The sequence below is a fragment of the Sphingobacterium sp. UBA6317 genome, from assembly GCF_002440385.1.
Lineage (GTDB): Bacteria > Bacteroidota > Bacteroidia > Sphingobacteriales > Sphingobacteriaceae > Sphingobacterium > Sphingobacterium multivorum.
This window is the reverse complement of sequence record NZ_DJTD01000052.1, coordinates 1-57,671: the sequence shown is the minus strand read 5'-3', so window position 1 is coordinate 57,671 and position 57,671 is coordinate 1. Positions and strand designations below refer to the sequence as shown.

The following is a 57,671-nucleotide window of genomic DNA, read 5'->3' as shown; positions in this document are numbered from 1 at the left end:
ACATTGACCGCAAGTCAGAAGCAATTATTGGAGCAGAAGCTATTGGCATTTGAGGATTCCGCATCTACGCAGATTGCAGTGGTTATGATGAATTCTACCGGTGGCTATGATATTTCTGATTATGCGGTTCGTTTAGCGAAAAAATGGGGTATTGGGAATAAAAAGTATAATAACGGTATTCTGTTGTTGGTCGCTCTGGGAGATCGGGCGGTGACCATTCAAACAGGTTATGGTATAGAGGGCGCTGTCCCGGATGCCATTGCATATCGTATTATTGAAAATGATATCAAGCCGGCTTTTCGTCAGGGCGATTACTACAAAGGAGTGGACGATGCGACCAGTTCCTTAATTTCCTACACAAAAGGTGAGTACAAAGCTGATCCAAAACAACCGAAAGGAAAGGGATCAGGTTCGGTGATGTTTGTTGTTATTATTGTGATAGTCTTGGTTGTTCTTTTCTCCAATCGCGGTGGACGAGGTGGTGGCGGTGGTGGCCGTGTGATGAATGGACGCGGCGCTTCTGATGTCTTTTGGTGGACATTGCTGAATGGTCTTGGCGGCGGTGGCGGCGGTGGCTTCGGCGGAGGCTCTGGTGGCGGATTTGGCGGTTTCGGTGGCGGTGATTTTGGTGGTGGCGGTGCTTCCGGACGTTGGTAACATCTTTGCTAAATAATGTTAAATAGGACGACAGTGAAACGGAAATGTTTTACATTTATGGGAAGTATATAATTATGAAAAAGGGAATATTAATGGGTTTAAGCTTTTTACCAGCCTTGTTAATGGCACAAGAAAGCTTCACGGTTACAGGAAAAGTAAACACGACGTCAGACAAAGCGAAAGTGTTTATGCAATATGCTGCGAATGGCACTCGCCAGACTGATTCAGCAACGGTCGTAAAAGGCGAATTTAAGTTCAACGGACAGGTAGCTACACCAACAAAAGGTATGATGATCTATTCGCCGGAGGGCTTAACTTTTGCAGAACTTAGAAATAGTCAAAAGCAACCTGAGACAGCACAGTTATATCTTTCTAAAGGCGTTATCAAAGTCGATGCAACCAAAGGGTTTAAAAATGCAACGGTCTCAGGTACGGCGCTTAATGACGATCTGACGCAGTACAAGGCTTTTGTGAAACCGCATACAGATGCGTTCGAGGCATTGAACCAACAATATTATGCGGCTTCGGAGACGCAAAAACAGGATCCTAAATTCATCGAAGGCTTACAAAAACAAGCTGGTGAGATTTCCGAAAAAATGGAAAAAGCAGATGCTGAATTTATTAACAAAAACCCAAAAAGCTGGTATACGTTGGATTTGTTGTCTGAGAATGTCAGCGGTGAAAACGTCAATGAATATGTAGCTTCTTTTGAGAAATTGTCTCCTGAACTGAAAAATTCTGAAAAAGGGAAGGAATTGGCTGAGCGTATCCAAAAGTTGAAAGCAGTAGCTGTTGGTTCGGTAGCACCTGACTTCACATTGCCAGACACAACAGGCAAGAATATTTCCTTATCTTCTTTAAGAGGAAAATATGTCTTGTTGGATTTTTGGGCAAGCTGGTGTGGTCCTTGTCGTCATGAGAACCCGAATGTCGTTGCGGCTTTCAATAAATTCAAAGATAAAGGGTTTACCGTGTTTGGTGTTTCTTTAGACAATCCCGGTAAAAAAGATGCTTGGGTGAAAGCTATCCATGATGATAATTTACAACAATGGCCACACGTTTCGGACCTACAGGGCTGGAAATCCGCTCCGGTAAAATTGTACGAAGTACGTGGTATTCCGCAAAACTTCTTAATTGATCCTTCTGGTAAAATTGTCGCATCAAATTTAAGAGGTGAGGCTTTGGAAGCGAAGTTAGCTGAATTGCTAAAGTAAACTGATATCTAGTTGCCATTAGGCATTGGAATAGCCCCTAATTGTTATACTCAGGTGAACTGAGTCTGCGATTAGGGGTTTCTTTTTATAGTCGTCCTCATCCAATCGCTTTTTTGGCGCCGCGACTAATTGACGACTCTAAAAGGCGAATAGTGTGACGACTGCAAAACATTGAATGAATTTGCTAACTTCGTCTGCTGCTATAGCGAATGATTGCGTGAAACCGCTATATCCTCGTAACAGCCGGATTAGGGGATGATGAATCCTAGGTATTTAAACATGGTGATCAGCGCTATTGGGGTTATAAAATTGTAAAGATGAAGAAAACAGTAATTTTGGGTATATTCTTGGGGACGGTGATTGCTTCCTGCGGTGGCGATCAAGATAAGGGAATTCCTGTTGTCAACCTAGAGGCGTTGCATGCCATACCTTTGGATCACCCGATTGATCAATTGGCTAAAGACACGACATTTATCGATGTTACGTTGCCGCCTAATGCCCGGATCGATCAGTTGTCGCAACAGGAGCTGGGCCAATTAAAAGCTGCGGCATATCGTTTTTATCAGCATGTTACACTGGAAAATAATCAATACCGCGTTGATCTTAAAGATCCAAAGGTGCTACACCTATCGGAGCAGGTTATTAAGGCATATGAACAGGCGATCAGCAATACGAATCATTTTGCGGACTCGATGGCCAAAGCAGGTCAGGCCATTCAGTTGCCGCCGGTATCTGAAGAATACCGCAATAATTTGCTTAAATAACAACTGGCAGGATATGATGCTCATATGCCTTTATGGAATATGACCGTTCAGGTATCAGGCCTTACCAAAGAATTTGGACAAATCTAGCAACGCAAGGCATAAAAAAAGAGTATACATCACGATGTATACTCTTTTTTTATTGTTAGTCAAGAATAAACTAGATCATTTACAACGAAAGGATTTCAATGATACGAAGCAGATCTTCATTCATTTTTACGTTATGCTTGATGGCGCTCTTAAAAGGAGTGAATCTTACTTCACTGCAAATCAGTCCGGCCATTTCACCTCTGCGGCCTTGTAGTAAAGCCTCTACCGCGGCAATTCCAAGCCTGCTGGCCAGTACACGATCCATGCAAGTAGGGCTTCCGCCACGCTGAATATGTCCTAAAATAGATAATCTAACGTCGTAGTGCGGGAAATTTTCCTTGATTTTTTCCGATACCACCATCCCGCCTTCTTTGTCGCCTTCAGCGACAATAATAATGCGGGATGATTTATTTTTACGGCTTTTGTCAAGTCTTTTCATAATCGCATCATAGTCTACCTCAAACTCAGGAACCAGTACTGCTTCAGCACCGGTACTGATACCAGAACGGACGGCGATAAGACCAGAGTCGCGGCCCATCACTTCAATCACAAAAAGTCTATCGTGAGACTCGGCGGTGTCGCGAATTTTGTCTACGGCTTGGATAACTGTATTAATGGCTGTATCATAGCCAATAGTGAAGTCTGTACCGGCCAAATCGTTATCGATTGTGCCCGGAAGACCGATGATAGGAAAATCGAATTCTTCGATAAATTTGGATGCGCCGGTAAATGTACCATCGCCACCGATAACAACCATGGCATCAATACCGTGGCTGCGTAAATTTTCATAGGCCTGCTTACGTCCTTCAATTGTTTTGAAAGCTTCGCTGCGGGCTGTTTTTAGGATAGTACCACCACGTTGTATGATATTGGCTACAGATTTAGCATCCATAGGGATAATCTCACCATTAACTAGACCATCATAACCTCTGCGTACCCCAAATACTTCAAGATTATTGTAGATCCCCGCTCTAACAACAGCGCGGATACCAGCATTCATTCCTGGAGCATCTCCTCCAGATGTCAAAACAGCAATTTTTTTAATGTTACTCATACGTACTCAAACTTAGCTATTTTTAAGCGTATATACAATTATATTTCCGTTATTAGAAGTCGCCAATATCGCTATTAAGAACAAGCAATCGCTTTTTTAACTGCAATCATCTAAGTGTGAGCTAAAGATAATGCAAATTTAATAATCGCATGTTCTCTGCTGTTATTCTCTAAGCATACCTTCTGCTGTATACAGACTATTTTTTTGCCTTAAAGGCGTCAATTCCGCTCTGTAAAAACGCAGTGTACTCCGCAATATTATAGTTTGCACCAGTTTTTGGAACCAATACGGTGCCCGATGCATCGACGATAACATAGAGTGGTTGCGAATTGCTGTCGAAAGCTGAGGCTTGGAAATCACTGTTTTTATTCCCTATCGTTTTGATTTTTTTGCCACTGTATTTTGAAACGAATTGTTCGTTTGCAGGTAATTCTGTTTTATCATCGACAAACAATTCGGCCATTATAAATTCTTCCTTCAATAGCTTGGCAACGGCAGGATCAGTCCATACATTTGCTTCCATTTTTCGGCAATTAACACAGTTCCAACCTGTAAAATCTATCAATACAGGTTTATTCAGTTCTTTTGCTGTTTCCAAGGCCTGATCATAATCATAATATGGATCAAATCCTTTTGGTGTACCGCGTTCGTGAAAAATATCCGCGTATTTTTTGACTTTACCATCACTGTGTGCGGGAGCGGCTGCTATTCCTGCCGACAGGTCAAAGTCCTGTGTTGCCGAGGGTGGCAAGAAAGCTGAAATTGATTTTAGGGGAGCTCCCCATAGCCCCGGTACCATATAGATAACGAAGGAGAATACAATGATAGCGAGAATAGTTCTCGGTACGGAGAGGAATTTTAATTCACTGTCATGTGAAAATTTAATCTTTCCAATAAGATATAAGCCCATCATACTAAAGATGGCAATCCATAGCGATAAGAACACCTCCCGATCCAGCCAATTCCAATGGTAGGCCAAATCTACATTTGATAAGAATTTCAGTGCCAGTGCGAGCTCTAAGAAGCCGAGTACAACCTTCACCGAATTTAACCAGCCACCAGATTTTGGCAGGGATTTTAACATCGAAGGGAACATCGCAAATAAGCCAAAAGGAATTGCAAGTGCTATAGAAAAGCCAAGCATACCGATTGCGGGACCTAGGCGTTCTCCTTTTGAGGCCGCTTCGACCAATAAGGTGCCAATAATGGGGCCAGTGCAGGAGAAGGAGACCAGTGAAAGGCTGAATGCCATAAAGAAAAGCCCTACGAGACCGCCTTTGTCGGATTTGGCATCCATTTTATTGACAAAAGAACTCGGTAACGTGATTTCAAAAGCACCAAAAAAGGATGCGGCGAAAACAACTAATAAGAGGAAGAATAGGAAGTTAAATACCCCATTTGTGGATAAAGCATTCAATGCATCCGAACCAAAGGAAATGGTAATAATCATTCCTAAAGCGACATAGATCACAATAATAAAGAGACCGTAGAGGAGTGCCTTGCTGATACCGCTTGCGCGGCTTCCAGCCTGTTTTGTAAAATAACTTACGGTAAGTGGGAGCATTGGAAATATACATGGCATGAGTAGCGCTGCGAAGCCGCCAACTAATCCTGCGATAAAGATACTCCAAAGTGATTTTTTACTTGATTCTTGCCCGGAGGGAGCGTTTGCCTTAACAGGAGCTATTTTGCTGCTGTCCTGACTAACCATTGTGTCAGGTGAAGTTGTAAAATTTAGATCCTCAGGTACCGCTTCAACAGCGGTAGCTGTATCCGGTGATGATTCAAATTGAAGTCCTTCTGTACTTGTTAAACTATCTTGTGCGGAGGCAAAAGTTGCTGTCGTTAAAGAAAGACTGAAAAAAGCAATTAAAAGTAGAATGAATGTGTTTTTTAACATGCGTATGAATTTCTGATGTTATGGTCAAAAATAAAAAAAGGCGATGAGAATCGCCTTATTAATTTATCCGTGTAGAATCATTTTTACTATTTGATTGTCACAGCAAAAGCATATTCGTCTGGAGGAAGACATTGTGATGCATCACATGCTTGCCATTCAACAGTGCCTTTAACGGTGGCAGTTCCTTTGTTTAAAGTTACTTTTTGTTGGAAAATTACCTCGTTTGTAAAATAACCAACATCCATCTTAAATACATCCTCGTGTTTTACTTTTGGTTTCGGCTCTGCAGTTTTACCTACCAATGTATAATCTGCCGCTTTAGCAAAGTTGAAAGAAGTTGGAATTGGGCCACCATCTTTCACATTTTGTGAATATATGTGCCATCCATTTTGGATTGTAGCTTTTACATAAACTACAGCTTCTTTGTTATTTAACTTTTTGCTCGCCACAGTCCATTTTACCGGTTTGTGAATCTGAGCGAATGCTCCCGTAACTGCAAAAATTACCACAGTCATTAACAGTATTAACTTTTTCATCAGAATTTAATTTGTTCTTTCCTTTTTCACTACAATGATTGCAGTGTGTTCTTGTTCTTTGATACTTCGGGTGAATAAAGGTTTAATCACGCTGTTGACAAATTTAGAACAAAGGTTTGACAATCCTAAAATGGGTTATCCTTTTTTTGTAAAGATTAAGTAATAAGATGTGTAATTTCTTTGATATCAAATTCGCGCAAGGTGTCTTCCAAAAGAACCAGTAGCTTCCCGTCATTAGACACCTGTTGAATAATGCCAGTTTTTTTGATGCCGTCGACTAGGAATGGTCTTTCTTCACCTCTCCAAAACAATAACGCGTTGTAGCGGTTTAACTGATATTGAGCGCCCTCCTTATACAGGTTCAGGTACTCCTGTTGGATCACTTGGAATAACTCCTGTGCCAGTTCCTTGATGTTGTAATCCTGTCGATCGGTCAGGCAGGCGAGCGAGGTTATTGTTGTTGCTGTGTCAAAATTAATTTGATTAATATTTACACCAATGCCAATAATTGCGTGGTCTATTTTACTGCCTTTTAATTTATTTTCTATTAAAATGCCTGTTATTTTTTTTGAATTGACGTAAATATCATTGGACCATTTCACGGCTACAGGCTGCTCGGTTTTGCTTTTCAGCCAATTGACGGTTGCAATGGCGATTGTGGCGGAAAGCGCAAATTGTTCCGCTATGGGCAGGAAATGAGGCTTTAAGAGGATCGATGTTGTTAGATTTTTCCCTGGTTCACTGACCCAGGAGCTTCCACGCTGCCCCTTGCCCTGAAATTGTTCTTCTGCTAAAATGGCAGTCCCCTCAGCTAGTGGCTTGAAATTTGACAATAATTCCCTGAGATAATCGTTTGTAGAGGCGACTTTGTCAAGATATATTGTATTTTGACCGATGATAAGTCCCGAAATATTGTTATTTTGCAAACTGAAAGTATTAAATAAATATTAAGTCAAAACTATCACATTTTTTAATGAGTAAAAATAAAAGTTCAGAATTGTCCCAACGTCTATCAGAAATTATCGTTTATGGTATGCAAGAAAAGAAAGCAAACGAGATCGTTCGCTTGGATTTAAGAGATCTTCACAGTTCTGTTTCCGATTATTTTGTGATTTGTCATGCCGACTCTAACATTCAGGTGAATGCGATAGCAAAGAGTGTCGAAGAAGAAGTCTATAAGGCATTTGGTCAAGAACCCCAATATAAAGAAGGACAATCCAATGGTGAATGGTTGATTTTGGATTTTGTGGATGTGGTTGTACATATCTTTAAGACCGAAAAAAGAGCGCATTATGGTATCGAGGATTTATGGGGAGATGCAGAAGTACAGCATTTCCAAAGCGCTTAATTGTTCTCAACGAAAAAATTTATAAAGAAAATATAATTACGATATAATGAAAAAAATCCCGAGTAGTAAGGTAAGCCCGAAACCGCCAAAATTCAATTTTGTGTGGCTTATGATTGCCATGTTTTTAGGTTTTTTTGCCTTACAGTACGTTTTTGGAGAAAGCCCAGCTAAGGAAGTTAGCTATAGTGATTTTGAGACACGTATGTTGAATACAGGCGCTGTAGAGCGTCTCGTCGCCTATAAAAAGAATGATCTTGTCGAAGTGGAGGTCTATTTAAAAAAGGGCTGGAAAGATAACCCAAGTTTTAAAGACGCTACAAAAGCTGCTGATCCGCTTCCAAGTCTATCAGGACAGGAAGACAAGGGGCCACAATATATTTTTAAGGATGCCTCTCCCGATGTTTTAGAAAAGAAATTAGCTGCATCGCAAGCGGAATTAACGCCAGGTACACCAAAGGTCCAGTTGACTTATGATGATCGTTCCAACCCTTGGGCAAGCTGGTTTATAACGTTTATGTTGCCGTTGTTGGTATTGGCTGCAATCTGGATCTTCTTGATGCGTCGTATGGGCGGTGGTGCTGGCGGCGGTGGCGGTGCGATCTTTAATATAGGTAAATCTAAGGCGACGTTGTTTGATAAAGAATCGCAGATCAATATCACATTTAATGATGTTGCTGGTCTTGAAGAGGCGAAACAAGAAGTTATGGAGATTGTGGATTTCTTAAAAAATCCACGTAAGTATACCAATCTAGGGGGTAAAATTCCGAAAGGCGCTTTGCTTGTAGGGCCTCCGGGAACGGGTAAGACTTTATTGGCTAAAGCTGTAGCCGGAGAGGCTCAAGTGCCATTTTTCTCGCTATCCGGATCTGACTTTGTCGAAATGTTTGTGGGTGTAGGTGCATCGCGTGTTCGCGATTTGTTTAAGCAAGCGAAAGAGAAAGCGCCATGTATCATTTTTATCGATGAGATTGACGCTATAGGTCGTGCTCGTGGTAAAAACTCGATGATGGGCGGTAATGACGAGCGTGAAAATACATTGAACCAATTATTGGTGGAGATGGATGGTTTCGGTACGGATTCAGGCGTTATTATTTTAGCGGCTACTAACCGTATCGATGTACTGGATACAGCATTGTTGCGTCCAGGACGTTTTGACCGTCAAATTTCTATTGATAAACCGGATTTGATTGGCCGTGAGCAAATTTTCAAAGTGCATCTAAAGCCGTTGAAATTATCGGCTGAGGTCGATGCAAAAAAATTATCGGCGCAGACACCTGGTTTTGCGGGAGCTGAAATTGCCAACGTGTGTAACGAAGCAGCCCTTATTGCTGCCCGTAAAAATAAACCCGAGATTGATATGCAGGATTTTCAGGATGCCGTTGATCGTGTGATCGGTGGTCTTGAGAAGAAAAACAAAATCATCTCTCCGGAAGAGAAACGTATTGTTGCTTATCATGAGGCTGGACACGCTATTGCGGGCTGGTTTTTAGAGCACGCCGATCCTTTGGTGAAAGTGTCTATTGTGCCACGTGGTGTCGCTGCTTTGGGTTATGCACAGTACCTTCCCCGTGAGCAGTTCCTATATACGACAGAACAGCTTATAGACAGTTTATGTATGACTATGGGTGGTCGTGTCGCTGAAGATATTACTTTTGGAAGAATTTCAACAGGTGCTCAAAATGACTTAGAGCGTATCACGCAACTTTCGTATGCGATGATAGCAATCTACGGTATGAATGATAAAGTTGGCAATGTTTCCTTCCGAGATAGTTCTGAAGCATCTTTCCAAAAACCATATTCTGACAAAACGGCAGAGCTGATTGATGCAGAGGTACGTAACTTAATTAATGACGTCTATGCACGTACCAAACAGTTATTGCTGGATAAACGTGAGGGTTTGATTAAAATAGCAGAAAAGCTATTGGAAAAAGAGATTCTTTTTCAGTCGGACTTGGAAGAGATATTAGGTAAACGTCCATTTGAAACCAAGACTACTTACGAGGAGTTTGTGAATGGTGCTGATGGTGGTGGAGTTCCACAGACAGATTTACCGTTGGATGTTCATCCGGACGAAGCGCGATCTAACGAAGGGCAGAGTTCAGAAACACCCTCCAATAATTTGAATTAATTTGAATGCTGCAGCGCTAGATCACTCTAGCGCTGCATTTATATATATTTGCGCCATGAACGTGAAGAACGCAACAGCGAAAGAGATAATGTTAAAACGAGTACGTCAGGCATTACTACAGAAAAACGATAATCCACATCCCAATTTCAAAGAAACGCCGCTTTATAAAGAAGAGGATGAGTTGGTGGATATTGTTTTTGTTCGCGAATTGACTGCTGCGGGAGGCAAGTTTCTGTATTGTGATGGTGAGATCGGTCTGATTGAAAATCTGATTTTATTGACCGAGGAGAATAATATCAAAAATATATACGCTTGGGAACAAGGTGTTCAAAATTTACTCAGTCCATATGGTTTCCCTTTTTTAAAAACAGCGGAAGATTTTGAATCAGCAAATGCGAGCATTACCTCATGTGAAGCATTGGTTGCACGTAATGGGAGTGTTATGGTGAGTAATGCAAATGCTTCAGGACGCAGGTTGAGTATATATCCTCCAATTCATATTGTCATTGCCAAAGCTTCGCAATTGGTTTGGGATCTTAAGGATGCTTTAGCTTATATGCAGAAGCGTTACGGTCAGGAAATCCCGACAATGATTTCGACAATTACCGGCCCCTCCAGGACGGCTGATATCGAGAAAAGATTGGTTTTGGGCGCACATGGACCAAAAGAACTTTACGTTTTACTTTTAGAGGATCGATTCTAGGAATTACTATGCTATTATATTATCTAACAGAAATGCCTGTTGCGAGTATTATTTTCTTTTTTACGCTCGCTACCAGTATCTATACGTTTTCACATGAACAACTTTACGGTAAACTGATGTTGCATCCGTATAGTATCGCACGTAATCGAAAATGGTATACCATCCTTACCAGTGGCTTTGTGCATAAAGATTGGGGGCATCTGCTGTTTAATATGCTTACCTTCTATTATTTTGCATTTGGTTTGGAGCGCATACTTGCAGAAGCAAGTCCATACGGTCATATTTTATTTGCCGTAATCTATATCGGTAGTTTAATCTTGAGCGATATTCCAACAATCATCCAGCAAAAAAATAACCCCGGTTACTATAGTTTAGGCGCTTCAGGTGCGATTTGTGCGGTTCTGTTTAGCTACATTCTTTTCGATCCGAAAATTACCATTGGTGTGATGATGATTATACCGATGCCGGCTTATCTGTTTGCATTTTTGTTTTTAGGTTACTGTGTGTGGGCGTCAAAAAAAGCGCAAGATGGTATAAATCACGATGCTCATTTCTTTGGCGCATTGTCGGGTCTGATCTTGACGATTATCTGTTTCCCTTGGGTTATTAAGCATTGTTTGGCTCAGTTTTAAAATTTTCCACCCCAGGTTTCCCGATCTAAATTTCTATACTGGATCGCTTCGGCGAGATGATGATTTTCGATCATTTTACTTTGCTCCATATCAGCGATTGTTCGAGCAACTTTGAGTATTCTATCGTATGCTCTTGCAGATAGGCTCAGACGTTCAATAGCCGTTTTAAGTAACTTCCTTCCGGGCTCATCAATCTGACATATTTCTCGGGTCAATTGTGTACTCATCTGGGCATTACAATGGATGTCTGGAAAAGAATCGAACCGTTCCTTTTGAATTTCGCGTGTTTGAATGACTCGAGTTCGCACAGTACGGCTGTCTTCGGCTATACGTGTCGTACTCAGTTGGTCAAAAAGTACAGGTGTCACCTCAATATGCAGATCGATACGGTCTAAAAGGGGCCCCGATATTTTACTTAAATAACGTTGTACGGTATTACTGCCGCATATGCATTCTTTTTCGGGGTGATTGAAATAGCCACAGGGACAGGGGTTCATGGCGGCAACGAGCATGAAGCTCGCCGGATAATCCACCGTGAGTTTTGCCCTTGATATGGTAATCTGCCGTGATTCAAGAGGCTGACGCATGACTTCGAGGACGCTCCGTTTGAATTCTGGCAATTCGTCAAGGAATAATACGCCATGGTGGGATAAAGAAATTTCACCCGGCAATGGATTTGAGCCACCCCCTACCATGGCCACATCGGATATTGTATGATGTGGAGAACGAAAGGGCCGTGCAGTGACGAGGGAGTCTTTCGCCTTTAGATTTCCAGACACAGAGTGTATTTTGGTCGTTTCCAGCGATTCGGTCATATTGAGTGGGGGAAGGATCGTTGGTAGTCTTTTTGCCAACATGGTTTTTCCTGCTCCTGGTGGACCTATTAAAATAAGGTTATGTCCACCAGATGCTGCGATTTCCAGCGCTCGTTTGATATTCTCCTGTCCTTGTACATCAGAGAAATCGACGTCATAAATGGCCGTATCATCCTGAAAAAATGTTTGTATGTTAACTTTTGTAGGCTCGATTGTTACAGTATGATTGAGAAATTCCACTACTTGGGTCAGATTTTCTACACCAATAACATCGATTTCAGTGACGATAGCTGCCTCTTTTGCATTGGCTTTAGGTAATATTATTCCTTTAAACCCTTCTTTGCGCGCCTGTAATGCAATTGGTAGAACACCACGTATGGGCTTAATACTTCCGTCTAATGATAGCTCGCCTAAAATAAGATAGTCTTCCAGACGGATATTTGTGATTTGGCCGGAAGATGCTAATATGCCTATTGCAATTGATAGGTCGTAACTTGAACCTTCTTTACGAATATCTGCGGGTGCCAAGTTGACAACGATCTTTTGGCGTGGCATGTGAAGTTGACAGGAATTAATGGCACTTTCGATACGTCTTAAGCTTTCTTTAACGGCATTGTCAGGCAGGCCAACGATATAATAATGGAGGCCAGTAGATACGATTACCTCGACGGTAATAGTGCAGGCATTTATCCCATAGACGGCGCTGCAATAGGTTTTATTTAGCATAATTTTCATAATCGACTGATTTAAAGATACTAAAAAATTGAGTAAGTTAATAATTGTCGGGTGAAATATTGATGGAGGATCCAAGATTACCGAAAAAAATGATTATATTGTTAATATAGTTCCTTATTAATAACGGATAAAAAGCATTGTTTGGCAAACGATTTGCTTTGTTAATTGTATTATTAACGAGGACTAGATTCTTCGTAATAGATTTAGAACTTTAAAAGAAAAAGAAATGAATGACACAAGTAAAGTAGCTTTGGCGTTATTAGCCGGTCTTGCCGCGGGTGCAGCTTTGGGAGTTTTATTTGCTCCAGACAAAGGGTCGGATACAAGAGATAAAATAAATGATTCATTAAGCGATTTGAGTGATGCTATTCGGGAAAGAGCAGAGGAGCAATTTGATCAGTTGAATGATTTCAAAGAGAAGATTGTTTCTACGTTAAAAGGGAAGTTAAATCAGGCAGAAGAAGTGCTGGATGATGATATCATCGAACATGCATAGTTCGCAGATTATTCAAAAGAATAATTGGTGTAGAGTACATATTATCAGGCTATTTCGCGAGATAGCTGTTTTTACGATAGCTGCGCGCTCTTCATGGGTATAGAGTAGTGCTGTGTTGCGGTTATAAGATACAGCGTTTTCGTTTTTTTAGTTATGGGCTGAAATAGCCTGAATAAATTTTAGATGCATGGAAGAAGAAAAATTTTCACTAAGTGGTACGTTTCAAAAGACCAAGGAGTATATTGACTCCCAATTTAAACTTGTTAAATTAAAAACAATTGAACGATCATCTCGTTTAATTGCAAGCTTAGTGGTAGATGCAACTAAGCTTATTTTTACTTTATTTGTTCTGTTTTTCTTATGCTTAGCACTAGGTTTTTGGCTGGGAGAGTTATTGGGTAGTTATTCATTAGGTTTTTTGGCAACAGCAGGTATCTTCTTAGTGATCATTATCCTAATCCGCGTTTTTGAGCCTATGCTGGAATCAAAATTTATGGATCTCTCCATTCGACGTTTTTTGGCTAAATGGAACGATGAAATTGAGGAAGAAGAGGAAGGACTGCATAAAGAAAAACTTGATAGAGAAAGGGCTACAAATGAACAATAAACAGACCAAAATACGTAATTTACAGGAACTTAAAGCTGAAATATTGCGCTTAAAGACATTAAAGAATGAGCAGGAGCTATATCTAAAGGCTCAATTTACATTGCTTAACAATAAAATAGAGGCCCCCTTCCGTTTTTTTAATTCCTTAAAAAATAATATCCCGGGTGCGAATATTATACAGCAGATGTTTGCCAAAAGTAATAATCCAGATTCTGATTGGCTAACAAAGACCTTACGTATTGGCGTGCCCTTTGTTATGAATAGGTTGTTCCTAAAAAATACGGGCGTTTTAAAGAAAGCGCTAATGTTGCTGTTGTCAGAGCGTGCTGTCGGCCAGATCAATCAAGATAAAATCACCGGTCTCATTGGTAAATTAACAAGCTTTATTCGTCCCAAGAAAAAAAAGAAAAATAAAGCTACCCAAGCTGAGAATGCAGTTATCAAGGATGAGGTTAACGAGTACGGAATTCCTTCCTATAGCGAGACCTACTAATGCGATCGCGTTGGATTTATTCGGAAGCGTTTGCTTCTTTCTTCAAAAAATCCGCATAAGCTAGTTGAATGCCTTCCCGAAGGTTAACTCGATGTTTCCAGCCCAGCGCATGTAGTTTTGAGACATCCATGAGTTTTCGCGGCGTTCCGTCAGGTTTGGAACTGTCGAAGGAAATATTTCCCTGGTAACCAATGACGTCTTTAATCAATTCGGCAAGTTCCTTAATGCTTAAATCTTCGCCAATGCCAATGTTGATAAATTGTTTCTCGTCATAATTATTCATTAAGAAGACGCAGGCATCTGCCAGGTCATCGGAAAAAAGAAATTCCCGTAAGGGAGTCCCTGTTCCCCAGATCATAACTTCAGGGAGCTGATTGATTTTAGCGTCATGAAATCTTCTGATCAAGGCCGGTAAGACATGTGAATTTTGCGGATGGTAGTTGTCGTTAATTCCGTAAAGATTTGTTGGCATAACGGAGATATAATTGCATCCATACTGATCCCTGAAAGCTTCCGCCATTTTTATTCCCGCGATTTTAGCAATTGCGTAAGGCTCATTTGTAGACTCCAGCGTGCCCGTGAGTAGCATGTCTTCATTCAAAGGCTGCGGAGCCATTTTTGGATAGATACAGCTTGAGCCTAAGAACATTAATTTTTTAACCTTATTATCGTAGGAAGATTTGATGACGTTATTCTGTATAGCCATATTCTCGTAGATAAAATCAGCGCGATAGGTGTTGTTCGCCATGATCCCGCCAACTTTGGCTGCGGCTAAGAAAACATAGTCCGGTTTTTCCTGATCGAAAAAATCAGCGACTGCTTGCTGGTTGCGCAAATCTAATTCGGAAGATGTGCGTGTGACAATATTATTGTATCCAAGCTCCGATAATTTGCGATGAATTGCCGATCCGACCATTCCACGATGGCCTGCTATATAAATTTTAGCGTCTTTCTCCACGATAAGTTATTGATTCCTGCAAACTTAGATAAATTGCTTTTTATATGCAATATAATTCGCCCGTGTGGATGCAATTTATGAACTACTGTGTATGCTATAGGCCTTCGGATTGTTCTGTAATTGGCGGTATTCGTGCTGTCTCTCAGATTTATTTTTTTTAGCGGGAATATAAGGTTATTTTTGCGGGATATTTATTAAAAATGGGAAAGGACAAACTACGTAAATTTGCCGAAGTTGCTACTTTTGAAAATGTAATCCAACTTGACGCAGGCAAAGAATATAAAGGAAAATGGGCTGAGAAACAATTTGGTAATAATAATCCGGTTGTTTTAGAGCTGGCTTGTGGTAAAGGAGAATACACTGTTAATCTGGCAAGATTATTTCCTGAGAAAAATTTTATAGGTATCGATTTTAAAGGTAATCGTATTTGGCGTGGAGCCAAAACAGCTTTGGAGGATGGAATTCGGAATGTTGCTTTTCTTCGGATACAAATTGAGACCATCCTTGAACATTTTGCGGAAAATGAAATTGATGAAATCTGGATTACCTTTCCGGATCCACAACCACAAGATAGCCGTGAAAAGAAACGATTGACTGGGCCAAAGTTTTTGGATCGTTATAAAGTCATTATGAAGCCTGAGGGAATGATGAATCTGAAAACAGATAATGATGGCTTTTATGCTTACACACTGGAGCAGATCGATTTACAGGGGTTGAAAAAATATAAAGAAACGACAGATCTTTACCATTCGGACTTAGTGGATAATGTTTTATCCATTAAGACATACTACGAACGGAAGTATTTGGCGCATGACAAGAACATTAACTATGTGAAGTGGAGTTTCGAGAATGCTTAAGCCTTAACGCTTCTATTGTAATAAAGAGCCCAACGAAAGTTTGGGCTCTTTTTGTTTTCTTCAGGATCAATTGAGTGTTGTTTTTTATACTAATATTGGTTTTTAAATAATTTCGATTTATTTCGTTTTTTAAATATTATTAATTATTTTCGATTTGTAAATATAAAATAACCAACGAAAGATCGCTTAAAAGCGTGCCTAATGCATGATAATCCCTTCAGGGTGAACTTCAAAGCATTTTATTAAAACGGTAATAGTATGATAAAAGGAAATACTATTCGAAACAATTGTTAACAAAAAGAAAACATTAAGTTAAAACAAACTTTTTGTTAAGAATATATTTTTGTGCCAAATTGAAAATTAACAATTTACACCAATAACTATGTTTAGTATTAACCCTATCCAAATTAATCTAAGGCACTCCTCGTCGAAAGTGCTATTTGTGGCATTAGCAATTGCCTGTAATATGGATTTTACAGCAATGGCGGCTCCACTAGGATCTGATCAAGCTGTGCATGCAGTTAAGCAGACCAAGATTAGAGTAAAAGGGCAAGTTGTCGATAATCAGACGAAAGAACCTTTGGCATCCGTATCAATCCTTGCAGCGGGTGTAGTTAAAGGAGCGACGGACAGAAATGGTAATTTCGATATTGAAGTAGAATCAGGGACAGCAATCCGTTTTCAGCTAATCGGTTACGAAGCTGAAACGCAAACTTTTTCGTCAGCCCAATTGAATGCTAAAATTTTTTTAAGTGCGAGATCGGAGGCGCTCAATGAAGTCGTTGTGACAGCGCTAGGCATACAGCGAGAAGAGAAGGCATTAGGCTATTCCATAAGCACGGTCAAAGGCGAGGAATTGACGAATGCAATTTCAAACAACTGGACGGATGCTCTAACAGGAAAAGTCGCTGGTTTGAATTTGGTAAAGTCGGGTGCGGGGCCATTGGGATCCAATCAGATTATTTTAAGAGGGGAAACATCTTTTACGGGCGATAATTCCGCATTGATTGTTGTGGATGGTGTTGTCATGGGAGGAGGGACGCGGATGACCGGTAATGGTAGTTCCAATTATTTGGATAGTGATTCTCCTGTAGATTTTGGAACATCATTGGCGGATATTAATCCGGATGATATCGAGTCCGTTTCAGTATTGAAAGGACCAGGCGCTTCAGCGCTCTATGGTTCCCGTGGCGCACATGGCGCTGTGATTATTACCACAAAAAAGGGAAAAGGGGCTAAAAATAAAATTGGTGTATCCGTTAATTCGAATACGGCAATTGGGACAATTAACAGATGGCCCGATTATCAATACGAATATGGTCAAGGTGCGATTGATCAGGATCTTTATTATTCCTACGGACAGTCAGAGGATGGTGCAAGTACTTTAAGTACATCTTCTGCTTGGGGACCCAAATTTGATGGACAGTATTATTACCAGTACGATCCTAATTTCTATCGTTTGACACCTCCAGAGCGGACATTATGGAGACCCTATGAAAATAACCGAAAGGATCTTTTCCAAACGGAGCTCACGTCTACTAATTCGATCAGTATTTCTGGTGCTACTGAAAAGACCAGTTCACGGTTTTCATATACCAACGTAACGAACAAATGGATTATTCCCAACATGGGTTATAATCGGAATACCATCGCTATGCAGTTCAATAACAAGGTGACGGATAAACTGAGCCTCTCAACAAAAATTAATTTTAATAATAGAGGATCAGACAATTTACCAAATAGCGGTTATAACAATCAAAGTTACATGTACTTTGTACGGGGCATTGTGCCGAATGTGAATGCAGCTTGGCTAGAGCAGAATTGGATTCCAGGAAAGGAAGGAATTGAACAGATGACTCCGTTTTCAAACCTGTTGGATAATCCAAGAACCATATCTTATGATATGATCAATGCGCAGGATAAAAACAATATTATTGGAAATTTACAGGCCGATTATAAATTCAATAAGGAGTTGAATTTGATGGTGCGGACAGGAATCGATTGGAGCTATGATAAACGCAAACAATCCAGGCCATTTGATACCTATAAATATGCTTATGGCTATTACCGGGAGCAGTCCATCAATAACCAGGAAATTACTTCCGACTTTTTATTGCAATATAACAATCAACGGAACAATATTCACAAATTTGGCGCATCGGTTGGAGGTTCATTGATGCACAATAAGTATATTAAAGATGATGCTTACGCTAATAGTCTTATTTATCCAAACCAATATAATTTTGCCAATGCGAGGGAAAAAATCGTTTATTTACCTTACCGCGAGGAATATGCAGCCAATAGCTTATATGCCTTACTAAATTATAGTTATAAGGATATGATTTTTGTCGATGCAACGAATCGTATCGACTGGGCGAGTACATTAGCATCTCCGAAACGGAATGAAGTTAAACCATTTATATACCCTTCGCTTAATACAAGTTTTGTTATTTCCCAATTGCTAAACCTGCCAAAAGCGATAAATTTTTGGAAAGTCAGAGCATCGATTGCTCAAGTCGGAGGTGGAGGAAAACGGGCTTATCTAAACTCTTATGGTTACCGTAGTGTTGAGGGGACCACTGGAGGGCTTACAAATCCAACCACCGTTCCAGATGAAAATCTGACGTTCGAAAGTACGCGTTCTTATGAAGTAGGAACAGATTTTAGAATGTTCAGAGATCGACTTAGATTAGATCTTACTCTGTATTCAAACTCGACATTTGATCAGATTATTGAGTCTCCGCTGGATCCTTCAAGCGGTTTCAGAAATCAGATTACGAATGCTGGAGAGGTACGGAATAGAGGGATAGAGATTGCGCTTTCTGGCGATATTATCAAGAAGAAAGATGGCTTAAATTGGAATATGTATGGAAATTTTACGAGCTATGATTCGAAAGTTATTTCCATACCTGCAGATCTGCAAGGAGAATTAGTGCTATCCACGTTGTTTGGAAGTAGAGGAACAATTGTGGCCATACCTGGTAAACGATTTGGTGATATCTATGGACTCGGATATGAGCGAAATCAGGATGGTCAAATTATTTATGAAAATGGACTTCCTGTATTGTCCCAACAGAACATGTATATCGGTAATCCAAATGCAACCACCAAATTTGGTTGGGGGAATGAATTTAAATACAAAGGATTTAGATTTAATTTCTTATTTGATGGTCAATTCGGCGGAGTGGGATATTCGTTGACGCATGCCGTATTGATGGAAGAGGGAAAATTAAAAAAGACAATTCCGGGACGATATAATGGTATTATCGGCGATGGTGTTGTGAAGAATAGTGATGGAAGCTACAGCAAGAATACAGTTGTTGCGTCTGCTGGAGATTATTATGCTAAACATTTTAACCGGGATAATATAGAATCAAATACGTTTTCCACGGACTTTATAAAGCTTCGTGAGGTCAGATTTGACTATACATTACCTAAGTCTTTTGTTGAACGCTTGAAAATTGAGCGCGCATCAATTGGCGTGTACGGAAGAGATCTGTTTGTCATGACCAAATGGCCTTCATTTGACCCAGAGTTTGGATCGCTAAATTCAAGCGGTATTGAGAAGGGCGCAGAGATTGCCCAGTTCCCTTCAACCCGCACATTGGGTGTCAATTTATCATTCTCATTTTAAATCCAGCGTATTATGAAAAAGAATATAAGAAAAGCTTTTATTTTGTTGGCAGCCTGTGGGATACTACAGAGCTGTACAAAAGATTTTGTCGCAATAAATACAAATCCAAATGCAATTTCTGCGGCAGCGCCACAAAGTCTCATCGCGCCAGCTTTACTCAATGTGTTAAACACAAATTTATCACGGAATATGCGCATCAACAACGAGCTTATGCAAGTGACTGTAACGGTGAATGATGCATTGGAGATTCAACGGTATGAAATCAGACCGTCAGAAGCGGAATCTACCTGGTCCGGATGGTACGTACAGTTGACGAATATACGCGACATTTATCAGAAGGCAAGGGAAGGGCAGCAGAAGGGTTACCAGACATACCAGGGTATTTCGCTTATATTGGATGCTTGGGTGAGTTCGTTAATAACTGATATGTATGGTGATGTACCTTATACAGACAGCAATAAAGGGTATAGTGATAGTAATTTAACTCCTGTATTTGATAAACAGTCCGATATTTATGCGGATATCTTTAGAAAATTAGAAGAGGCCAATACGCTTTTGAAAGGTAAGGTTGCTGTCGAATCGACCAATTTAGCGATGGATCCTATATTTAATTCAGATCCTGGAAAATGGCAGAAATTTGGTAATTCTTTATATCTCCGATTATTGCTACGTATAGCACATAAGTCAGAAACCAATGCCGTTGCAAAGATCAAAGAAATATTAGAAACGAATGCCGCTGAATATCCGGTGATGCAAAGCAATGCAGAAACGGCTGCTTTATACTACACCAATGTACAGCCTTATATGAATCCTTATTTTAATAGCCGTGACATAGATTTTAATGGAAACAAAGGCTATTCAGAGTTTTTTATCAATAATCTGCTGGACCTTTCAGACCCACGATTAAAAATTTGGGCCACTGAAGCCACATTAGGAGTATATGGCGGTATGCAGTCCGGATACCAGAGAGGAAATGTCCCCGAGCAACAATCAACGCTTTTAACAAGTCTAAAAGCCGACTCGCATATGGGGAATATCATGAATTACGCCGAGTTGCAATTTATTATTGCTGAATGTGGTATGAGAGGGTATGCTCAGGTTGATGCGCCTGGAGCCTATTTAAAGGGGGTGAACGCGGCTATGGAATACTGGGGGCTAACAGCGCCAGCATCTTACCTAAGCAGTGCAAAGGTTCAGTTGCTGCCCACAGATAGTGATCATGCGAAATTGAAAAAGGTGCATTTGCAAAAATACTATGCGATGCTATTTACGGATTTCCAACAGTGGTACGAATATCGTAGAACCCAATTATTGGATTTATACAAAGGTCCGGGCTTGTTGAATCAAGGGAAAATGCCAGTACGTTTAAATTATCCAACAATTGTACAATCTTTAAACAAAGTAAATTATCAGGATGCTGTGAGTCGTATGGGGGGAGACGGGATAAATGAAAAAATGTGGTGGCAACCTTCAATCAACTAATCAATGAAAAAGTTAAAATCAATACTATGCAGTATGTTGGCGATGTCAGCATTGCTGTCCGGCTGTATCAAAGACAACGTCAATGAATCGATAGGGACGCTAAATCCTGAAATATCGTTGTATGCGCTACGCAGTCTATATAAAAATGCCGATTTACAGCTTAATGCGTCTTCGCTACAAGGGGCAGAACATATCAAAGCAGTGGTCGTTTCGCATGCGGAAAATAAGAATTTACCAGAAAATACACTTGCTGTACAGAATATTTGGCGAAATCAACGCCGTGGAATATTAGTTCAGGTACCCAATGCGTCTGAATTTAAATTTGGAGATTCGGTTCAGATCAATATTAGCGGTTCAAAACTGATTAAAAAAGATGGCTTATTAGTTCTTTCAGTCGATAATAATCAACAGCTTAAAGTCTACTCATCTGGTAATACTATTGCCCCATTACCTGTTGCTGTTTCCAGTCTAAAGTCGAAGTTTGATGAGTTTGAATCAACCTATATCGATATTACAGCCGATGTTGAACCTGAACCCGCAGCTGGGACAGCGTTGAAAGGAGATAAAATCTTAATGGATGGTGATAAAAATGAGATTATATTGCATACACAAGATAATGCGACATTTGCTGGGGAGTCCATCGCTCCAAGTGCATCATTCAGAGGAATTGCATTCAAGGAGGGCGAAAAGCTACAAGTTAGGATGCAGAGTTATGCTGATATGGCTTATGCCAGCGGTAAGTTATATGCAGGTTGGCCTGAAACTTTTGATGCTGTAGATGCGAGTGTGAAAGGTAGCTATGATATGAAGGATAAAAACGCGGTCTCCTTTCCAACGGGGCAATGGAACCTGTATCAGGCTATTCTAGGAACAACTGCTGGTCGTGATCGTATCGTTTCTGGAAAAAATGCCATCCGTATGCAGCAGAACTTAAGTGTTGATGGTTATGTGCAAATGAATTTTGATGTGCCGAATGGGGCCTCAAAAGTAACGCTTTGGTATGGTTCGTATTACACCGATCGTTCGTGTACGTTCAAGTTGGAATACTCGACCGACGGAGGAACGACATGGAAGCAAACAGGCGAGCCTATTTCGGACGCGCATACAACGACAGAGAGCATGAATTCAAAACAGGCTGTATTCTTAATGAATATTCAGGGGCCGGTTCGTTTTAGAGTTACCAAACTTGGATTAGGGACAAGTAACAATGTGATTAATAACGGAAGGTTGGGATTGGACGATATTGCTATTTATAAAAGTTATTAATTTGAAAAATTGATTTTCAAATGGCCCCATTGGATTGTGTAATCCAATGGGGCTTTTTTATCATCAGCTATTATCTCAACTCATCAAAAAAAATCGTTATCTTCATTATATAACTATAAACGAAGACTTATGAACTTAACAGATTTAGTTACAGGTGGAGTAGGCTCTAAAGCGATAGAGACTATTTCAAAAATTACTGGTATCAGCGAATCCAAGGCAAAATGGATTGTAGCAGCGGCAGTTCCTTTGATGATTGCAGCATTGAATTACAATGCGAAAAACAAGGGGCAGGCGGAGAACATTGATAAGGCTATTGACCAGCATAGCAGTAGCGGGATTCTCGATAAAGTTGGAGATCTATTTGAACAGGGAGGAGCGGAGCAAAATGTTTCTGAAGACGGTAATAAAATTGTCAACCATATGTTCGGCCAAAATACCGAAGTCGTGACACAGCATATAGCGGATAAAGCAGGCTTGAGTTCTTCTCAAGTGACGGGTGTACTGGCCACACTTGCTCCTATCGTAATGGGATATTTAGGGCAACAAAAGCAGGCTTCAAGCGGCGGTGGGATTGGTGATCTGATCGGCTCTGTGCTTGGTGGTGGAACACAACAAAATGCAGGTGGCGGTATGTTGGGTGGTATATTAGGCTCTTTTTTAGGCGGTAGCCAAGAAGAACAGGCGCAAGCAACTGAGCAGCCGGCATCGGGAGGTAGTGTTACCGACATGTTGGGCGGATTGGCAGGTAGTTTTTTTGATAAAAATAACGATGGGCAGGCAAAGGGCAATATTCTTGATTCAATCGCCGGTATGTTTGGCAAGTAAGCTGTGTTCGGTTATTATTTTTCTTGATAAAAAAACTAGTATGGGATGAAGCTAAGATGGTGCAGATCCTAAACAGGAAGCGGTCGGAAGTTCTGCACTTCCGATCGCTTCCTGTTTGTTCAATTTGTATTAATCTTCGGCCGATACTTTCGGTGGAAAATTTTTATGTTTTCTTTTGCTGATTTTGTCAATATTGACGGGTTGAGGTACCTTGACATAATATCCTGTTCCGTCATATTCACGTTTATTGGGATTTTCCTTACATGCTGGCGAACAGCATCCATCCATCTCCCAGCCGCACTCATCACATTGTGTGAAATGTTCATTACAAGTTGGGTTGGCGCAGTTGATCATTTTGGTGGTTTGCTTGCCACAGTTAAAACAAGTTGATACCACGGATGGGTTGACAGAATTTACATCGACAGTAACACGATTGTCAAAGACGTAGCATTGACCTTCAAAATCTTCACCACCTGCTTCCTTTCCGTATTTGATAATGCCGCCATGTAATTGATAAACATCCTCGAAGCCTTCTTTTAACAAGAGAGCAGATGCCTTCTCACATTTGATACCGCCTGTGCAGTACGTTAATATTTTTTTTCCTTTATATTGTTCGAGCTCTTTGATTTTCTCCGGAAACTCGCGGAAATTGTCAATATCTAGGGTAACAGCATTTTTAAAATGACCAACATTGTGCTCGTAATTTGAGCGTACATCCAATACAACCACATCCTCTTGGTCTTTCATGGCTAAGAAGTCCTTCGGTTCAAGGTGCACACCGGTTTGACGGTTGGGGTCAATTTCTTTTGGATCTCTCAAACCAGAGTGAACAATTTCGGCTTTGTAGCGGCAATGCATTTTAATGAATGATGGTTCATCTACATCGTCAATTTTGAACTCTGTTTTATTGAAACGACCATCGGCATAAATGGCATCCATATAGCTTTTACAGGATTCTACAGTACCCGAAACAGTTCCATTAAGACCTTCATCAGCTACAATGATACGGCCGACTAAGTCCAGTGATTTACAAAATTCTAAATGATCTGATGCGAATTTTTCGGCATCCTCGATAGGGCTGTAACAATAGTACAGCAAAGTTTGATATTGTGTCATGATATTCATTGATACCGCTGCAAACGGCGTTTAATGCTAAAAATAAATTTAGTGCAAAGCTACGAAAAATAATAAGTGGAATAAAATGACCCTCGTCACCTTTTCTTCAAAGGTTCGAGGAGGTATTCCAAGCCATTCAGCTTTATTTCATAGAGTGTTGCTAACTGCTGGCCTAGTTTTCCCTTTGGAAAGCCTTTTTGGTTATACCACACGAGATAGGGCTCAGGAAGATTACATAAGGTGTATCCCTGGTATTTGCCAAATGGCATCTTGACTGTAACAAGTTCGGTTAAAATTTCAGGATTCAACATTAGTCTTGAGGTTTTCCATAATTGAGACGGTACCAAACTGCTTTTAGCGCAATGACGCCATGATTGAATAAATTGGGAATGGCTCCATAGTAGCGTTTGAATATCGCAAAACGCTCTTTCAAGGATTCCTGATGTCTTTGTTTTGACATCCCGCCCACAAGATACCGGGCAACATATTGCTGTGCATTGACCGTTTTTTTTGCCTTTTTGGCACAACGGATAACCCAGTCAATATCAGCGCATAATTTATAATTGAGATCGTATGTCTCGGCGATTTCCCGCTTGATGTAGATCGCCTGATGACAGATATTCATGCCGTAGCGAAAGCTTTTCCAGTCGAAATGAGCCGGAACCTTGTGCCGCCGTTCACCAATAATATTCCTGTTGTCGTCCACGAGGATTGTTTCGCCGTAAAGAATATCTGCGTTATCGCTCAGTTTGGCGAGGTTCTCAATGCTATTCAAATCATAGATCTCGTCTCCAGAATTTAAAAAAAGAACATAATCGCCTGTTGCTAAGGCTAAACCCTTATTCATGGCATCATAGATACCCTTATCCTTTTCGGAGAGGATGACGGCGATTTTATCCTTGTATTTTTGGATGATCTCTAACGTTCCGTCGGTTGATTGTCCATCAATGACAATATACTCTATATGATCATAGCTCTGATTGACAACAGATTTCAGGGTGTGTTCTATGTCACGCACATTGTTGTAAACGACAGTTATAATCGAAAATTTAGGATGAGCAGACATGTTTTTTATGTATTGAATTTATTTATTTTCTTCTTCAGGAATCGGATGCCACGGTTGAATAAAGATCCTTTCCGATGGGCGTAGAAATACTTGATGGCTTCATAAGCTTGCTTGTTTTCTGAAATTTCCGTCGGAAAATACCGTATAGGACTTTCCGCTAGTGTAACCTGATACGTAGCTTCTGCAGCTGTATGTGTACCCGAACCATCGTTACCAATATTTTGCGTCATTGAATTCCTTGGATACAAAACTAACCCATTTTTTTTGAATACAGAAGCGTACCAGCGTATGGCCCAAGAGTTGATCTTTCCGGCTCTAAATTCCTGCACTTGTTTCCAGAAGTTTTCTTTTCCCTCGATACTGAATTGGTGTATTTGGTCGGCGGTAAAATTCGATACAAGTTCATCAATATTGGGATTGAAATGTTGCCAGGCGCGGTCCCAGGTTGCCCAGCCCCAACTATTGGCGACCCGAAAAAAGAAAGTCTCCGGCAGTTTATCTAAATCTTTTAACGGATAACCATAACCGCTAATCTCCATAACCCGATCTTGATCTTTATAGCGCTCCAGTGCCTGATTGAAATAGTCTAGTGCAAACACCGCAGTTTCCAGATCGTCTTCCAAAACAATAATCTTTCCATGGGCATTGACCACTTTTGTAACACCATCGATCACATTGGCTGCCAAACCCCAATTTTCTGTCCTTTCTACAACAATGACCTCTTTAAAGTTCCATTGCTTATTGATAATCTTTCGTACTTCAGTAACTGCCTGAACAGATTTTTCGTTTTTTGCAGCATCCGAATAGATGTATAGCGTGGTCTGGTCTGCTAATATATTATTTTCTAAAGCTGAGAGTGTTCTTATTGTATGATCAGGACGATTGTACACAAAAAGTATGACTGGAGCAGTATTGTTCATTTATCAATAGATTTTGTTGAAGGCTTTTTTGTTGGTCACACGGGTACGGTAAACTGCTCCTGTTTTGCCCAGCAATCTAAAAGCAATGTTTAAGTAGCTTTTTGCTTCAAAAGCATGACCTTTAAAAAATGAAGACGCCATTTTCTTTAGACTTGCCAATATTGCCATGGAAAAAGCTTTTACAAAAGTATAATTGATATTGCAATATTCTGTCAAATGATAGACAAATTCGCTTTTCAGAAAGGCCTTTCGGTCTATTTTACGTTGTTGCCTATCGTGGTAGGCTTTGGCTCCTTCAGCGAGAACAATGATTAATCCGTAGTACTTGATGCGGTTGGCATAATCTTTATCTTCTCCATAATGGAAAAAGATCGGTGCGAAACCACCGACTTTTCGGATCACCGGATTGGGGATAAACCAAAATGCAGCATTGACGAACGTGCAAATTCGATTAGAATTTTCGATGATGGCGTTTTTTGTATAGACAGCAAAACCATAGTCCAATGTTGTTTCGGTTCCATCGTAATGAATAGGTGAGATAATTCCGATATTGTCTGCGTTGACTTTCACTAAGTTGGCAATACAGTCCCGATCTAGCCAGGCATCCTGATTGACCAAAAATGCATAATCATACTTTTCTTTCAAAACAATATCAAGTCCAAGGTTGTTGGCCTTTCCAAAGCCTAAATTTTCGGAACTTTCTATCAGTCTTATGGTTGGATACTTTTCTTTTATGATCTGTGTTGTGTTGTCTGACGAATTGTTGTCTACAACTAAAATATCTGTTGGGTAACTCGAATCCAATAAGCTGGGTAAGCACTTGTGAATCCAAGGCTCAAAATTATAAGAGACGATTATGGTGAGAATCCTGGCCATCTATTTTTTTCGGATAACTGTTAGGAAATAGTGGTATAATTCCAACAAAATGCTGGGTTTAAAGATTCTATTTACGATGATATAGCCAAATATCGCAACTCCAATTGTACTTGCAAACCGAAGATAGAGGTTGGCGATGGCTGCGGTGGCATAATGTGCTGCTAAGCAGCTTATCGCTGCCAATAGTGCATAAGCAAAAATATCTGTTAGCAGATAACGAAATGAATAGTTCATATAAGGTTTGGCTGATATGTACCAAACGAATATCCAGAGGGCATTTAATGCCGAGGTTAATCCAATGAGCAGTTCTAGGCCTAATGATTTTCCAAAAAATAGGATGGCAATTTGGAGCAGGCCAAAAACGATGATATTCCGCATATAAACTTCAGGTTTTCCCTTGCTAATGATTAAGTTAGAGAAAACATTGCTTACAGAATCAAATGCGGCGCCAATACAAAATATTTGAAGAAATATGGCGCTTTGCGCCCATTTGTCGGTGATCGCAATAGTAATAAAATCTTGTGCTACCGTGGTTAAACCAAATAACATTGGAAAGGCTAAAAAGGCTGTAAAGGAAATAAGTTTGCGAAAAACCCGAACTTGTCTATCCTTGTCATCTTCTATTTCCTTTAAAATAGGCTGTGTCACGTTATTGACCATATTGGTCAATATATTCTGGGCCATGATGCTCCAACGATTTGGATTCACGGTATATCCCAATTCTTCAGCGGTATAATGCCGGCCTAAGATTGCCGCATATATATTTTTATTAATATTGATAAAAATATTGGTGACCAGTATTTTGCTGCTAAATCCTAAGATGTCACGAATAGGTTTAAAATCGAACTGGAAAGTAGGTCTGAATTTGGAAAAATACCAGAATCCGAGCATATTGAAACCACTATAGGAAACAATTTGGATCGCATATGCCCAATAAGCATAGTCCTTATAGGCTAAATAAACGCCGACTATATTTGATGCGATAAGAGCAAAGGTTCCTGTGATGACCCTTTCTTTGATTTTTAAATTCCGGAAGAGGTAAGCATTGTGTGCAATACCAAAACTACCTAACCAAAAGGACAAAAAGGTAAATCTGCTGAGCTCTACTAGTACTGGTTGATTATAGTATAAAGCGATAAGAGGAGCTGCAAAAAATAGAACGATATAAATAAATGTTCCAATCCCTACACTTGTCCAGAATACCGCATTATAATCTTTATGTTCGACTTCTTTTTTATTGACAATCCCATACACAAAACCACTTTCTTGAAAAGCAGAAGCGAGAACAGAAAAGATGGTGATCATAGCGACTAAACCATAGTCTTCTGCTGTTAGCTTACGGTTTAGTAAGATGCCGAAGCCGAAGCCCAAAAACTGCTGGATGATACTGGCCATACCACCCCATAGCAGTCCTTTTGTTGTTTTTGATTTTAAAGAGTCATTTTTCGTTTGCGATGACATGCTAAATTAAATGAGCGGCAATATTAAAGTATTGCAATTGTATTCGCAAATTCTTTTAGGGAAACGTCAGTTGGATTGACATCGGTAATCAAATAAGAAATATCACGTAACGGTACAACTTTCATTTTTTGAACTGAATTAAGTTTTTCCGCAATGCTCAGAATAGCTACTTTTTTTGAGCATTTAATCATCGCACGTTTGATTTGCACCACTTCCCAGTCTGAATCGGTCACCCCATCTTCTACGGAAAGAGAATTTGTTCCCAACAAACAAAGATCGACTTTAAGATCGGCCAGTTCATTAGCGACTTGGGCTCCCGAAACAATGTTTGTATTGCGTGAAAGTTTTCCGCCAACTAAAATGACTTCAAGATTTGGCTTTTCGGCCAATTCTAGTGCAACTAATGGACTTATAGTAAAAAACGTACACTGAAGATGATCGGGTATTGTTCTCGCTAATTCAATTAAGGTTGTCCCGCCGCCGACTAAAACAGTCATTCCATTGGAGATTAAAGTGCTTGCTTTCTTGGCAATTTCTTTCTTTGCCTCCTTGGCATATACGTTTCCATCCTGAAAAGGGAACTGAAATGATTTTGATAATGCTCCACCATAGACTTTTAGAACTTTACCATTCTCAGCAAGTTCGTTCAAGTCACGTCTAATTGTATCTTCAGACACATTCAGCTGAACACTGAGGTCTGAGGATAAAACTTTATTATGTAGGTTGATCTGATGTATGATGAATGCTTGTCTTTCTTCCTTTAACATTGGTCTTTTGGTTTTTAATCGGAATTTTAAAATTAATTGAGAAATCAGTCTAAATGTAGTGAAAATTATTCTTCCTTTTTATCAATTTTTGTTATGCCAGCTTTGAACCTCGGTTTGAAGCCTGTAGGCTTGCTGGCAGCAGGTTCCTGTGTTTCTATGCTGTCGTTTTCAGGTTCAGCCTTTACGCTCGCATCTAACTTGATTTCGTCTTTCGTATCGGGCAGCTGTGTTTGTTCAGCAGTTTCTGTTTTGGTTACTCCGGCTTTAAACCTAGGTTTGAAGCCTGTAGGCTTGCTGGCAGCAGGTTCCTGTGTTTCTGTGCTGTTGTTTTCAGGTTCAGCCTTTACACTCGTATCTGGACTAACTTCGGCTTTCGTATCAGGCAGTTGTGTCTGTTCAGCAGCTGCCGTTTTGGTGATTCCAGCTTTGAACCTTGGTTTGAAGCCCATAGGTTTACTGGCCGCGGGTTCCTGAGTTTCTGGACTGTTATTTTCCGTTTCAGTCTTTACGCTCGCATCTGGACTAACTTCGGCTTTCGTATCAGGCAGTTGTGTCTGTTCAGCTGTTTCCGCTTTTGTTACTCCAGCTTTGAACCTCGGTTTGAAGCCTGTAGGTTTTGGAGCCGATGTTGTTGCTTCGTCGGTCGTTTCTTCGGATGAAGGAGTGCTTGCCGCCGTGTCTGGAGCTTTGGTTACTCCGGCCTTGAACCTCGGTTTGAAGCCTGTAAGTTTTGGAGCCGATGTTGTTGCTTCGTCGGTTGTTTCTTCGGATGCAGGAGAGCTTGCCGCTGCGTCGGGAGCTTTGGTTACTCCGGCCTTGAACCTCGGTTTGAAGCCTGTAGGTTTTGGAGACGATGTTGTTGCTTCGTCGGTTGTTTCTTCGGATGCAGGAGTGCTTGCCGCTGCGTCGGGAGCTTTTGTTACTCCGGCTTTAAATCTCGGTTTGAAGCCCGTCGGTATTGAATCTGGAGTGGATTCCGCTGAATCAGCTATTTCCTGTTTGGATGTTGCCTGAGCTTCATCTACTACAGTTGTAGAAGGAGCCTTGAATCGCGGTTTAAAGCCTGCTGGTTTTGCCGTAGGAATCCTGGAGGTCTCGGATGCTGTATCTGGGGTAACCTGTTTTTCAACAGGTTTTGCAATAACAGTTTCCTCCTCTGCTAAATGGAAACTTTTTCGAAGCTTGTTGAACCAAAACTTTTTGCTGTGGTCAAAACTCTTTTCTCCCATAGCAGAATAATGTGCTTTGAACTCTTCAAATAAAGGTTCATCTGCAGCTTTTAAAGCTTTTAAATCAATTTTCTTTTTTATGAAAAATTCTTCAAAAGTCATTCTGGTACGAGTTTGATTTAGTCTATTACAAATGTAGTAATTTTTCTGACGGGGCTAGGCGGTGCTTTAAATAAAAAAGAGCGACAAGCGCTCTTTTTTATAGTTTTATAGGTTCAATAGCTTAAGCCATGTTATGGTAAACTGCTTGAACATCGTCATCTTCTTCGATTTTATCGATCATCTTCAATACATCAGCAGCTTGTTCTTCCGTAATATCTGAATGCGATAATGCGATACGTTCCAATTTTGCAGATGTTACTTCAATTCCCTTTTCTTCCAGTAATTTTTGCATATTACCAAAGTCTTCAAAGGAAGTTTGAACGACAGCAATATCATTGCCTTCTTCATCAGATTCTACGTACAATTCTTCTAAGCCTCCATCGATCAACTCTAATTCAAGCTCTTCTAGGTCCAGTTCATCTGTTGCAGCAAAACGGAAAATGGATTTACGATTGAAAATAAAATCCAATGATCCTGTTTTCCCCAATGAACCACCTGCTTTTGTGAAATAGCTACGGATGTTTCCTACGGTGCGGTTGGTGTTATCTGTTGCAGTTTCAATTAATACAGGTACGCCATGAGGGCCGTAGCCTTCGTATACATATTCTTCGTAACCTTTTGAATCTTTTTCCGAAGCACGTTTGATTGCGGCTTCGATACGATCCTTGGGCATATTTACTGCCTTGGCATTGTGTATTGCTGTACGAAGTCTCGAGTTAGTTTCAGGGTGAGGGCCGCTTTCTTTAACCGCCATAGCGATTTCTTTACCTAAACGTGTAAATTGAACGGCCATTTTGGCCCAGCGTTTGAATTTCCGCTCTTTTCTGAATTCGAAAGCTCTTCCCATTGTTATATTTTGTTTTTAAGATTTTCAATCATGTCGACTGTCATCTTCTGGATGTCAAATTCCGGCGTCCAGTTCCAGTCTTTTCTTGCATAAGAATCGTCTAGACTAGCAGGCCATGAATCGGCAATCTGTTGTCTTGGATCGTTCTCGATGTAAGAGATTGCAAAATTAGGAAGAATTTTTTTAATTTCTTGTGCAAGTTCTTTTGGAGTAAACGTAATTCCACCAAGGTTATAGCTGTGGCGAATGCTTAGGCTTTCTTTGGGTGCATCCATTAATTCGAGTGTACCGCGGATGGCGTCTTCCATATATAACATGGGTAATGCCGTGTTTTCAGATAAAAAACACGCATAAGTCCCGGTTTTCAATGCTTCATAAAAAATATCGACTGCATAATCCGTTGTGCCACCCCCTGGTTCTGTTTTCCAAGAAATGATACCTGGATAACGGACACTGCGAATATCCAGACCACGGTGTTCTTGATACCATTCTATAAGGCGCTCACCTGCAAGCTTGCTGATGCCATAAATTGTGTTCGGATCCATTACGCAATATTGTTCGGTATTTGTTTTCGGAGAATGCGGTCCAAAAACAGCAATCGAGCTTGGCCAAAATATCTTTGAAACTTTATAGCTCACGGCTAGATCAAGTACATTCAACAGACCATTCATGTTCAATTCCCAAGCCTTCTCAGGGTATTTTTCACCTGTAGCTGAAAGCATGGCAGCTAATAGATATACTTGAGTAGGTTTATATTGTTGAAATAATGTCTCGAGTCCATTTTTGTCAAGGACATTAGCGATTTCGAAATTTTCGTCAGGGCTTTTAATCTGTGGTTCTCTAATGTCAGTGGTTACAACATTCTCTGCACCAAATTTTTTGCGCAAGGCGATAGCTAATTCTGTGCCGATCTGGCCATTTGCACCAATGATAATAATGCTTTCTTTCATTTGTAAGTTTTATTTTATGAAGCTCCTGCTTTCACTATAATGAGTGTTTATGCTCAAAAATATAAATGAATCGCTTCGCTCGTTTCTTCCTATCGATATGATAGGATCTAGCCTGACATAATTTACGTTTCATCATGTAATGAAAAATGAAATTTCAACCATGGCGGTTTATGATGCAAATATAAAGGCTTTTCAGTATCTATCAACTTTGTGGTCTTTTAGGAAGTCGGGAAAAAATGTTAATTTTTAGACTCTTGGGACTGTTTTTATGAGATTTTAAACTGTTTCAATCGTTTGTTCTTTTTTTTTGAATAAGCGGTGAAAATTTTTATTTTTTTTGAATTGCTTTAATTCTAATTTTATGGCATGAATCAAAGAACTTAACGATTCCATTTTAGCAATTTAGGAGGGGAAATGCTAAATGTTGTGACATTTTTAGCTAAGCGCTTAATATTTTGTTATTTTAATAGTGGAATTGGGGAATATTTTTTAAATTTGAAGAATTCATTCTTCGAGAATCAACTAAAAACAAAATCAAATAACAATTTTAATATACACAATTTAAACACAGACAAAAATGAAAGTGGCAGTAGTCGGCGCAACAGGCCTTGTAGGTACTGAGATGCTAACCGTGTTGGCGGCGCGAAATTTCCCAGTAACAGAATTAATTCCAGTAGCTTCAGAGCGTAGTAAGGGTAAGGAAATTGAATTCAAGGGAAAGAAGTATAAGGTGGTTACACCATCTGAGGCTATTGCTTTGAAACCTGATGTTGCGTTATTTTCTGCTGGCGGTGATACCTCGAAAGAATTTGCCCCTCAATTTGCAGAAGCTGGAATTACAGTGATCGACAATTCTTCAGCATGGCGTATGGATCCAACGAAAAAGTTGGTTGTTCCAGAAGTAAATGGTGATGTGTTATCTGCTGAAGATAAAATTATTGCAAACCCGAATTGTTCAACTATACAAATGGTGGTGGCTTTAAAGCCATTACATGATAAATATAAAATCAAACGTGTTGTCGTTTCTACCTACCAATCTGTAACAGGTACAGGTGTTAAGGCCGTTAACCAATTGATGGATGAACGTGCTGGAAAAGATGGTGAAAAAGCTTATCCTTATCAGATTGATCTGAACGTGATTCCGCATATTGATGTTTTCCAAGAAAATGGATACACCAAAGAGGAGATGAAGATGATTTTGGAAACAAATAAAATCATGCGTGATGATTCTATTAAAGTAACTGCAACGACAGTGCGTATTCCTGTTATGGGAGGACACTCTGAATCATTGAATATCGAATTTGAAAATGACTTTGATTTGAATGATGTACGTGCAGCTTTAGCCGCGCAAAGTGGCTGTATTGTTGTTGACGATCCTGCGTCACTACAATATCCAATGCCGAAGGATGCACACGGTAGAGATGAGGTTTTTGTAGGACGCATCCGTCGTGATGAATCTCAGCCAAATACGCTCAACATGTGGGTAGTAGCGGATAACTTACGTAAGGGTGCTGCAACAAATGCAGTTCAGGTAGCGGAGTTATTGGCTGAAAAAGGATTGATCTAACTCAAGTAGATTCCATAATAAATATTGAGCCCCCATGAATTCGTTCATGGGGGCTCTTTTTTGTTCCATTAGCAAATCACAATTTAGATACTTATGATTTGGTCCTTGATGTCGGGGCTATAAATTATGGTGTCAATGTTGTGGGGTGGATCGAAAATTCAATCTTGTCATTCAACGGAGCATAGCTTTCTTTGCTTTGCTCTTCCAGTCGATCTGGAAATAGAATGCCGAAAAGATGATCCGTTTCGTGCTGAAAAATAACAGCAGTAAAACCCTCGATATTTTCTTCAATAACTTTACCTTCTTTATTGATGTATTGCAGGCGGATCGCATAACTCCGTAATACATCTTCTTTACGGTTGGGGATAGAAAGACAGCCTTCTGCACCTTTACGCTTCAGTTTGGAGCGCCATAGAATTTTAGGATTCACATAGAATTCAAATGGCTGATCCGGTTTGTCAAATCGCTGTACCCAGATTAAATTTTTATTGATTCCGATCTGTGGCGCTGCGATGCCTACACCGGGGTGATTGGGATCACGTACAGTCGCGAACATTCTTTTGGAAAGAGACTCAATCAATGGGTCGTTGTATTTGACATCACTGCTTGTCGCTTTTAAAACTCTCAGATCTTTATCGTCTGTTGTTTGCAATACGCGAAGAATTGCATTTTCATCTCCTGATAAAATGATTTTCTTGTCGGCAGCACTGAACTCCTGTCCTGCGTTAAGATTGACTGGTCTTTCATTCTTTGACTTATTAAATGCTTTTTCTCCGGCCATAATTTTTGTTTCTAAATTGTTCTCGACTGGGGGTACTGGGCAACGGTACCCGTTGCTATAGGCACAGTATGGGTTGTAGGCTTTGTTAAAGTCTATCTCAACATCGTTTCCTTTAATGTCGTCTGTGGATAAATCAATATACCGGCCCCCACTGTAGCTTTCCTGACCATTTGTTAAATCTAAAAATGGTAAAAATAAATGTTTTTTGTATGCAGGATTTTGAAATAATGCGACACTTTGGTAGACATTCAACGTATGTTCTTTTCCATGAAGCGTAAATGTTATAATAGCATAACGTTTGTATTCGTTGCTTGTGCCGTCGTAGGTCGGCATGCGGAATACCGGTTCATCAAATAGGACTTCAACTTTGGCGTTGACTTTATAACTGGCGTCTACAGGAAAGTAATCCAAAAACGCTACCTGATCTGATTTCAATGGGCCGTATTGTTCTTTCGCCAATTCAGCGGCTTTTTCTTCACGAAGAGCAGTAATGTGTTGCTCGTATTTACTTTGGGCATGCGTATTCAAGCATAAGGCCAAAAGGAAACTGGCAATAAGTGTTTTTTTCATTTGTTTGCATATTTATTTGCCCGATTTCATACAGCCCAATGCCCTGTTGCTTTTGCTGTTATTTTGATCCGTGTACTTATAGGGTAAGTCCGTAGACACGCTATGATCGGATTGAATTCGGTGATCTATTGCCCCAAAAAGCAACTTAGTTTGCTTTGTTAAATAGTCTATCAAAGTTATAGTTTTTTTTGATTAAAAAGTCAGAATTAAAAGATCAAAAATGAAAAGGGCATGTATTGAAAAGAAGTGTCCAATTGAAATATTACATCTTCCTGTGTAATACTCAGGACTACTTTGTATTTTTGTGAAAAATATATATCCATGAGATTGATGGCCTTTGATTACGGTACAAAACGAATAGGGGTTGCGGTGACCGATCCAATGCAAATTATTGCTACAGCATTGACGACGGTACACCCGCAGGATATCTGGACATACTTAGCCGATTATTTACAGACAGAACAGGTGGAAACTTTTGTTGTAGGCAAGCCACGGCAACTGGATGGGACCGACTCTGAATCCGCACAGCATGTTGTCGGGTTTATTCGAAAACTGAAAAAGACTTATCCCACAATTGCTGTCGCTGAAATAGACGAGCGTTTTACTTCTAAAATGGCTTCTGCAGCGATCGCACAAAGTGGCAAAAAAAAGAAGGATCGTCAACAAAAAGGGCTGATTGATACGGTGTCTGCAACGATCATTTTGCAGAGCTACATGGATAGCCGTAATTTTTAGATACACAGCGACTAATACGTCAAATAAGAATGAATAATAAATAGAAGGATGAAGAGCATATTATTTTTTACCGAGGATACGGATTTCAAATTAAAAGAAAAGGGAAAGATTCGCCAATGGATTGCTGATGCCATCAAAAGCGAAGGATTTAAGCGTGTGGGCGAATTGAGCTTTATCCTTTGCTCGGATGCTTACTTGCTTGAAATCAATAAGCAATATTTAAATCACGACACCTATACTGATATCGTTACTTTTGATTCTTCCGAATATGAGGACACCATCGCCGGCGATATTTTTATCAGTGTGGAACGTATTCAGGAGAATGCCGAAAAATTTAAGGTTGATGTGCGAGACGAGCTTCATCGGGTTATCATTCATGGTGTAATGCATCTTTGCGGTTATCCGGATAAAAAGCCGGCAGATAAAGCCAAGATGACCGCCAAGGAGGATGAGTATCTCGGTAAAAGAAACTTTTAATATACTCCTTCGTGCTCTTATGAGGGCCTATAGTTCGGTGAACCGACTGAAGATTCTATTTTACTCGAGAGAAGGAAGCAATACATAAAAAAAGCGCTTTACAATTTGTAAAGCGCTTTTTTTATGTTGTTTCTAACGACTAGAATCTTTCAAATTGAGAGAAGAAGAAGTTTCCTTCAATAGCAGCGTTCTCATCTGAATCCGATCCATGGATGGCGTTTGCATCAATAGATTTAGCATATTTGTTACGGATTGTACCTTCAGCTGCATCAGCAGGATTAGTCGCGCCGATCAATGTGCGGAAATCCTCAACAGCATTATCTTTTTCCAGGATTGCAGCAACGATAGGACCTGAAGTCATAAAGTTTACCAACTCACCATAGAAAGGACGCTCTTTGTGTACTGCGTAGAATGCACCTGCTGTCTCTTGAGAAAGTTGGATGTATTTCATTGCAATGATTTTAAAACCACCAGCAATGATATCGTTCAAGATTGCACCGATGTGACCGTTCGCTACTGCGTCAGGTTTGATCATCGTAAAAGTTCTGTTAGTTGCCATTATTTTAATTTTTTTGCAAAATTAGATAAATTGCTTTTCATATGCAATATCATTACGCCTCAATATAGACACAATTATTGATAAGCCGACTAGCTGATGTCACCCTTATCGCTAAATTATTGGTTTTTGTTCCCGGATTTGTGCCTCTACTGAAATAGATGTTTCCTTTTGTTCCCAGCCCAATGTTTTTCTCTGTATGTAACAAAACTTTGTATCTGGCCGTTTATAGAAAAGTAAAAAAACGATTGATCTAAGTTCAATACGAATATGTAACTTTGTGTTATTATGGCATTAAATCTAACAGTAGACATCGATAAAGATTCAGGCTTTTGCTTTGGAGTGGTATACGCTATTGATATGGCAGAGGAAATTTTGGAGGAAGAGGGTTATCTTTATTGTTTGGGAGATATCGTTCATAATGACGAAGAAGTTGCCCGATTGAAAGCAAAAGGCTTACGCATTATCGATCATGCCGCCCTGCCGACCTTGAGCAATGAAAAGGTATTGATCCGTGCTCATGGTGAAGCCCCCGAGACTTATCGTGTTGCTTTGGAAAATAACATTACCTTGATAGATGCCTCTTGTCCTGTAGTGCTCAAACTACAGAACCGTATAAAAACGTCGTTCGATCAAGAGGAGAAAATTTTAATCTTTGGGAAGCACGGGCATGCTGAAGTGATCGGCTTGCAGGGGCAGACAAATAATGAAGCCTTAGTTTTTCAGGATATTTCCGAATTGGATCAAGTCGAATTGCCCGCCTCATTTACCTTATACAGCCAGACAACAAAAAGCGTGGATAAATTTTATGCCATCAAAGACGAACTGATCAGGCGAGGGTATGAAGTGAAAGCTAATGATACCATTTGTCGACAAGTTTCCAATCGATACGATGATCTTGGCGCTTTCGCCAGACAATATGATAAGATCGTTTTTGTCTCAGGTAAGAAATCCTCCAATGGGAAGGTGCTGTTTGAAGTTTGTCAATATGCCAATCCCGCTAGTTATTTTATTTCTGATCCTGCTGAATTAGATGCATCAGTCTTTGCTGAAAATGATCGTATTGGTATCTGTGGTGCCACTTCAACGCCAATGTGGTTGATGAAAGATGTAAAAGCAAGTTTAGAAGCATTATAAGCACAATTACCCGTCACAGATATTTCATAATTCCGCGGTTTAGATCCGGAGTGCATTCTTTTTTGCGTAGCTTTGTAAGCTATGAGCAATAAAGGCAAAAAAGGTATTCTTTTAGTACAATTGGGTACACCTGATAGTCCCACTACTCCAGATGTAAAGAGATATTTAACGGAGTTCCTAATGGATCCGCGAGTTATTGATATTCCTTATTTTCAACGCACCTTATTGGTCAAGGGAATCATTGCACGTACACGTGCGCCCAAATCGGCAAAAGTATACGAAACGATTTGGGATAAAGAAACGGGATCACCTTTGATGCACTACAGTATTTTGCAACGCAATCTGCTTCAAGAAGCGTTGGGTGAAGAATACCATGTGGAATTAGCGATGCGTTACCAAAACCCATCGATTGAGGCTGCATTGAAAAATATGGAGGGTCTATTTTTGGAGTCCATTCGTGTCATTCCTTTATTTCCACAGTACGCTTCAGCAACATCGGGTTCGGTCATCGATCGTGTCATGGAGCTTATTCGCAAATGGAATTATCTGCCAGAAATCAGTTTCGTAAGCAATTTCTGTACGGACGACTTAATGGCAGAAACTTATGCGGATCATGCCCGTAGGCACGATTTGGAAAGTTTTGACCATTTTGTCTTTAGTTATCACGGCCTTCCTGTGCGGCAGCTTGGAAAAGTAGATCCGACAGGTCAGCTTAAATGCCCCGAATCAGGCTGTGATTCTTGTAAAATGACAGTCAATTCATATTGCTATCTTTCGCAATGTTATGCGACAACACGGACGATAGCTGCCAAGCTCGGGTTGAAAAAAGAACAATATTCGCTCTGCTTTCAATCCCGTTTGGGTAAAGAACCCTGGATACAGCCCTATACCTCCGATTTACTGCATGATCTTGCCGCTAAGGGTTATAAGAAGTTATTAATTTTTAGTCCTGCTTTTGTGGCGGATTGTATCGAGACCATTGATGAAATTGGCGTGGAATATGCTAATGAATTTAAACATTTAGGGGGGGAGGAAGTGTGTTTGGTAGAGAGTCTTAATGATGATCCCAAATGGATCGAATCTTTAAAACAATTGGCGCTTAATGCCAAAAACTAAAATCGATAAAAGATGTTGTTAGTAAACGCGTGTGTATTACTCATATTGGATTTTTATATTTTCTTTGCGCTCCGTGCAACGAAGATTAAATTTCCCAAAACAAAAGTATTTTCCATTCTCTGGTGGTCTTATTCTGTTTTACTGCTATTGGGCGTTTTTATCTCAGCACAATATAGTATTCCTTTAATCGTACGGTCGGTTATTTTAGTCGCCTTTTTTCTGACAGCGGCGTCAAAGATATTTTTCTTTTTGATTTTGTTGATTGATGATATCCGACGTGGGGGTGTATGGTTGAAGCGTCTGTTCGCAAAAAAGAGATCTGTTGAGGATTTAGTCGACGATGCTGGAGACCCTTTACCAGAGAATCCAGTGAAAGGGATTAGCCGATCCGAATTTTTGACCAAAGCTGGTATTCTAGTTGGTGCCTCACCCTTGATACCCTTGAGCTGGGGAATTATTTCAGGAGCCTACGACTATCGTGTAAGGAGAGTCCCCTTGTATTTGCCAAATTTGCCCAAAGCATTCCATGGAATGACCATTGCGCAGATTTCAGATGTGCACTCAGGATCTTTCTATAATAAAAAGGCTGTCAGCGGTGGTATTGATATGCTTTTAAAGGAAAAAGCGGATGTGACATTTTTTACCGGTGATATCGTGAATGCCCAAGCTTCTGAAATGCGTGGTTATCAAGATATTTTTGCGCGTGTGAAATCTGATTTAGGTGTGTTTTCTACATTAGGTAACCACGATTATGGTGACTATTATTATGGTAAAGAAGATTCTCCTGCAAAGCGTAAGAACCTCCAGGATGTTATCGATGTGCATAAAATCATGGGCTGGGATCTTTTAATGGATGAAAATCGTAAGATTAAGGTCGACGGTGAAGAGCTTTGTATTGTCGGGGTCCAGAATTGGGGGACAGGTCGTTTTCCGAAACATGGTGATATCAAAAAAGCATTAATGGGTACCGAAGAGCAACCTGTTAAGTTGCTGTTATCGCACGATCCGTCGCATTGGCGGGCTCAGGTATTGGATACCGACGTGGATGTGATGTTTGCCGGACATACACATGGTATGCAATTTGGTGTAAGGTCCGAGATGTTGCAATGGAGTCCGGTACAATATATCTATAAGGAATGGGCAGGGCTTTATCGTGCGCAACAGAACAAACGATTATATGTTAATGTCGGCTATGGCTTTTTGGGTTATCCAGGACGTGTTGGAATTCTGCCTGAAATTACCATATTCGAATTGCTAAAAGCGCAGGACCCCAAAGTTTAAAGCCTAAAAAATCCCCTTTGACTTTTGAGTTAATATAGCTATAATTGTTTATTCTGTACACCAGTTATACATAACATGCAATCAACTTTAAACTTTGGGGACTCTCCCCACACACGTGTTAATATTCTTACCGGGGAAAAAGTACTTGTGTCTCCGCATCGTAGTAAAAGACCATGGCAAGGGCAAGTAGAAGATCTTCCCGGGGATAATAGACCGGAATATGATCCCCAATGCTATTTGTGTCCGACAAATAAACGAGCAGATGGTGATATCAATCCAGATTATAAAGAAAGTTTTGTCTTTGTGAACGATTTCTCAGCTTTATTAAAAGATACAAGCCAGCAGGAATTTAATGAAGATGAATTATTTATCGCCGAAACCGAAAAAGGAATCTGTAAAGTAATTGCATTCACCCCGCGGCACGATCTTACACTACCCGAAATGGATCAGGCTGCAATCAAATCGGTGGTCGATCTTTGGCAAAAAGAGTTTGTCGAACTTTCGAAGGTTGACTGGATCAAATACATTCAGATTTTCGAAAATAAAGGTGCGATTATGGGCTGTAGTAATCCGCATCCCCACGGGCAGATCTGGTCACAAAATCATTTGCCTGTAGAAATCCAGAAAGAATGCGTTCAGCAACAGCACTATTTCAATAAATATCAACGTACTATCCTGTCAGATTATGTTAAAGCGGAGTTGAGAAAAGAAGAGCGCATTATTGACGAAAATGATTCTTTTGTTTCGCTAGTCCCTTTCTGGGCCGCCTGGCCTTACGAAACGATGATTGTGAGCAAACGATCTATCCAAAACATTGCCGGCTTTGACGAGAAGGAAAAGTCGGATTTTGCCGCTATCCTCAAGTTGCTGACGACGCGTTATGACAATCTCTTCAAAACATCCTTCCCCTATTCTGCAGGAATGCATCAGTCCCCAGTAAATGACGGTGACCACCCGGAATGGCACTGGCATATGCACTTCTATCCACCACTGTTACGTTCTGCTACCGTTAAAAAGTTTATGGTTGGTTATGAAATGCTAGCGAATCCACAACGTGATATCACACCGGAGGTTGCCGCAGAACAGTTGCGAAATTGTTCGACAGTACATTATAAAGCTAAATAAGATGATAACAAAAGATACAATTGTAAAAAAATTTAAAGAACTCTACCAAGAAGAACCTCTTGTCGTTACTTCACCCGGCCGGATTAATATCATTGGAGAACATACGGATTATAACGATGGATTTGTATTGCCTGCTGCAATTGACAAAGCAATATATGTTGCTGTAAGCAAGCGATCGGATGATAACATTGTGCTTTACGCGGAAGACTACAAGGAACGCCATGAGGTCAAGCTAGCGGATATTGCTATTTCTGAGAAACATTGGCCAAACTATATTTTGGGTGTTGTCGACCAGTACCTGAAACGTGGGGCAACACTAGGTGGCTTCAACCTGTATATTGATGGTGATGTGCCACTGGGTGCTGGATTATCGTCTTCAGCAGCCGTTGAATGTGCCGTTACCTTAGCACTCAGCGAACTGTTCGATTTGAAGGTCGAACGACTCGATATTCCACAGATTGCTCAAAAGGCCGAACATACCTATGCTGGTGTGATGTGTGGTATCATGGATCAGTTTGCTTCAGCCTTTGGAAAAGAAAAAAATGTCATCAAACTGGATTGCCGCACATTGGGTTTCGCGTATGTTCCACTTGATCTTAAGGGTTATGAAGTTGTATTATTGAATACAAACGTAAAGCATTCATTAGCTTCTACAGCTTACAATACACGTCGTGAACAATGTGAACAAGCTTCTGCATGGGTGCAGGAGAAGTACCCAGCTGTAAAGAACTTGCGCGATGTAACCATAGCGATGCTTGATGAATTGGTGAAAGATAAAGATGCCGATATCTATGCGAAAGCAAGCTTTGTGGTTAGTGAGAATGAACGTGTAGAGAAATCCTGTGATGCACTACGCTTGGGAGATGTTGTTCAGCTTGGACAGTATATTTTTCAGAGCCATGAGGGATTAAGTAAAGTGTATGAAGTCAGTTGTCCGGAACTGGATTATCTAGTGGATTACGTCAAGCAGTTTCCTGAGGTGATCGGAGCCCGAATGATGGGTGGCGGTTTCGGTGGATGTACAATCAATATCGTAAAAGAAGGCGTACTACCTTCAATTTTGCCAACACTTGAAAAAGAATACAAAGAGAAGTTTGATAAAGAACTTTCGGTCATTCAGGTCAGGATTGCCGATGGTACCCGCGTACTTTAATAAAAAATAGGTGTGCAGTAAGGGGAATAACATTCACGTGCTATTCCCCTTCTTTTTTTGCCTTTTTTGATCAGGAATTACCGTATGATTCCTAGTTAAGCTGGTCCAATGCCTGTTTTAAGTCGGCGATTAGATCATCGGCATGTTCGATACCAACAGAGATACGCAACATCCCTAGCGTGATTCCCGAAGCTTCTTTCTGTTCCTTCGTATGGTGACCTCCCCACATACTCGCAGGGTGTACAATCAGCGATTCGACACCCCCCAAACTGGCCGCGTTAATAAATATGTGCAGTCCATTGATGAGTTTCTGTGCATTTAAAAATGCATCCTCTTCATCTTTACCATTGATATCGATGCAAATCATACCCGAAAATCCACTCATTTGTTGGGCTGCGAGCTCATGTTGTGGATGATTGGGTAATCCAGGATAACTGACTTTTTTGATTTTTGGATGTTGATCCAGAAATTCTGCCAGCTTCAGCGCATTGGTATTGATCTGTTTGACTCGTAGACTTAATGTTTTTAATCCCCGTAATAATAACCAGGAATCAAGCGGTGCGAGTGATGCGCCCAAAGCGACGGATCGTTTCCATACGCTGGCGATATAGTCCTGCGTACCGCAGACGATACCAGCAGTGAGGTCACTATGTCCACCTAAGTATTTCGTGGCACTGTGGACAACGACGTCTATTCCAAAATCTGTCGGTGTTTGATTGATAGGGGAGGCGAATGTATTATCGACCATGCTCTGAATCCCATGTTGTTTAGCGAGTTCCCCGATCGCTTTTAGGTCTGTGATATGGAGATTAGGGTTCGATGGAGTCTCTATATAAATCAGCTTGGTATTTGCCTGAATAGCTTCGCCAAACGCTGAAACATCGGTCTGGTCTACGGCGGTAACCGTGATGCCGTAATCTGTTAAGAATTCTTTAAAGAAAATAGCTGTTCCGGAATAATGTGCATGTTGGGCGACAATGTGATCCCCTGATTTAACGATGGCCAATATGGCTGTACTGATCGCTGCCATACCTGTTGCAAAGACGAGTGCATCCTCCGTTTTTTCCAATTTTGCTAGGATGGAGGCTACTTGGCTATTCGTCGGGTTGCCATGACGATGATAAAAATAAGGGTGTTTCGGTTCGGTCGCAGCTTTGATGTATTCCGTTGGATCAGGATCCGCAATGTAAGTGGATGTCTGATAGATTGGCGTAGTTACTGCAGATGTCTGGTTGAATTGCTGTCCTTCATGGACGAGTATCGTTTCGGTATTGGTAGCCATGCTAATAATGTTGATTGATGCTTGTATTACCTTAAGAGTCTATAATTCGATCTTGTCGAATCTTTGGCCGTAAGGAACCCTTCGCTCGTTTGAAAGCATTGTTGGTGCTAATAGCGCGAAGACGGTTTATCTTTTATCTCAAATATAAATAAAATCTACTCAATGTGTAGATTTTATTTATATCGGGTTCATCAATATCGCTTACAACATTAATACATCTTACAACATTTCTTTCAGCAGGCTCAACGCATACCCAATGGTATTCACATTATTTAACGCTAAACGAAGCTGGCCTTTGACTTCTTTGAGGTTGCTGATCTCGGGATGGCTTTGTACAAAGGACAGCACACGGCCGAATTGATCTGATTCAAAGTAGCTGGATTTGGGGTTATTGACAAAATAACCTTTCAATGTATGCTTTTTATACGCTATTTTTTCAAACCCGATCGTCTTCCCAAACCACTGTAAACGGAGTGTATTGAATAATTCAAAGACTTCGCGTGGGATAGGGCCAAAGCGATCTTCAAGTTCTTTTTCAAAGGCTGCCAATTGCTGCTCGTTTTCCAATTTGGAGAGTTCAGTATACAGATTATACCGTTCTGTAATATTGGTTACATATTCATCAGGGATCAATACCTCAAGGTCTGTGTCAATCTGCGTAAAGGACACATATTTTCGTTCTTTCTCATCCGCGAATACTGCCGAAAACTCGTCCTCTTTTAGCTCCTGAATAGCTTCGTCTAAGATTTTATGATACATTTCGAAACCGATCTCGGCAATAAAGCCCGATTGCTCGCCTCCCAAGAGATTTCCCGAGCCACGTATATCTAAATCGCGCATGGCAACATTAAATCCAGAGCCCAGTTCCGAAAACTCTTCTATTGCAGAAAGTCGTTTATAGGCTTCCGGTGTTAAGGTCGACAATGGCGGACTCAGTAGATAACAAAAAGCTTTCTTATTGGAGCGGCCCACCCGACCCCGCATTTGGTGCAGGTCGCTCAGGCCAAACATATGGGCGTGATTGATAATGATCGTATTCGCATTTGGGATATCAAGACCCGCTTCAATAATCGTTGTTGCAATTAAGACATCAAAATCGTGATTGATAAACTTAAGCATCACATCCTCGAGCTCATCACCCTCCAGTTGGCCGTGTGCAACACCGACCCGTGCTCCAGGAACCAGCTTGCGGATCAAATTGCCCAGCTGCGGTAGATCTGCAACACGATTGTGGATAAAGAATACCTGCCCGCCACGATCAAGTTCGTAACTGACGGCCTCTCCGATTAGTGTTTCATTGAAAACGTGGAGTTCGGTCTGTACGGGCTGCCGGTTGGGTGGTGGAGTCGAGATGATACTCAGATCGCGGGCCCCCATCAATGAAAAGTGCAATGTTCTTGGAATTGGCGTTGCTGTCAATGTTAGCGAGTCTACATTCGCACGCATGACTTTCAATTTTTCCTTGACCGAGACCCCAAACTTTTGTTCCTCATCGATAATCATCAGGCCGAGATCTTTGAATTTGACATCTTTGCTAACAAGGCGGTGTGTACCAATGATAATGTCTATTTTTCCTTCAGCGAGCCTGGCTAAGGTATCTTTGATCTGTTTGCTCGTCTTGAAACGGTTGATATAGTCGATCGTGCACGGAAGACCCTTTAGACGCTCCGAAAATGTCCGGTAGTGTTGTAATGCCAGGATAGTCGTCGGTACCAGGACAGCAACTTGTTTACTGTCTGCTACAGCTTTGAAGGCTGCACGGATGGCAACCTCCGTTTTTCCGAAGCCTACATCCCCACAGATCAATCGGTCCATCGGATGTGGCGATTCCATATCTTTTTTCACATCGGCAGTAGCCTTTTCCTGATCGGGTGTATCTTCATAAATAAAGGAGGCCTCCAGCTCATTCTGTAGGTAGCTATCCGGTGAGAACGCATTTCCATGCTGTGCCTTTCGTTTGGCATAAAGCATGATCAAGTCGCGCGCAATATCCTTGACTTTTTTCTTGGTCGTCTTCTTGAGTTTGTCCCAGGCGTCGGTACCCAATTTATTCATTTTGGGAACAGTTCCCTCCTTACCGGAATATTTGGAAATACGGTTTAAAGAGTTGATGTTCACATACAAAAGATCATTGTCCGCATAGATCAAGCGGATCATTTCCTGAGACTTACCGTTGACATCTACTTTCTCCAAACCTCCGTAGCGGCCGACACCATGGTCAATGTGTGTAATGAAATCGCCCGGTTTAAGATCTCGTAGATCTTTGAGCGTAATTGCCTGTGAGCGCTCGTAAGCCTTCTTACGTTTATATTTATAATAACGGTCAAATATCTGGTGATCCGTGTAACAGGCTAACTTTAAACTGTCGTCTCTAAAACCTTCGCGTAACGCTTTATGAATCGGAATGAAGGTGGCTGATTTATCGAGATCTTCCAGAATCGTATAGATGCGTTCGACCTGTTTGGTCGAATCTGAAAAGATCAGATTCTGAATCCGCTGGCTCTCATTCTCTTTGAAATTATGGATTAAGAGATTAAAATCTTTATTGAATGAAGGTTGGGGATGTATATCGAACTTGAACGTGGCTTCAGCTTTATAAAAGAACTGTTTGCCGAATTCGATGATGGGAAACTCAAAAAATAACGCATTGAGGTTTTTCTCGTCTGTAAATTCATAGGCTGGATTATGCCATTCCGGATTATCCTTTTTCTGCTTATCGGTTAACCCCGCCCATAATTTTTCCGCTTTCTTTAACCCATCTTTCACAATATCTAACGTAAATTGAGCGTCTTTGATCCAGATTGTAGCGTCCTGATCTACATATTCCAATAAAGAAATGTGTTGGGATGTCAGGAACTTCGCTTGAACATTTGGTACAATGGTTACTTTGTGGATTTTTTTGACAGACAGCTGGGATTCAATGTCAAATGTACGTATGCTTTCGATGTCGTCGCCAAAGAATTCAATACGGTATGGGAGGTCATTCGAAAAAGAAAAGATATCTACAATGCCACCGCGTATCGCAAATTGTCCTGGTTCATACACAAAGTCGACACGTTCGAAATCATATTCGATCAAAAATTCGTTGATGAAATCAATACTTAGCGCCGTGTTTTCTGTTATTTCTAAGGTGTTTTTATCCAGGTCGTTGCGGTTGATCACTTTCTCCGCGATAGCCTCTGGATAAGTAACAACCATTTTCGGTAATTCCGACGTATGATTGAGCGAACTTAATGTCTCCGCACGTTGCAATACATTGGCGGAGTCCGTTTGCGTAAAATCAAATGCTTTGCGGTAAGACGAAGGGAAAAAAAGAACCTGCTTATCCAACAGGCTTTCCAGGTCACTTAAAAAATAAGAAGCGTCTTCATGAGTCGGTAAGATAAAGAGCATTGGACGTTCCTGTAAGTTGTAAGAAGATACGGCTATGAATGCATCCGAAGAACCAATAAGCCCTTTCAACTGAATCTTGGGGTTTTTGGATTGTAAAGCCTTGGTAAGCGACTGAACAGTTTCGCTTTGGCTGTATTTTTCTAATATTTCTTGAATTCCCACGAGCAAAAATTTCGAATAAGTGCGAATTTAACGAAATAGTATCAAGTATCGGGTATGAAGTACTAAATTTTTTGGTAAAAAAATAGCTGACTTGCTCGTTAAGAAGGAGATGACTTTGTGAAGCTCAAAAGCTATAATAGATGAATCTGTGCGGGGGCTTATTTCGCGAGGTAAAAAGTGTAGGCAAAAGCGAGCAACACCAATAAGGTGGCCAAGTAAATTAATTTATATTGCTCATAAGCTGTAACTTGAAAGGATCCAATTTTAACGCGATTTTTGCTGTTTCTCATAACTAATTTAGGTCGAGGTTAATCTTCTGTTCACTAATATAGCTTTTAAGTGTTGTATTACCAAAAGCATCCAGTGTATTTTGAAAATCTTCCCGATAGTCAAATTGAAAGTCTTCATGAAGTTTACTGTATTTGCCCACCGCATGCTTGATACGCCCTGTTATATATTTATGTAATTTATGGGCAGCAGACTGATAGGAGGAGTCGAAAAGCCTGTCGTAATCAGCGATGGCTCTCTTTAGGATATAACATCTAAATTCTACTTCACTGATTTTATCCTTGGTGACTTTTTCGTGCTCATTCACTAAACCGCTTGCCTGTTTGATAAGCTTGCTAAGCGAGATAAAATTACTGTGTTGTGGCGTATTGCCAATTTGACTCAAACCACTATCGAACAATTGCTCTAGCTGCTTCCGTAGTTTTTCAATACGTCTCTCTAAATCCTCCGCGTCCTCCAATAATTGGAAATGCAATTGCTTGATGAGCATTTTGTCCTTGCTGATCAGGCGTACGAGGAGTTTGTCTTTTTCCTTTTGGGGTAGGTCAAGGACAGCTTTCTTTAGTTCGGCATCTTGATGTAAGGACATAATATGTGTGTTTTAGTGTAAAAAGAGTTATTGAGCGAAAATTCAGGCACACCGTAGGTATGCCTGAATAAATTTCTCGTTTCATAAGCCGGAATTTATGTACGCAATAGCTGCCCCATATTTACCGCCGCATGCTATTAATACAATATTCTGAACTTAATTGTATTGTCGATCTGTTTGAGTTGTTTCAATAGATCTTTATCATATTCACCTTGTATATCGGTTACCGCATAGCCAATGTCGTTTTTGGTCATTAGAAATTGGGCAACGATATTGATGTTATTTTGGGCATAGACCTTATTAATCTGAGCCATAATTCCGGGAACGTTTTGGTGGATATGCAGCAATCTTGTGACCTGTTTTACTTTTGGTAAAATCAGATTTGGGAAGTTGCGACTTAAATAAGTATCACCATTGTTGATAAAATCGGCCATCCGACGCGGAATAAACTCTGAATTTTTCTTTTTATTTTTCTTGTCGTCGAAAACGACAATACCTTTTGCATTGCAGATATCCTTATTGATATGTCCTTTGATATCGCCCAAATATCCGATTGTTTTTAATTTGTCGGCCTGCTGAAGCTGTTCATCACTGATGTCTATATTGTCGCCCAAGAGCAGCATCCCTACATCCTTTACATACTTTTCTTCGAATGTATCTTTTGTGCGGATAGAAAAACCGTCTCTTTTTAAGATATGAGCCGCTATTTCTGGTACATCTCCCACGATCAAACAAAGGATACGATTTTTAGGATAGGAGATGGCACGGGGCAGATCATTTACATATAAGAACTCATCAAAACTAGGTGTGATGAAGTCTGCTTTCTCAGTGACACTTTTGCGTTGGATATTCTCTGTAAATGCAAAGAATTTTTCAATTAATCCCGATTCTTTCAGTTGAAAATCTGAATAACCGTCACCAATGCCAAATAGTCTTCCTTCAATATTCAATTGTTTTAATAATTGCACTTTTCCACCTTCATTTGATAGAGGATTCTCTTCATCAAAACCGATGATATTACCTTCTTCATCAAATCTGAATGTATTGGCATAGATATTTTCAGTCTTGATATGATAGGGTGTAACGACAGGTGTAATAAACTCCTTAAAACCTCCTGAAACGATCCATGCGGTGTCGGCGTGTTTCTTGAAAAATTCACGATTTCGAGAAAAAGAAGTCGAAACCTTTTTCTTAAGATGTGAAACAAGTTTATCGAGATGAGATTTATTGGCATTGAGGAGTTTTACGCGACCAGCCAAAGCCTCTCGGAAAGAGAGTTTACCCTCCATGGCAAGATTGGTGTACCGCTCAATTTCTTGATAGATAGATTCGCGATCCGGATGGTTCTCAAGAGAGATCCGTGCAAGTTCGTCAAGTGCTTCTACTTGTGTAAATGTACTATCAAAATCAATGATGTAATAGTTTTTCATTTTATTAATTTTTTATGAAACGATCATGAGCAATAGCGCTGAATGCTAGTCTCCGATATCGGTAGGTTGCCGATGGTTTCAAGGTTCGGTTGTTTGTTATGTTATAGTTTTACTGTTTGTTATATAAATCTGCAATTTCCTTTAGCGTTTGTTCCAAAGGCCGATAACTGTGGTTTAAAAGTTCTTGGATTTTAGCGTTGGAATACTGCAATTTGGCGCTTGAAGCCGCCGCAGTTTCTTTTGTTAATGGTGTATCCGATTTTTTAAATACGGAAAGCACGCTGGAAACAGTAGAGGCAATTTGGAGTAAGGTCTCGGAAACTTCGATTGTCGGTTCTGGCTTGTTCATTAACACACTTGCCACACTCAACAGATCCTTGTTGCTTATATTGAGATGATTGATAATATAGCGCTCAGCAGTAATATCGTCCCTTTCCATCAATTGAATCATGATCGCAGCAACATCCTCTACGTCAACAACGCCAACGCTTCCTTTTGGGTAAAATCGTAGCCCTTTATTGATCATTGAAAAAATAGCTCCAGAGCCTTTGTCGTTGGCCGAAGCACCTAAAATTACGGCGGGGTTGACAATAACTGCATTTAGACCCTCGGTAATGCCACGCCATACCTCCATCTCCGCCTGATACTTTGATAACGAATAGTTGGATGTTAGTGCATTGTGTTCCCAGTGGTCTTTCTCGGATACCGGCAGGTTGTCTCTATTTGTCCCTAAAGCTGCGATCGAGCTGACATGAAGTAGGCGAATGCCCTTTTCAAGGCAAAGATTGACTACATTTGTCGTTCCTTCCACATTCACTTTAAAAAGCGCTTTAGCATCTTTCTTTTGGTAGGAAACCAATGCTGCACAATGGAACACTTTAGTAACCCCTTCAAGAGCATCTTCTAATTCAAAATAATTGTTGATATCAGCGTCGATCCATTGAATCAACGAAGAAGATAACAACGAGGCAGGAATAGTCGATTGAGCTCTTTTGATGGCAATGACGTCAATTCCTTGGTCTATCAACTGTCTGATTAGTGTAGACCCTAAAAAACCTGTTCCTCCAGTTATTAATATCACTTGATAAAGATACTGTTAAAAATAATGTTTTCAAAAGTTAGTTAATAAATGGATATTTGTGTGAATTGCATCCTGAAAAAACCTTCATGCTTTCGCGGGTATCAAATACCATGAAAGCCAAGGTAGATTCTTTCAGTCCAATTAAAACAGTCGCTTTCAGAACAAATAGGAGATTTTACAAATTATAGCTTATGTCATCACTGTCCGTATTCTTTAGCCCGATTTCAATTACAGGTTTTGCTCCTGAGCATGGGTTCTTGAGTTCTCAACTAGGAAACGTTATTCAAGCCTATGAAACAGATTTTCCGAGCTGGGAAACGGATAAACAGCCTCAGTTGGCTATTGTCGGTGTGGAGGAAGATCGTACATCCATCAATAATAATGGAACGGATAAAGCGCCGGATGCTGTTCGAAAACATCTTTATGCACTATATCAGGGCGATTATACGATGAATATCGTTGATTTGGGAAATATCAAAGCAGGTAATACGATTCAAGATACCTATATCGCTTTAAAATCTGTCGTGGAGGAACTGGTCAAAGAGAATATTCTTCCGATTATCATTGGCGGTGGACAGGACCTTACCTATGCACAATATTTGGGGTATCAAAATTTAGAACGAAAGATCGAGCTAGCGATTATAGATGCTCGGTTTGACCTTGATGAGGAAAACGCCGAAAATGTAAGCCTGAATTCCCGATCTTATGTGAACCATATTATTTTGCATCAGCCTGACTATTTATTCAATTTAAATGCCATAGCCTATCAAACTTACCTCGTCAGTAAAGAGTCTATCCATATGTATGATAAACTATTTTTTAATGCAACACGAGTCGGTATGATTGCGGGTAAAATGGACCAATCAGAGCCTTTGATCCGAGCAGCGGATTTGATTAGTTTTGACATAGGAGCCATTCGGGCCTCTGAGGCGCCTGGAAATGCCAATGCAATGCCCAATGGCTTATTTGGCGATGAAGCTTGTCAACTTGCCCGCTATGCGGGGATGTCGGATAAATGTTCTTCCATCGGTTTTTATGAATTCAATCCAACATTTGATCCAATGGAACAGACGGCTATGTTGGTCTCCCAAATGATTTGGTGCTTTATTGATGGTTATTATAATCGGAAACAAGATACGCCGTTGTATCCCAAATCATCTTATATCATTTATCGCACCACACTCGAAAACGAGGAGCATGAATTGGTCTTTGTGAAAAGTAAAAAATCAGACCGCTGGTGGATTCAAGTGCCTTATTTTGGATCTAAATCAGTCAACGAACGCTATTACCTCGTGCCTTGCCGTTATGAAGACTATCAATTGGCTGTCTCAGGTGAAATGCCCGATCTATGGTGGAAAACACACCAAAAATTGCAATAAAGCTTCGTTGAACGGTACATTGCTCTGATTCTGCTTCGATGGCGAAGCGGATGATGCACCTTGTAAATTGACAACAGCTTGCTAACTGACTACAGACTTTTTATAAGTGTTTTTAATCGTGCAGATCCATTAAGTTTGAGATGTTATAGGTTTAATTAAATGCAATGATGGTTAAACAGACCTGCTCAGGTAAGCATACACCATCTTCAGAAAATACAAATCATGGAAATATTTTTCTTTGCGGGAATCGTGTTGTTATTGGTCATTTTGATCGTATTGGTATTAAAAAAGAATACCGATTCCAGTGCTGGTCCTGCATACAATAAAGAGGTTGAAACACTAAAAATTGAGCTTGCCAGATCGCAACAGCGGGAACAAAGTTTGCTGGAAGAACGCCTTATGCTAAAAAATGAATTGGATAAGGAACGGGAGAATCTTCTGGTCGCAGAGCGGTCTCTAGAGAGTACACGTTCATTTTATGAGGCGCAGCTCGATAAATTTCAGGAACAGAAGAATGAAATTGCTGAGATTAAACGACAATTCAACAATGAGTTTCAGGTTATTGCCAATAAAATATTGGAAGAGAAGACACAAAAGTTTACAGAGACCAATCATCGTTCCCTGGGGTTGATTTTGGACCCATTGAAGGAAAAAATAAAATTGTTTGAAGAGAAAGTCGATAAAAATTACAATCAGGAGGCAGCGGAAAGAAATTCTTTAAAGGGAGTTGTCCTTCAGCTGGTCGAACAGAGTCTTAAAATAAAAGACGAAGCCAATAGCCTAACCAAGGCATTAAAAGGGGATACCAAAAAGCAAGGCAATTGGGGCGAGGTAATTTTAGAGCGGGTCCTGGAGCGTTCTGGACTGATGCGCGATCGCGAATTTAGATTACAGGTCTCTCTTATGGATGCCGAAGGAAGAAGAATGCAGCCCGACGCGATTATTGACCTTCCTGAAGATAAACACCTGATTGTGGATTCAAAAGTTTCGCTAATTGCGTACGAACGTTGGGTCAACGCCGACACGGATGAGGATCGTGCAATTTTCGCAAAACAACACGTACAGTCCGTGGAAAATCATGTGAAAGAACTTTCCGCAAAAAACTACCATGAGTTGTATGGTATAGAATCGCCAGAATTTGTATTGCTATTTATGCCCATAGAATCGGCTTTGAGTATGTCTGTGGCGCAAAAACCAGATTTGTTTAGCGAGGCTTGGGATCGCAAAGTTGTTATTGTAAGTCCTTCTACATTATTGGCAACCCTGCGCACCATAGCAAGTATCTGGAAACAGGAACGTCAGACCAGGAATGTAATTGAAATAGCAAAAGAAGCCGGGAGCCTTTACGATAAATTTGTGAGCTTTCTGAACGATATGGAACAGGTGCAAAATCAGTTGGAGCGCGCATTAAAAAGCCATGAAGATGCAACTAAAAAACTTTCTACAGGAGCCGGGAATGTGATTGGAAAAGTAGAGAAATTAAAACGTTTAGGAGCTAAAGCAAATAAACAGATCGATTCCAAATTTTTAGATGAGGAAGATTAACGATGAGGAAGATTAACAAAAACGGACTTGCCGAAAGGTAAGCCCGTTTATAATTTTTAGCTTCGAAATGCAAAACCTGCTTTGCTAACTTCTGCTAGCGGTTCTACTAAAGCTCTTTCATGCGCTTATTGATGGAAACATCAACATACGTATCCTTTAAACGGTCTACGGCTTCTTTTTGAACAGTGACATTGGTGTCTGATTCATAATCATGAATAGTCCTTTGATTTTGGATTTCATTATCATAAGGATCCTTTCCTGCCAAAAGTTTGACGATTACCGGAAGACATTCGAGGAAGACAAAAAGCAACGCCATAAAAAATACAGCATTTGCATTGGACTCGTTAACCTTTCCATTGGCATCGTACCTTAGATTGCCCAGCGCAGAGTTGCGGTCTGCAAAACCAGCGACATTGACGGCGCTGTCCAAAGAAGCGTTGGATAAAACTTTTTGGTCCAATATCCCTTCAAATTTCTGTTTCTGGCGTATAGCGTTTTGCTGGGTCGTTATCTTGTTCCGTAAAGTGTCCAAATAGCCCTCTTTTTTCTTCAGCTCTTCTTCTTTCATTTTGGCATAAGGGCCATACCCCATGACACCGGACGTTTCAGTTGTTTTGTTACCGAATATCTCGTAGTTCAATTTTGTACGGTCATTTTTAATGCTGGATTCCAATGAGTCACGTTCTGTCGTGGTTGCTTTCAAAAGTGCAACTTCATTGGCATATTTCTTATTGAAAGTACTGTTGAGCGTGTCAATTTTAGCGCGTTGGTCGGCAAGAAACCGTACACGGAGGTTTTCCCGGATCTCTTTATCGAAGATTTTTAACTCCAATGGCCTAGAGATAACCAACCCGATCAAAATAGCCAATAAAATTCGCGGCAGGGCCTGCAGAAGCTGCATAAACCCACTTTTGGATTTATTAATACTGAGCACAATATAGCGATCCATGTTAAATATCGCTAAACCCCAAATAATACCAAATACAATAGCTAAAAGCCAGTCAAATGTTCCCCCACTAAAGACGAAATACATGGCATAACCACCCGAAAGGCTGGCAAACAATCCCGTAAAAAAAATAGTAGCACCTATGGCTGTGTACTTACTATGTTCTTCCGGATATTTTTCAAGAGTTTCTTGATGTACCCCCGCACATCTCCAAAAGAAACGGTTAATATCGCTCATTAATATATTTTTACTCAAATTGACAGATTATTTTTAACAAGATTTATGAATAAGTTTTTGTTTTACAATAGGATGACTGTTTTCATGCTCCTTTGTAACGCCTCCCCCAGAAGACACAGCATTTGCCTAATTTTATTATCTTTGAAAAAAATCAGGAATAATCAGATAATATGAAGAAAAGACAACTTTTGCCATTCTTTGCGATAGTGGCAACTGCATTTGTTGGTTGTGAGGAAAAAAAAGTGATGACAGATAATCCTCTTTTATTGGCTTACGAAACCCCATTTAATGTACCACCTTTTGACAAGATCAAAACAGAGCATTTTAGGCCAGCGTTTGATGAAGCAATAAAAATACACAATTTGGAAATTGACACAATAGTCAACAATTCGGATAAAGCAACATTTCAAAATACGATAGTCGCCTTAGAAAATGCGGGTGGATTACTGAATAATGTATCAACTGTATTTTATAATCTCAATAGTGCCAATACGAATGACAGTATTCAGGCAATAGCGAAAGATCTGGCCCCCATCTTATCGAGTCATTCGGATGAAATCTCGATGAATACCAAATTATTTGACCGTATCAAAACAGTTTGGAGCAGCCGAAATACACTTGGACTGGACGAACAGGATAATAAACTGTTAGAAGAAACCTATAAGAGTTTTGTTCGTTCTGGCGCAAATCTAAAGGATGCGGATAAGGAAAAAATGAAAAAAATTAATGCTGAACTTTCAACATTAACAACACAATTCGGACAAAATTTGCTTGCTGAAACCAATGCTTATACATTGGTCGTTGATTCCGCGAGCCAATTGGAAGGCTTGCCGGAATCGTTGAAAACGGCAGCAGCTGAAGAAGCCTTAGCAAAAGGAAAGAAAGACAAATGGGTCTTTACCTTACAGAATCCGTCCATTATGCCCTTTCTTCAGTATGCAAAAAATCGTGAGTTGAGAAAACAGCTTTGGGAAGCCTATCAGTTGCGTGGCAATCAAGATAACACCAACGATAACAAGGCAATCATTCAAAAAATTGTTAATCTCCGTCTTCAAAAAGCAAAATTATTGGGTTATTCTTCACATGCAGCTTATGTACTCGAGGAATCCATGGCGAAGAATCCGACCAATGTCTATGCACTGTTAAATAAACTTTGGACTCCAGCACTTGCTAAAGCGAAAGGCGAGGAGGCTGATATCGCACAGGAAATTAAAGCTGAAGGCGGCAATTTTGCTGTCGCTCCTTACGATTGGAAATATTATACAGAAATTATTCGCAAAAAACGTTTTGCATTGAATGAAGACGAAATTAAACCTTATCTGAGTCTTCCGGCAGTTCGTGAAGGAGCATTCGGTGTCGCCAATAAATTATATGGTTTGACATTCGTAGCCTTAAACAATGTCCCAACCTACCATAAAGACGTAGAAGTGTATGAAGTTAAAGACAAAGACGGTTCACATTTAGGTCTCTTATACGCTGATTTTTTCCCGCGCGAATCAAAAAGAGGCGGTGCCTGGATGACTTCTTATCGTAATCAGTCGACAAAAGATGGAAAACGTGTTGCTCCGGTAATTTCCATCGTATGCAATTTCACAAAACCGGTGGGAAAAAATCCTGCCTTGTTGACATTTGATGAAGCAACTACCTTGTTCCATGAGTTTGGACATGCGTTGCATGGTCTTCTTTCCAATGTAAGATACCGCTCAATGGCCGGAACTTCTGTACCACGTGACTTTGTTGAGTTACCTTCACAAGTGATGGAAAATTGGGCAGCAGATCCAGAGGTATTAAAAACATATGCTAAGCATTATAAGACGAAAGAAGCGATGCCAGATTCATTGATTCAGAAAATGGAAAAGGCCGGTACCTTTGATCAAGGATTTGCAACCGTTGAATACCTTTCTGCTGCGTTGTTAGACATGGATTATCATGCTACCACAAAAGAAATTTCAAAAGATATTAATGGCTTTGAAAAAACGGCAATGAAAAAAATAGGTATTATTGATGCTATTATTCCGCGCTATAGAAGTACATATTTTCAACATATTTTCGCAGGTGGGTATTCTGCAGGTTATTATGCTTATATCTGGTCTGAAGTATTGGATTCGGATGCTTTTGCAGCTTTCAAGGAAAAATCATTGTACGATCAAGTGACAGCAGATTCTTTCCGTAAGAATATTCTTGAAAAAGGAGGTACAGATGATCCTGCTAAGATGTACCGTACGTTTAGAGGTGCGGATCCAGATCCAAAATATCTATTGAAAAAGAGAGGTTTGAACTAATACTCACTAATCAAAAAAAAGAAGCTGTCTCAAA

At 40.3% G+C, this 57,671-nt stretch carries 50 protein-coding genes (1 of these 50 running past the window's edge); 26 read left to right on the top strand and 24 right to left on the bottom strand.

Annotation, left to right across the window (positions count from 1 at the left end):
• The 3 genes from B3E92_RS18010 to B3E92_RS18000 all read left to right on the top strand — a co-directional run.
• Nucleotides 1-657, top strand: the 3' portion of a protein-coding gene (locus B3E92_RS18010; RefSeq protein WP_286897844.1) for a TPM domain-containing protein. Its footprint begins 93 nt before the window's first position; 657 of the gene's 750 nt are visible here — the last part of the coding sequence; its start codon lies beyond the left edge, outside the window; it ends in the stop codon at nucleotides 655-657.
• Between the two features lie 74 nt (nucleotides 658-731).
• Nucleotides 732-1,871: a TlpA disulfide reductase family protein gene (locus B3E92_RS18005; protein ID WP_286897806.1), complete on the top strand. Its 1,140-nt coding sequence runs from the start codon at nucleotides 732-734 to the stop codon at nucleotides 1,869-1,871.
• A gap of 317 nt (nucleotides 1,872-2,188) precedes the next feature.
• Nucleotides 2,189-2,635 carry a hypothetical protein gene (locus B3E92_RS18000; RefSeq protein WP_070561451.1) on the top strand — a complete coding sequence of 149 codons (447 nt, stop codon included), beginning with the start codon at nucleotides 2,189-2,191 and terminating at the stop codon, nucleotides 2,633-2,635.
• Nucleotides 2,636-2,801: 166 nt separating this feature from the next.
• Here the strand turns inward: B3E92_RS18000 and pfkA are convergent, their stop codons facing one another.
• The 4 genes from pfkA to B3E92_RS17980 all read right to left on the bottom strand — a co-directional run bounded on the left by pfkA (nucleotide 2,802) and on the right by B3E92_RS17980 (nucleotide 7,138).
• Complete coding sequence (gene pfkA, locus B3E92_RS17995) at nucleotides 2,802-3,776, bottom strand: 6-phosphofructokinase (protein WP_286769212.1); 975 nt, start codon at nucleotides 3,774-3,776, stop codon at nucleotides 2,802-2,804.
• A gap of 196 nt (nucleotides 3,777-3,972) precedes the next feature.
• Entirely contained in the window at nucleotides 3,973-5,676 is a 1,704-nt protein-coding gene (locus B3E92_RS17990; protein ID WP_286897803.1) for a protein-disulfide reductase DsbD family protein, read from the bottom strand.
• 86 nt (nucleotides 5,677-5,762) lie between these two features.
• Complete coding sequence (locus B3E92_RS17985; RefSeq protein WP_070561447.1) at nucleotides 5,763-6,212, bottom strand: protein-disulfide reductase DsbD domain-containing protein; 450 nt, start codon at nucleotides 6,210-6,212, stop codon at nucleotides 5,763-5,765.
• Between the two features lie 155 nt (nucleotides 6,213-6,367).
• Nucleotides 6,368-7,138 (bottom strand): biotin--[acetyl-CoA-carboxylase] ligase, encoded by a 771-nt coding sequence (locus B3E92_RS17980; RefSeq protein ID WP_286897801.1) that lies wholly within the window; start codon nucleotides 7,136-7,138, stop codon nucleotides 6,368-6,370.
• A gap of 47 nt (nucleotides 7,139-7,185) precedes the next feature.
• Here B3E92_RS17980 and rsfS point away from each other — a divergent pair, with 47 nt between their 5' ends.
• The 4 genes from rsfS to B3E92_RS17960 are packed head-to-tail and all read left to right on the top strand — an operon-like array spanning nucleotide 7,186 to nucleotide 11,023.
• A complete protein-coding gene (gene rsfS / locus B3E92_RS17975) occupies nucleotides 7,186-7,560 on the top strand; it encodes a ribosome silencing factor (protein WP_046673130.1) in 375 nt (124 codons plus the stop codon).
• Between the two features lie 46 nt (nucleotides 7,561-7,606).
• Nucleotides 7,607-9,688, top strand: a complete 2,082-nt coding sequence (ftsH, locus tag B3E92_RS17970) for an ATP-dependent zinc metalloprotease FtsH (protein ID WP_112375078.1) — start codon at nucleotides 7,607-7,609, stop codon at nucleotides 9,686-9,688.
• A 55-nt stretch (nucleotides 9,689-9,743) separates the two neighbouring features.
• Nucleotides 9,744-10,391, top strand: coding sequence for a LutC/YkgG family protein (locus B3E92_RS17965; protein ID WP_070561445.1), 648 nt, complete (start codon nucleotides 9,744-9,746; stop codon nucleotides 10,389-10,391).
• 8 nt (nucleotides 10,392-10,399) lie between these two features.
• Entirely contained in the window at nucleotides 10,400-11,023 is a 624-nt protein-coding gene (locus B3E92_RS17960; RefSeq protein WP_286752796.1) for a rhomboid family intramembrane serine protease, read from the top strand.
• Here B3E92_RS17960 and B3E92_RS17955 read toward each other — a convergent pair.
• Nucleotides 11,020-12,564 (bottom strand): YifB family Mg chelatase-like AAA ATPase, encoded by a 1,545-nt coding sequence (locus tag B3E92_RS17955; RefSeq protein ID WP_286897842.1) that lies wholly within the window; start codon nucleotides 12,562-12,564, stop codon nucleotides 11,020-11,022. The two genes, B3E92_RS17960 and B3E92_RS17955, sit on opposite strands and share 4 nt — an antisense overlap.
• A 235-nt stretch (nucleotides 12,565-12,799) precedes the next feature.
• Here B3E92_RS17955 and B3E92_RS17950 point away from each other — a divergent pair, with 235 nt between their 5' ends.
• From B3E92_RS17950 to B3E92_RS17940, 3 genes are all read left to right on the top strand, one after another.
• Nucleotides 12,800-13,069 carry a YtxH domain-containing protein gene (locus B3E92_RS17950; RefSeq protein ID WP_070561440.1) on the top strand — a complete coding sequence of 90 codons (270 nt, stop codon included), beginning with the start codon at nucleotides 12,800-12,802 and terminating at the stop codon, nucleotides 13,067-13,069.
• A 187-nt stretch (nucleotides 13,070-13,256) separates the two neighbouring features.
• Nucleotides 13,257-13,676 carry a hypothetical protein gene (locus B3E92_RS17945; RefSeq protein ID WP_286897800.1) on the top strand — a complete coding sequence of 140 codons (420 nt, stop codon included), beginning with the start codon at nucleotides 13,257-13,259 and terminating at the stop codon, nucleotides 13,674-13,676.
• On the top strand, nucleotides 13,666-14,169 hold the full coding sequence (locus B3E92_RS17940; protein WP_286897798.1) for a hypothetical protein: 504 nt from the start codon (nucleotides 13,666-13,668) through the stop codon (nucleotides 14,167-14,169). Before B3E92_RS17945 ends, B3E92_RS17940 begins: the two co-directional genes overlap by 11 nt.
• Nucleotides 14,170-14,185: 16 nt before the next feature.
• Here the strand turns inward: B3E92_RS17940 and fcl are convergent, their stop codons facing one another.
• Nucleotides 14,186-15,127 carry a GDP-L-fucose synthase gene (gene fcl, locus B3E92_RS17935; protein ID WP_286897796.1) on the bottom strand — a complete coding sequence of 314 codons (942 nt, stop codon included), beginning with the start codon at nucleotides 15,125-15,127 and terminating at the stop codon, nucleotides 14,186-14,188.
• 200 nt (nucleotides 15,128-15,327) lie between these two features.
• Here fcl and trmB point away from each other — a divergent pair, with 200 nt between their 5' ends.
• The 5 genes from trmB to B3E92_RS17910 all read left to right on the top strand — a co-directional run bounded on the left by trmB (nucleotide 15,328) and on the right by B3E92_RS17910 (nucleotide 23,191).
• A complete protein-coding gene (gene trmB / locus B3E92_RS17930; protein WP_286897794.1) occupies nucleotides 15,328-15,984 on the top strand; it encodes a tRNA (guanosine(46)-N7)-methyltransferase TrmB in 657 nt (218 codons plus the stop codon).
• Nucleotides 15,985-16,366: 382 nt separating this feature from the next.
• Complete coding sequence (locus B3E92_RS17925; RefSeq protein ID WP_286897793.1) at nucleotides 16,367-19,618, top strand: SusC/RagA family TonB-linked outer membrane protein; 3,252 nt, start codon at nucleotides 16,367-16,369, stop codon at nucleotides 19,616-19,618.
• Between the two features lie 12 nt (nucleotides 19,619-19,630).
• On the top strand, nucleotides 19,631-21,100 hold the full coding sequence (locus tag B3E92_RS17920; protein ID WP_286897791.1) for a SusD/RagB family nutrient-binding outer membrane lipoprotein: 1,470 nt from the start codon (nucleotides 19,631-19,633) through the stop codon (nucleotides 21,098-21,100).
• Between the two features lie 3 nt (nucleotides 21,101-21,103).
• On the top strand, nucleotides 21,104-22,366 hold the full coding sequence (locus B3E92_RS17915) for a DUF5689 domain-containing protein (protein WP_286769203.1): 1,263 nt from the start codon (nucleotides 21,104-21,106) through the stop codon (nucleotides 22,364-22,366).
• A 129-nt stretch (nucleotides 22,367-22,495) separates the two neighbouring features.
• Nucleotides 22,496-23,191 carry a DUF937 domain-containing protein gene (locus B3E92_RS17910; protein ID WP_286897789.1) on the top strand — a complete coding sequence of 232 codons (696 nt, stop codon included), beginning with the start codon at nucleotides 22,496-22,498 and terminating at the stop codon, nucleotides 23,189-23,191.
• 129 nt (nucleotides 23,192-23,320) lie between these two features.
• On the opposite strand, the gene B3E92_RS17905 is transcribed toward B3E92_RS17910, so the two are convergent.
• The 10 genes from B3E92_RS17905 to B3E92_RS17860 form a co-directional block, all read right to left on the bottom strand.
• Nucleotides 23,321-24,307, bottom strand: coding sequence for a rhodanese-related sulfurtransferase (locus B3E92_RS17905; RefSeq protein ID WP_046673166.1), 987 nt, complete (start codon nucleotides 24,305-24,307; stop codon nucleotides 23,321-23,323).
• A gap of 95 nt (nucleotides 24,308-24,402) precedes the next feature.
• The gene (locus B3E92_RS17900) at nucleotides 24,403-24,618 is read right to left on the bottom strand and encodes a DUF3820 family protein (protein WP_046673143.1); all 216 of its coding nucleotides are present in this window, start codon (nucleotides 24,616-24,618) and stop codon (nucleotides 24,403-24,405) included.
• On the bottom strand, nucleotides 24,618-25,373 hold the full coding sequence (locus tag B3E92_RS17895) for a glycosyltransferase family 2 protein (protein ID WP_286897787.1): 756 nt from the start codon (nucleotides 25,371-25,373) through the stop codon (nucleotides 24,618-24,620). Before B3E92_RS17895 ends, B3E92_RS17900 begins: the two co-directional genes overlap by 1 nt.
• 5 nt (nucleotides 25,374-25,378) lie before the next feature.
• Nucleotides 25,379-26,293 (bottom strand): glycosyltransferase, encoded by a 915-nt coding sequence (locus B3E92_RS17890; protein WP_286897785.1) that lies wholly within the window; start codon nucleotides 26,291-26,293, stop codon nucleotides 25,379-25,381.
• 3 nt (nucleotides 26,294-26,296) lie between these two features.
• Nucleotides 26,297-27,169, bottom strand: coding sequence for a glycosyltransferase family 2 protein (locus B3E92_RS17885; RefSeq protein ID WP_286897783.1), 873 nt, complete (start codon nucleotides 27,167-27,169; stop codon nucleotides 26,297-26,299).
• Nucleotides 27,170-28,630: a lipopolysaccharide biosynthesis protein gene (locus B3E92_RS17880; RefSeq protein ID WP_286897782.1), complete on the bottom strand. Its 1,461-nt coding sequence runs from the start codon at nucleotides 28,628-28,630 to the stop codon at nucleotides 27,170-27,172.
• Nucleotides 28,631-28,653: 23 nt separating this feature from the next.
• Entirely contained in the window at nucleotides 28,654-29,397 is a 744-nt protein-coding gene (locus tag B3E92_RS17875) for a DeoR/GlpR family DNA-binding transcription regulator (RefSeq protein ID WP_046673148.1), read from the bottom strand.
• A 65-nt stretch (nucleotides 29,398-29,462) separates the two neighbouring features.
• Nucleotides 29,463-30,728 (bottom strand): hypothetical protein, encoded by a 1,266-nt coding sequence (locus tag B3E92_RS17870; protein ID WP_286897781.1) that lies wholly within the window; start codon nucleotides 30,726-30,728, stop codon nucleotides 29,463-29,465.
• 121 nt (nucleotides 30,729-30,849) lie between these two features.
• Nucleotides 30,850-31,575 carry a YebC/PmpR family DNA-binding transcriptional regulator gene (locus B3E92_RS17865; RefSeq protein WP_046671585.1) on the bottom strand — a complete coding sequence of 242 codons (726 nt, stop codon included), beginning with the start codon at nucleotides 31,573-31,575 and terminating at the stop codon, nucleotides 30,850-30,852.
• A gap of 2 nt (nucleotides 31,576-31,577) precedes the next feature.
• Nucleotides 31,578-32,525, bottom strand: coding sequence for an NAD-dependent epimerase/dehydratase family protein (locus B3E92_RS17860; protein ID WP_046671586.1), 948 nt, complete (start codon nucleotides 32,523-32,525; stop codon nucleotides 31,578-31,580).
• A gap of 577 nt (nucleotides 32,526-33,102) precedes the next feature.
• On the opposite strand from B3E92_RS17860, the gene B3E92_RS17855 reads away from it, so the two are divergent.
• Nucleotides 33,103-34,092: an aspartate-semialdehyde dehydrogenase gene (locus tag B3E92_RS17855; protein WP_046671587.1), complete on the top strand. Its 990-nt coding sequence runs from the start codon at nucleotides 33,103-33,105 to the stop codon at nucleotides 34,090-34,092.
• Nucleotides 34,093-34,216: 124 nt separating this feature from the next.
• On the opposite strand, the gene def is transcribed toward B3E92_RS17855, so the two are convergent.
• A complete protein-coding gene (def, locus tag B3E92_RS17850) occupies nucleotides 34,217-35,443 on the bottom strand; it encodes a peptide deformylase (protein ID WP_201640004.1) in 1,227 nt (408 codons plus the stop codon).
• A 321-nt stretch (nucleotides 35,444-35,764) separates the two neighbouring features.
• On the opposite strand from def, the gene ruvX reads away from it, so the two are divergent.
• Nucleotides 35,765-36,178 carry a Holliday junction resolvase RuvX gene (ruvX, locus tag B3E92_RS17845; RefSeq protein ID WP_070561409.1) on the top strand — a complete coding sequence of 138 codons (414 nt, stop codon included), beginning with the start codon at nucleotides 35,765-35,767 and terminating at the stop codon, nucleotides 36,176-36,178.
• 48 nt (nucleotides 36,179-36,226) lie between these two features.
• Nucleotides 36,227-36,655, top strand: a complete 429-nt coding sequence (gene ybeY / locus B3E92_RS17840) for an rRNA maturation RNase YbeY (RefSeq protein WP_286710268.1) — start codon at nucleotides 36,227-36,229, stop codon at nucleotides 36,653-36,655.
• Between the two features lie 139 nt (nucleotides 36,656-36,794).
• Here the strand turns inward: ybeY and B3E92_RS17835 are convergent, their stop codons facing one another.
• Nucleotides 36,795-37,214, bottom strand: a complete 420-nt coding sequence (locus B3E92_RS17835) for a nucleoside-diphosphate kinase (protein WP_046672716.1) — start codon at nucleotides 37,212-37,214, stop codon at nucleotides 36,795-36,797.
• Nucleotides 37,215-37,499: 285 nt separating this feature from the next.
• Between B3E92_RS17835 and B3E92_RS17830 the strand changes: the two genes are divergently transcribed.
• From B3E92_RS17830 to galK, 5 genes are all read left to right on the top strand, one after another.
• Nucleotides 37,500-38,348 (top strand): 4-hydroxy-3-methylbut-2-enyl diphosphate reductase, encoded by an 849-nt coding sequence (locus B3E92_RS17830; RefSeq protein WP_286897779.1) that lies wholly within the window; start codon nucleotides 37,500-37,502, stop codon nucleotides 38,346-38,348.
• 81 nt (nucleotides 38,349-38,429) lie between these two features.
• Nucleotides 38,430-39,464 carry a ferrochelatase gene (hemH, locus tag B3E92_RS17825; protein ID WP_070561401.1) on the top strand — a complete coding sequence of 345 codons (1,035 nt, stop codon included), beginning with the start codon at nucleotides 38,430-38,432 and terminating at the stop codon, nucleotides 39,462-39,464.
• A gap of 12 nt (nucleotides 39,465-39,476) precedes the next feature.
• On the top strand, nucleotides 39,477-40,745 hold the full coding sequence (locus B3E92_RS17820; protein ID WP_286897778.1) for a metallophosphoesterase: 1,269 nt from the start codon (nucleotides 39,477-39,479) through the stop codon (nucleotides 40,743-40,745).
• A 75-nt stretch (nucleotides 40,746-40,820) separates the two neighbouring features.
• Nucleotides 40,821-41,870 (top strand): UDP-glucose--hexose-1-phosphate uridylyltransferase, encoded by a 1,050-nt coding sequence (locus B3E92_RS17815; RefSeq protein WP_112375073.1) that lies wholly within the window; start codon nucleotides 40,821-40,823, stop codon nucleotides 41,868-41,870.
• 1 nt (nucleotide 41,871) lies between these two features.
• Entirely contained in the window at nucleotides 41,872-43,023 is a 1,152-nt protein-coding gene (galK, locus tag B3E92_RS17810) for a galactokinase (RefSeq protein WP_286897777.1), read from the top strand.
• Between the two features lie 91 nt (nucleotides 43,024-43,114).
• Here the strand turns inward: galK and B3E92_RS17805 are convergent, their stop codons facing one another.
• The 5 genes from B3E92_RS17805 to B3E92_RS17785 form a co-directional block, all read right to left on the bottom strand.
• On the bottom strand, nucleotides 43,115-44,305 hold the full coding sequence (locus tag B3E92_RS17805; protein WP_115046395.1) for a trans-sulfuration enzyme family protein: 1,191 nt from the start codon (nucleotides 44,303-44,305) through the stop codon (nucleotides 43,115-43,117).
• Nucleotides 44,306-44,524: 219 nt separating this feature from the next.
• Nucleotides 44,525-47,860, bottom strand: coding sequence for a transcription-repair coupling factor (mfd, locus tag B3E92_RS17800; RefSeq protein ID WP_286897775.1), 3,336 nt, complete (start codon nucleotides 47,858-47,860; stop codon nucleotides 44,525-44,527).
• Nucleotides 47,861-48,152: 292 nt separating this feature from the next.
• Nucleotides 48,153-48,737 carry a hypothetical protein gene (locus B3E92_RS17795; protein ID WP_286897774.1) on the bottom strand — a complete coding sequence of 195 codons (585 nt, stop codon included), beginning with the start codon at nucleotides 48,735-48,737 and terminating at the stop codon, nucleotides 48,153-48,155.
• Nucleotides 48,738-48,874: 137 nt separating this feature from the next.
• The gene (locus tag B3E92_RS17790; RefSeq protein WP_115046399.1) at nucleotides 48,875-50,167 is read right to left on the bottom strand and encodes an HAD-IB family phosphatase; all 1,293 of its coding nucleotides are present in this window, start codon (nucleotides 50,165-50,167) and stop codon (nucleotides 48,875-48,877) included.
• 109 nt (nucleotides 50,168-50,276) lie between these two features.
• On the bottom strand, nucleotides 50,277-51,248 hold the full coding sequence (locus B3E92_RS17785) for an NAD-dependent epimerase/dehydratase family protein (protein ID WP_286897772.1): 972 nt from the start codon (nucleotides 51,246-51,248) through the stop codon (nucleotides 50,277-50,279).
• Nucleotides 51,249-51,439: 191 nt separating this feature from the next.
• Between B3E92_RS17785 and B3E92_RS17780 the strand changes: the two genes are divergently transcribed.
• Together B3E92_RS17780 and rmuC are read left to right on the top strand one after the other, a co-directional pair.
• Nucleotides 51,440-52,627 (top strand): formimidoylglutamase, encoded by a 1,188-nt coding sequence (locus B3E92_RS17780; RefSeq protein ID WP_286897771.1) that lies wholly within the window; start codon nucleotides 51,440-51,442, stop codon nucleotides 52,625-52,627.
• Nucleotides 52,628-52,849: 222 nt separating this feature from the next.
• Complete coding sequence (gene rmuC / locus B3E92_RS17775; protein WP_046672705.1) at nucleotides 52,850-54,172, top strand: DNA recombination protein RmuC; 1,323 nt, start codon at nucleotides 52,850-52,852, stop codon at nucleotides 54,170-54,172.
• A gap of 106 nt (nucleotides 54,173-54,278) precedes the next feature.
• On the opposite strand, the gene B3E92_RS17770 is transcribed toward rmuC, so the two are convergent.
• Entirely contained in the window at nucleotides 54,279-55,355 is a 1,077-nt protein-coding gene (locus B3E92_RS17770; protein WP_286897770.1) for a DUF4407 domain-containing protein, read from the bottom strand.
• Between the two features lie 170 nt (nucleotides 55,356-55,525).
• Between B3E92_RS17770 and B3E92_RS17765 the strand changes: the two genes are divergently transcribed.
• Complete coding sequence (locus B3E92_RS17765; protein WP_286897769.1) at nucleotides 55,526-57,637, top strand: M3 family metallopeptidase; 2,112 nt, start codon at nucleotides 55,526-55,528, stop codon at nucleotides 57,635-57,637.
• Nucleotides 57,638-57,671: the final 34 nt, after the last annotated feature.

Bases quoted from the DNA above. Each gene is read 5' to 3' on its own strand.
- B3E92_RS17955 (WP_286897842.1), bottom strand. From the start codon at position 12,564: ATGCTAAATAAAACCTATTGCAGCGCCGTCTATGGGATAAATGCCTGC.
- hemH (WP_070561401.1), top strand. From the start codon at position 38,430: ATGAGCAATAAAGGCAAAAAAGGTATTCTTTTAGTACAATTGGGTACA.
- B3E92_RS18000 (WP_070561451.1), top strand. From the start codon at position 2,189: ATGAAGAAAACAGTAATTTTGGGTATATTCTTGGGGACGGTGATTGCT.
- B3E92_RS17915 (WP_286769203.1), top strand. From the start codon at position 21,104: ATGAAAAAGTTAAAATCAATACTATGCAGTATGTTGGCGATGTCAGCA.
- def (WP_201640004.1), bottom strand. From the start codon at position 35,443: ATGAAAAAAACACTTATTGCCAGTTTCCTTTTGGCCTTATGCTTGAAT.
- B3E92_RS17990 (WP_286897803.1), bottom strand. From the start codon at position 5,676: ATGTTAAAAAACACATTCATTCTACTTTTAATTGCTTTTTTCAGTCTT.
- B3E92_RS17965 (WP_070561445.1), top strand. From the start codon at position 9,744: ATGAACGTGAAGAACGCAACAGCGAAAGAGATAATGTTAAAACGAGTA.
- ftsH (WP_112375078.1), top strand. From the start codon at position 7,607: ATGAAAAAAATCCCGAGTAGTAAGGTAAGCCCGAAACCGCCAAAATTC.
- B3E92_RS17870 (WP_286897781.1), bottom strand. From the start codon at position 30,728: ATGACTTTTGAAGAATTTTTCATAAAAAAGAAAATTGATTTAAAAGCT.
- B3E92_RS17805 (WP_115046395.1), bottom strand. From the start codon at position 44,305: ATGGCTACCAATACCGAAACGATACTCGTCCATGAAGGACAGCAATTC.
- B3E92_RS17910 (WP_286897789.1), top strand. From the start codon at position 22,496: ATGAACTTAACAGATTTAGTTACAGGTGGAGTAGGCTCTAAAGCGATA.
- B3E92_RS18005 (WP_286897806.1), top strand. From the start codon at position 732: ATGAAAAAGGGAATATTAATGGGTTTAAGCTTTTTACCAGCCTTGTTA.
- B3E92_RS17860 (WP_046671586.1), bottom strand. From the start codon at position 32,525: ATGAAAGAAAGCATTATTATCATTGGTGCAAATGGCCAGATCGGCACA.
- B3E92_RS17925 (WP_286897793.1), top strand. From the start codon at position 16,367: ATGTTTAGTATTAACCCTATCCAAATTAATCTAAGGCACTCCTCGTCG.
- B3E92_RS17960 (WP_286752796.1), top strand. From the start codon at position 10,400: ATGCTATTATATTATCTAACAGAAATGCCTGTTGCGAGTATTATTTTC.
- B3E92_RS17895 (WP_286897787.1), bottom strand. From the start codon at position 25,373: ATGTCTGCTCATCCTAAATTTTCGATTATAACTGTCGTTTACAACAAT.
- B3E92_RS17770 (WP_286897770.1), bottom strand. From the start codon at position 55,355: ATGAGCGATATTAACCGTTTCTTTTGGAGATGTGCGGGGGTACATCAA.
- B3E92_RS17950 (WP_070561440.1), top strand. From the start codon at position 12,800: ATGAATGACACAAGTAAAGTAGCTTTGGCGTTATTAGCCGGTCTTGCC.
- B3E92_RS17855 (WP_046671587.1), top strand. From the start codon at position 33,103: ATGAAAGTGGCAGTAGTCGGCGCAACAGGCCTTGTAGGTACTGAGATG.
- trmB (WP_286897794.1), top strand. From the start codon at position 15,328: ATGGGAAAGGACAAACTACGTAAATTTGCCGAAGTTGCTACTTTTGAA.
- rmuC (WP_046672705.1), top strand. From the start codon at position 52,850: ATGGAAATATTTTTCTTTGCGGGAATCGTGTTGTTATTGGTCATTTTG.
- B3E92_RS17815 (WP_112375073.1), top strand. From the start codon at position 40,821: ATGCAATCAACTTTAAACTTTGGGGACTCTCCCCACACACGTGTTAAT.
- B3E92_RS17985 (WP_070561447.1), bottom strand. From the start codon at position 6,212: ATGAAAAAGTTAATACTGTTAATGACTGTGGTAATTTTTGCAGTTACG.
- B3E92_RS17900 (WP_046673143.1), bottom strand. From the start codon at position 24,618: ATGTTGAATCCTGAAATTTTAACCGAACTTGTTACAGTCAAGATGCCA.
- B3E92_RS17820 (WP_286897778.1), top strand. From the start codon at position 39,477: ATGTTGTTAGTAAACGCGTGTGTATTACTCATATTGGATTTTTATATT.
- B3E92_RS17865 (WP_046671585.1), bottom strand. From the start codon at position 31,575: ATGGGAAGAGCTTTCGAATTCAGAAAAGAGCGGAAATTCAAACGCTGG.
- B3E92_RS17945 (WP_286897800.1), top strand. From the start codon at position 13,257: ATGGAAGAAGAAAAATTTTCACTAAGTGGTACGTTTCAAAAGACCAAG.
- rsfS (WP_046673130.1), top strand. From the start codon at position 7,186: ATGAGTAAAAATAAAAGTTCAGAATTGTCCCAACGTCTATCAGAAATT.
- ybeY (WP_286710268.1), top strand. From the start codon at position 36,227: ATGAAGAGCATATTATTTTTTACCGAGGATACGGATTTCAAATTAAAA.
- B3E92_RS17940 (WP_286897798.1), top strand. From the start codon at position 13,666: ATGAACAATAAACAGACCAAAATACGTAATTTACAGGAACTTAAAGCT.
- pfkA (WP_286769212.1), bottom strand. From the start codon at position 3,776: ATGAGTAACATTAAAAAAATTGCTGTTTTGACATCTGGAGGAGATGCT.
- B3E92_RS17830 (WP_286897779.1), top strand. From the start codon at position 37,500: ATGGCATTAAATCTAACAGTAGACATCGATAAAGATTCAGGCTTTTGC.
- B3E92_RS17875 (WP_046673148.1), bottom strand. From the start codon at position 29,397: ATGTTAAAGGAAGAAAGACAAGCATTCATCATACATCAGATCAACCTA.
- B3E92_RS17790 (WP_115046399.1), bottom strand. From the start codon at position 50,167: ATGAAAAACTATTACATCATTGATTTTGATAGTACATTTACACAAGTA.
- B3E92_RS17880 (WP_286897782.1), bottom strand. From the start codon at position 28,630: ATGTCATCGCAAACGAAAAATGACTCTTTAAAATCAAAAACAACAAAA.
- ruvX (WP_070561409.1), top strand. From the start codon at position 35,765: ATGAGATTGATGGCCTTTGATTACGGTACAAAACGAATAGGGGTTGCG.
- B3E92_RS17890 (WP_286897785.1), bottom strand. From the start codon at position 26,293: ATGAACAATACTGCTCCAGTCATACTTTTTGTGTACAATCGTCCTGAT.
- B3E92_RS17795 (WP_286897774.1), bottom strand. From the start codon at position 48,737: ATGTCCTTACATCAAGATGCCGAACTAAAGAAAGCTGTCCTTGACCTA.
- B3E92_RS17905 (WP_046673166.1), bottom strand. From the start codon at position 24,307: ATGACACAATATCAAACTTTGCTGTACTATTGTTACAGCCCTATCGAG.
- B3E92_RS17780 (WP_286897771.1), top strand. From the start codon at position 51,440: ATGTCATCACTGTCCGTATTCTTTAGCCCGATTTCAATTACAGGTTTT.
- B3E92_RS17885 (WP_286897783.1), bottom strand. From the start codon at position 27,169: ATGGCCAGGATTCTCACCATAATCGTCTCTTATAATTTTGAGCCTTGG.
- B3E92_RS17835 (WP_046672716.1), bottom strand. From the start codon at position 37,214: ATGGCAACTAACAGAACTTTTACGATGATCAAACCTGACGCAGTAGCG.
- galK (WP_286897777.1), top strand. From the start codon at position 41,872: ATGATAACAAAAGATACAATTGTAAAAAAATTTAAAGAACTCTACCAA.
- B3E92_RS17920 (WP_286897791.1), top strand. From the start codon at position 19,631: ATGAAAAAGAATATAAGAAAAGCTTTTATTTTGTTGGCAGCCTGTGGG.
- B3E92_RS17765 (WP_286897769.1), top strand. From the start codon at position 55,526: ATGAAGAAAAGACAACTTTTGCCATTCTTTGCGATAGTGGCAACTGCA.